The organism is Streptomyces sp. V3I7, from assembly GCF_030817495.1.
In the GTDB taxonomy this organism is placed as follows: Bacteria; Actinomycetota; Actinomycetes; order Streptomycetales; family Streptomycetaceae; genus Streptomyces.
Window position 1 is genome coordinate 5,336,608 of the sequence record NZ_JAUSZK010000001.1, and the last position, 56,308, is coordinate 5,392,915.

The 56,308-nt window shown below is 72.3% G+C and carries 52 protein-coding genes and 2 pseudogenes (2 of these 54 running past the window's edge); 22 read left to right on the plus strand and 32 right to left on the minus strand.

Annotated features, from left to right (window positions below; genetic code table 11):
- Positions 1-17: pseudogene (locus QFZ74_RS24810) on the plus strand (2-dehydropantoate 2-reductase N-terminal domain-containing protein) (its annotated part extends 241 nt beyond the left edge of the window); the annotation flags it as partial.
- A gap of 118 nt (positions 18-135) precedes the next feature.
- Entirely contained in the window at positions 136-753 is a 618-nt protein-coding gene (locus tag QFZ74_RS24815; RefSeq protein WP_307623037.1) for a DsbA family protein, read from the plus strand.
- 110 nt (positions 754-863) lie between these two features.
- Here QFZ74_RS24815 and QFZ74_RS24820 read toward each other — a convergent pair whose 3' ends face one another.
- The 15 genes from QFZ74_RS24820 to QFZ74_RS24885 all read right to left on the minus strand — a co-directional run bounded on the left by QFZ74_RS24820 (position 864) and on the right by QFZ74_RS24885 (position 15,929).
- Positions 864-1,601, minus strand: a complete 738-nt coding sequence (locus tag QFZ74_RS24820; protein ID WP_307623038.1) for a sirohydrochlorin chelatase — start codon at positions 1,599-1,601, stop codon at positions 864-866.
- 6 nt (positions 1,602-1,607) lie between these two features.
- Positions 1,608-2,534 carry an ABC transporter permease gene (locus QFZ74_RS24825; protein WP_307623039.1) on the minus strand — a complete coding sequence of 309 codons (927 nt, stop codon included), beginning with the start codon at positions 2,532-2,534 and terminating at the stop codon, positions 1,608-1,610.
- Positions 2,521-3,318 carry an ABC transporter ATP-binding protein gene (locus QFZ74_RS24830; RefSeq protein ID WP_307623040.1) on the minus strand — a complete coding sequence of 266 codons (798 nt, stop codon included), beginning with the start codon at positions 3,316-3,318 and terminating at the stop codon, positions 2,521-2,523. The genes QFZ74_RS24825 and QFZ74_RS24830 overlap by 14 nt, the downstream gene beginning before the upstream one ends.
- Positions 3,319-3,354: 36 nt before the next feature.
- Complete coding sequence (locus QFZ74_RS24835; RefSeq protein WP_307623041.1) at positions 3,355-4,476, minus strand: aliphatic sulfonate ABC transporter substrate-binding protein; 1,122 nt, start codon at positions 4,474-4,476, stop codon at positions 3,355-3,357.
- 219 nt (positions 4,477-4,695) lie between these two features.
- Positions 4,696-6,045: a sulfate adenylyltransferase subunit 1 gene (locus QFZ74_RS24840; RefSeq protein WP_307623042.1), complete on the minus strand. Its 1,350-nt coding sequence runs from the start codon at positions 6,043-6,045 to the stop codon at positions 4,696-4,698.
- A gap of 2 nt (positions 6,046-6,047) precedes the next feature.
- Positions 6,048-6,998 (minus strand): sulfate adenylyltransferase subunit CysD, encoded by a 951-nt coding sequence (cysD, locus tag QFZ74_RS24845; protein WP_307623043.1) that lies wholly within the window; start codon positions 6,996-6,998, stop codon positions 6,048-6,050.
- Complete coding sequence (cysC, locus tag QFZ74_RS24850) at positions 6,995-7,531, minus strand: adenylyl-sulfate kinase (protein WP_307623044.1); 537 nt, start codon at positions 7,529-7,531, stop codon at positions 6,995-6,997. Before cysC ends, cysD begins: the two co-directional genes overlap by 4 nt.
- Before the next feature lie 29 nt (positions 7,532-7,560).
- A complete protein-coding gene (locus QFZ74_RS24855) occupies positions 7,561-8,271 on the minus strand; it encodes a phosphoadenylyl-sulfate reductase (protein WP_307623045.1) in 711 nt (236 codons plus the stop codon).
- Positions 8,268-8,459 (minus strand): hypothetical protein, encoded by a 192-nt coding sequence (locus tag QFZ74_RS24860; RefSeq protein WP_307623046.1) that lies wholly within the window; start codon positions 8,457-8,459, stop codon positions 8,268-8,270. The genes QFZ74_RS24855 and QFZ74_RS24860 overlap by 4 nt, the downstream gene beginning before the upstream one ends.
- Positions 8,456-10,153 (minus strand): nitrite/sulfite reductase, encoded by a 1,698-nt coding sequence (locus QFZ74_RS24865; protein WP_307623047.1) that lies wholly within the window; start codon positions 10,151-10,153, stop codon positions 8,456-8,458. The genes QFZ74_RS24860 and QFZ74_RS24865 overlap by 4 nt, the downstream gene beginning before the upstream one ends.
- 125 nt (positions 10,154-10,278) lie before the next feature.
- Positions 10,279-10,362: a putative leader peptide gene (locus QFZ74_RS30485; RefSeq protein ID WP_310739661.1), complete on the minus strand. Its 84-nt coding sequence runs from the start codon at positions 10,360-10,362 to the stop codon at positions 10,279-10,281.
- Positions 10,363-10,501: 139 nt separating this feature from the next.
- The gene (locus QFZ74_RS24870; RefSeq protein ID WP_307623048.1) at positions 10,502-11,077 is read right to left on the minus strand and encodes a GNAT family N-acetyltransferase; all 576 of its coding nucleotides are present in this window, start codon (positions 11,075-11,077) and stop codon (positions 10,502-10,504) included.
- Positions 11,078-11,082: 5 nt separating this feature from the next.
- Positions 11,083-12,396: a hypothetical protein gene (locus tag QFZ74_RS24875; RefSeq protein ID WP_307623049.1), complete on the minus strand. Its 1,314-nt coding sequence runs from the start codon at positions 12,394-12,396 to the stop codon at positions 11,083-11,085.
- 258 nt (positions 12,397-12,654) lie between these two features.
- Positions 12,655-13,941 carry a GAF domain-containing protein gene (locus QFZ74_RS24880; RefSeq protein ID WP_307623050.1) on the minus strand — a complete coding sequence of 429 codons (1,287 nt, stop codon included), beginning with the start codon at positions 13,939-13,941 and terminating at the stop codon, positions 12,655-12,657.
- A 350-nt stretch (positions 13,942-14,291) separates the two neighbouring features.
- Positions 14,292-15,929 (minus strand): acyl-CoA dehydrogenase family protein, encoded by a 1,638-nt coding sequence (locus QFZ74_RS24885; RefSeq protein ID WP_307623051.1) that lies wholly within the window; start codon positions 15,927-15,929, stop codon positions 14,292-14,294.
- Between the two features lie 123 nt (positions 15,930-16,052).
- Here QFZ74_RS24885 and QFZ74_RS24890 point away from each other — a divergent pair, with 123 nt between their 5' ends.
- The gene (locus QFZ74_RS24890) at positions 16,053-17,207 is read left to right on the plus strand and encodes a YihY/virulence factor BrkB family protein (RefSeq protein ID WP_307623052.1); all 1,155 of its coding nucleotides are present in this window, start codon (positions 16,053-16,055) and stop codon (positions 17,205-17,207) included.
- 12 nt (positions 17,208-17,219) lie between these two features.
- Here QFZ74_RS24890 and QFZ74_RS24895 read toward each other — a convergent pair whose 3' ends face one another.
- Complete coding sequence (locus QFZ74_RS24895) at positions 17,220-18,098, minus strand: NmrA family transcriptional regulator (RefSeq protein WP_307623053.1); 879 nt, start codon at positions 18,096-18,098, stop codon at positions 17,220-17,222.
- A gap of 316 nt (positions 18,099-18,414) precedes the next feature.
- Between QFZ74_RS24895 and QFZ74_RS24900 the strand changes: the two genes are divergently transcribed.
- The 3 genes from QFZ74_RS24900 (at position 18,415) to QFZ74_RS24910 (ending at position 21,271) form a co-directional block, all read left to right on the plus strand.
- Positions 18,415-19,284, plus strand: coding sequence for an oxaloacetate decarboxylase (locus tag QFZ74_RS24900; protein ID WP_307623054.1), 870 nt, complete (start codon positions 18,415-18,417; stop codon positions 19,282-19,284).
- Positions 19,281-19,547 (plus strand): hypothetical protein, encoded by a 267-nt coding sequence (locus QFZ74_RS24905; protein WP_307623055.1) that lies wholly within the window; start codon positions 19,281-19,283, stop codon positions 19,545-19,547. Before QFZ74_RS24900 ends, QFZ74_RS24905 begins: the two co-directional genes overlap by 4 nt.
- Before the next feature lie 146 nt (positions 19,548-19,693).
- Positions 19,694-21,271, plus strand: a complete 1,578-nt coding sequence (locus QFZ74_RS24910; protein ID WP_307623056.1) for a carboxylesterase/lipase family protein — start codon at positions 19,694-19,696, stop codon at positions 21,269-21,271.
- A gap of 27 nt (positions 21,272-21,298) precedes the next feature.
- Here QFZ74_RS24910 and mmuM read toward each other — a convergent pair whose 3' ends face one another.
- Positions 21,299-22,228 (minus strand): homocysteine S-methyltransferase, encoded by a 930-nt coding sequence (mmuM, locus tag QFZ74_RS24915; RefSeq protein WP_307623057.1) that lies wholly within the window; start codon positions 22,226-22,228, stop codon positions 21,299-21,301.
- 140 nt (positions 22,229-22,368) lie between these two features.
- On the opposite strand from mmuM, the gene QFZ74_RS24920 reads away from it, so the two are divergent.
- Positions 22,369-22,857, plus strand: a complete 489-nt coding sequence (locus QFZ74_RS24920) for a hypothetical protein (RefSeq protein ID WP_307623058.1) — start codon at positions 22,369-22,371, stop codon at positions 22,855-22,857.
- 190 nt (positions 22,858-23,047) lie between these two features.
- Entirely contained in the window at positions 23,048-23,497 is a 450-nt protein-coding gene (locus QFZ74_RS24925) for an NUDIX hydrolase (RefSeq protein WP_307623059.1), read from the plus strand.
- Here QFZ74_RS24925 and QFZ74_RS24930 read toward each other — a convergent pair.
- The 7 genes and pseudogenes from QFZ74_RS24930 to QFZ74_RS24960 all read right to left on the minus strand — a co-directional run bounded on the left by QFZ74_RS24930 (position 23,460) and on the right by QFZ74_RS24960 (position 32,267).
- Positions 23,460-24,227 (minus strand): hypothetical protein, encoded by a 768-nt coding sequence (locus tag QFZ74_RS24930; protein ID WP_307623060.1) that lies wholly within the window; start codon positions 24,225-24,227, stop codon positions 23,460-23,462. The two genes, QFZ74_RS24925 and QFZ74_RS24930, sit on opposite strands and share 38 nt — an antisense overlap.
- Positions 24,228-24,264: 37 nt before the next feature.
- Positions 24,265-25,653: a hypothetical protein gene (locus QFZ74_RS24935; RefSeq protein WP_307623061.1), complete on the minus strand. Its 1,389-nt coding sequence runs from the start codon at positions 25,651-25,653 to the stop codon at positions 24,265-24,267.
- Between the two features lie 126 nt (positions 25,654-25,779).
- Positions 25,780-26,187: a DUF4265 domain-containing protein gene (locus tag QFZ74_RS24940; RefSeq protein WP_307622518.1), complete on the minus strand. Its 408-nt coding sequence runs from the start codon at positions 26,185-26,187 to the stop codon at positions 25,780-25,782.
- Between the two features lie 131 nt (positions 26,188-26,318).
- Positions 26,319-27,115 (minus strand): annotated as a pseudogene (locus tag QFZ74_RS24945) (IS5 family transposase); the annotation flags it as partial.
- 74 nt (positions 27,116-27,189) lie between these two features.
- Positions 27,190-27,924 (minus strand): alpha/beta fold hydrolase, encoded by a 735-nt coding sequence (locus QFZ74_RS24950; RefSeq protein ID WP_307623062.1) that lies wholly within the window; start codon positions 27,922-27,924, stop codon positions 27,190-27,192.
- Positions 27,925-28,035: 111 nt separating this feature from the next.
- Positions 28,036-30,951, minus strand: coding sequence for a glycoside hydrolase family 2 TIM barrel-domain containing protein (locus QFZ74_RS24955; RefSeq protein WP_307623063.1), 2,916 nt, complete (start codon positions 30,949-30,951; stop codon positions 28,036-28,038).
- A gap of 56 nt (positions 30,952-31,007) precedes the next feature.
- On the minus strand, positions 31,008-32,267 hold the full coding sequence (locus QFZ74_RS24960) for a D-arabinono-1,4-lactone oxidase (protein WP_307623064.1): 1,260 nt from the start codon (positions 32,265-32,267) through the stop codon (positions 31,008-31,010).
- A 179-nt stretch (positions 32,268-32,446) separates the two neighbouring features.
- Between QFZ74_RS24960 and QFZ74_RS24965 the strand changes: the two genes are divergently transcribed.
- From QFZ74_RS24965 to QFZ74_RS24975, 3 genes are all read left to right on the plus strand, one after another.
- On the plus strand, positions 32,447-33,424 hold the full coding sequence (locus QFZ74_RS24965; RefSeq protein WP_307623065.1) for a hydroxyacid dehydrogenase: 978 nt from the start codon (positions 32,447-32,449) through the stop codon (positions 33,422-33,424).
- Positions 33,425-33,590: 166 nt separating this feature from the next.
- Positions 33,591-34,928, plus strand: coding sequence for a radical SAM protein (locus tag QFZ74_RS24970; protein ID WP_307623066.1), 1,338 nt, complete (start codon positions 33,591-33,593; stop codon positions 34,926-34,928).
- A 193-nt stretch (positions 34,929-35,121) separates the two neighbouring features.
- Positions 35,122-36,618 (plus strand): cellulose binding domain-containing protein, encoded by a 1,497-nt coding sequence (locus tag QFZ74_RS24975; protein ID WP_307623067.1) that lies wholly within the window; start codon positions 35,122-35,124, stop codon positions 36,616-36,618.
- On the opposite strand, the gene QFZ74_RS24980 is transcribed toward QFZ74_RS24975, so the two are convergent.
- Both QFZ74_RS24980 and QFZ74_RS24985 read right to left on the minus strand, forming a co-directional pair.
- Entirely contained in the window at positions 36,584-37,456 is an 873-nt protein-coding gene (locus QFZ74_RS24980) for a hypothetical protein (protein WP_307623068.1), read from the minus strand. The two genes, QFZ74_RS24975 and QFZ74_RS24980, sit on opposite strands and share 35 nt — an antisense overlap.
- 347 nt (positions 37,457-37,803) lie before the next feature.
- Positions 37,804-38,553, minus strand: coding sequence for an AMP-binding protein (locus tag QFZ74_RS24985; RefSeq protein ID WP_307623069.1), 750 nt, complete (start codon positions 38,551-38,553; stop codon positions 37,804-37,806).
- Positions 38,554-38,744: 191 nt separating this feature from the next.
- Here QFZ74_RS24985 and QFZ74_RS24990 point away from each other — a divergent pair, with 191 nt between their 5' ends.
- Both QFZ74_RS24990 and QFZ74_RS24995 read left to right on the plus strand, forming a co-directional pair.
- Positions 38,745-39,989: a CdaR family transcriptional regulator gene (locus QFZ74_RS24990; protein WP_307623070.1), complete on the plus strand. Its 1,245-nt coding sequence runs from the start codon at positions 38,745-38,747 to the stop codon at positions 39,987-39,989.
- Positions 39,990-40,158: 169 nt separating this feature from the next.
- Positions 40,159-40,614 (plus strand): GNAT family N-acetyltransferase, encoded by a 456-nt coding sequence (locus tag QFZ74_RS24995; protein WP_307623071.1) that lies wholly within the window; start codon positions 40,159-40,161, stop codon positions 40,612-40,614.
- Between the two features lie 192 nt (positions 40,615-40,806).
- Here the strand turns inward: QFZ74_RS24995 and QFZ74_RS25000 are convergent, their stop codons facing one another.
- A complete protein-coding gene (locus tag QFZ74_RS25000) occupies positions 40,807-41,829 on the minus strand; it encodes a DNA-directed RNA polymerase subunit alpha (RefSeq protein ID WP_307623072.1) in 1,023 nt (340 codons plus the stop codon).
- Positions 41,830-42,032: 203 nt separating this feature from the next.
- Between QFZ74_RS25000 and QFZ74_RS25005 the strand changes: the two genes are divergently transcribed.
- From QFZ74_RS25005 to QFZ74_RS25030, 6 genes are all read left to right on the plus strand, one after another.
- Positions 42,033-42,254 (plus strand): hypothetical protein, encoded by a 222-nt coding sequence (locus tag QFZ74_RS25005; RefSeq protein WP_307623073.1) that lies wholly within the window; start codon positions 42,033-42,035, stop codon positions 42,252-42,254.
- Positions 42,255-42,883: 629 nt separating this feature from the next.
- On the plus strand, positions 42,884-43,417 hold the full coding sequence (locus tag QFZ74_RS25010) for a GNAT family N-acetyltransferase (protein ID WP_307623074.1): 534 nt from the start codon (positions 42,884-42,886) through the stop codon (positions 43,415-43,417).
- 277 nt (positions 43,418-43,694) lie between these two features.
- On the plus strand, positions 43,695-44,810 hold the full coding sequence (rsgA, locus tag QFZ74_RS25015) for a ribosome small subunit-dependent GTPase A (RefSeq protein ID WP_307623075.1): 1,116 nt from the start codon (positions 43,695-43,697) through the stop codon (positions 44,808-44,810).
- A 105-nt stretch (positions 44,811-44,915) separates the two neighbouring features.
- Entirely contained in the window at positions 44,916-46,391 is a 1,476-nt protein-coding gene (locus QFZ74_RS25020; RefSeq protein ID WP_307623076.1) for a DNA-3-methyladenine glycosylase 2 family protein, read from the plus strand.
- On the plus strand, positions 46,388-46,891 hold the full coding sequence (locus QFZ74_RS25025) for a methylated-DNA--[protein]-cysteine S-methyltransferase (protein WP_307623077.1): 504 nt from the start codon (positions 46,388-46,390) through the stop codon (positions 46,889-46,891). Before QFZ74_RS25020 ends, QFZ74_RS25025 begins: the two co-directional genes overlap by 4 nt.
- Before the next feature lie 160 nt (positions 46,892-47,051).
- Entirely contained in the window at positions 47,052-48,353 is a 1,302-nt protein-coding gene (locus tag QFZ74_RS25030) for an SGNH/GDSL hydrolase family protein (protein WP_307624267.1), read from the plus strand.
- 247 nt (positions 48,354-48,600) lie between these two features.
- Here the strand turns inward: QFZ74_RS25030 and QFZ74_RS25035 are convergent, their stop codons facing one another.
- Positions 48,601-49,083 (minus strand): DUF456 domain-containing protein, encoded by a 483-nt coding sequence (locus QFZ74_RS25035; RefSeq protein ID WP_307623078.1) that lies wholly within the window; start codon positions 49,081-49,083, stop codon positions 48,601-48,603.
- Positions 49,084-49,146: 63 nt separating this feature from the next.
- The gene (locus QFZ74_RS25040; RefSeq protein WP_307623079.1) at positions 49,147-50,148 is read right to left on the minus strand and encodes a LuxR family transcriptional regulator; all 1,002 of its coding nucleotides are present in this window, start codon (positions 50,146-50,148) and stop codon (positions 49,147-49,149) included.
- A 344-nt stretch (positions 50,149-50,492) separates the two neighbouring features.
- On the opposite strand from QFZ74_RS25040, the gene QFZ74_RS25045 reads away from it, so the two are divergent.
- Together QFZ74_RS25045 and QFZ74_RS25050 are read left to right on the plus strand one after the other, a co-directional pair.
- Complete coding sequence (locus QFZ74_RS25045) at positions 50,493-51,824, plus strand: protein phosphatase 2C domain-containing protein (RefSeq protein ID WP_307623080.1); 1,332 nt, start codon at positions 50,493-50,495, stop codon at positions 51,822-51,824.
- 121 nt (positions 51,825-51,945) lie between these two features.
- Positions 51,946-52,422: an ATP-binding protein gene (locus QFZ74_RS25050; RefSeq protein ID WP_373462432.1), complete on the plus strand. Its 477-nt coding sequence runs from the start codon at positions 51,946-51,948 to the stop codon at positions 52,420-52,422.
- A gap of 177 nt (positions 52,423-52,599) precedes the next feature.
- Here the strand turns inward: QFZ74_RS25050 and QFZ74_RS25055 are convergent, their stop codons facing one another.
- Together QFZ74_RS25055 and QFZ74_RS25060 are read right to left on the minus strand one after the other, a co-directional pair.
- A complete protein-coding gene (locus tag QFZ74_RS25055; RefSeq protein WP_307623082.1) occupies positions 52,600-53,646 on the minus strand; it encodes a DUF2637 domain-containing protein in 1,047 nt (348 codons plus the stop codon).
- Positions 53,647-53,817: 171 nt separating this feature from the next.
- Positions 53,818-54,657 carry a (2Fe-2S)-binding protein gene (locus QFZ74_RS25060; RefSeq protein WP_307623083.1) on the minus strand — a complete coding sequence of 280 codons (840 nt, stop codon included), beginning with the start codon at positions 54,655-54,657 and terminating at the stop codon, positions 53,818-53,820.
- 167 nt (positions 54,658-54,824) lie between these two features.
- On the opposite strand from QFZ74_RS25060, the gene QFZ74_RS25065 reads away from it, so the two are divergent.
- Entirely contained in the window at positions 54,825-55,688 is an 864-nt protein-coding gene (locus QFZ74_RS25065) for a GntR family transcriptional regulator (protein ID WP_307623084.1), read from the plus strand.
- A 31-nt stretch (positions 55,689-55,719) separates the two neighbouring features.
- Here the strand turns inward: QFZ74_RS25065 and QFZ74_RS25070 are convergent, their stop codons facing one another.
- Positions 55,720-56,308 carry the 3' portion of a hypothetical protein gene (locus tag QFZ74_RS25070; protein WP_307623085.1) on the minus strand. It continues 173 nt past the right edge of the window, so the window shows 589 of its 762 coding nt (coding positions 174-762); its start codon lies beyond the right edge, outside the window — the gene reads right to left on this strand; it ends in the stop codon at positions 55,720-55,722.

The following is a 56,308-nucleotide window of genomic DNA, read 5'->3' on the forward strand; positions in this document are numbered from 1 at the left end:
CCGAAGCGGACCACTGACAGTCCCCGAATTGGACCTGGCAGTCCCGAATTGGACCTGCCAGTCCCCAAGTGGACCACTGACAGGCCCCCGGATTGGACCAGAACCGCGGGCCGTCGGCGACCTAACGTCGTCGGCATGACGCAGACCGAGACGACCGCCGTCGACCTCTTCTTCGACCCCGCCTGCCCCTTCGCCTGGATCACCTCCCGCTGGCTGCTGGAGGTCGAGCGCGAGCGCCCGCTCGACCTCCGCTTCCGCGTGATGAGCCTGTACCTGCACAACACCGGCAACGAACTCTCCGACTGGTACCGCGACCTGGTCGACCGGTCCATCGGGCCGGTGCGCGTCGCCGTGGCCGCCGCCGAGCGGCACGGGGAGAAGATCCTGCGGGACCTGTACACCGCGCTCGGCACCCGGATCCACGACCGCGGCATCAAGGACTACGACGCCGTGATCGCCGACGCCCTCGCCGAACTGGGACTCCCGGCGGACCTGGCGGACGCCGCCCACGACCCCTCCTACGACGACGCGCTGCGCCGCAGCCACGAGGCGGGTGCCGAGCCGGAGTCGGGCGCCTACGTGGGCACACCCACGGTCCACGTCGACGGAACGGTGTGGTTCGGCCCGGTGCTCCGCGCCATTCCCCGCGGCGCCGCGGCCGCCGAACTCTTCGACAGCTTCCGTGTGTTGGCCAACCACCCGGACTTCTTCGAACTCAAGCGCACCCGCACGGGCGGACTCTCCTTCGACTGAACCGGCATCGAGGCCCACAGCGACGTGCCGCCCCGCCCCCTCGTCAGCGGACCGACGTCACCGGGGAGCGCCGGTCCGTAGACGGGCTCCCGGCGCCGGTCGAGGCGCTCTCAGGCCCCGATGGCCGCCAGTACCGGCACCCGTGCCGCGTCGTACCGCTCCAGCAGCACCCGCGCCACTTCAGGAGCCGGGCCCAGTACGTCCGCCAGGACGTCCGCCTCGGCCGCGCCACGCGCGATGCGGTCCGGGAGGAAGCCGGGGGCCAGGACGTAGGGCGCGACCGCGACCCGGTCGCAGCCGAGGGCCCGCAGGTCCCGCACCGCGTCCTCGGTGCGGGGAAGGGAGGCGGAGGCGAACGCAGGTCGCACGGCGCACCATCCGGTGTGCCGCCACTCCCGCGCGATTTCTGCGATCACTGCGATCGCCTCCGGGTCGGAGGACCCCGCCGAGGCCAGCACGACCCCGGTCGAGGACTTGTCGGCGGACGTCAACCCCGCCTCGTACAACCGGCGTTCGAGCGCCGACAGCAGCAGCGGCGAAGGGCCGAGCACCTCCGCCTGCCGGATCCGCAGCCGGGCCGGGGCGTCCCGCAGGACCGCCGGGATGTCGGACTTCGCGTGGAACGCGCGGGTCAGGAGGAGGGGGAGGGCTACGACGTCCCGTACGTCCTGTGCCGCCAAGGACTCCAACACCCCATGTACCGAAGGCAGGTTGAAGTCCAGGAAGCCGGTCTCCACGCGCAGCCCCGGCCGCAGGGACCGCACCCGGCGCACGAGGGCGTGCACGGTCGCGGCGTGCCGCGGGTCGCGGCTGCCGTGGGCGATGACGAGAAGGACCGGTGCACGCATGGTGGTTCAGCTCCTCACCAGCAGACCGCGGCTGCGCAGCACCCAGCGCTCCAGCGGGCTGAAGATCAGCAGGTCGATGGCGATGCCGACGAACAGGATGAGCAGGATCGCCTCGAACACCATCGCCATGTCGCTCGCCGTGCGGCCGTTCTCCAGCAACTGGCCGAGGCCCACGCCCAGATCGGGGAAGTTCGCGATGATCTCCGCCGCCATCAGCGAGCGCCACGAGAACGCCCAGCCCTGCTTCAGACCCGCCACATAGCCCGGCATCGCCGCAGGCAGCGTGACGTGCCGTACGCCCTTCAGCCCCGTCGCGCCCATCGTGCGGCCCGCGCGGACGAACAGCGGGGACACCTGATCGACGCCGGAGACCAGCCCGTTGGCGATGGACGGGACGGCGCCGAGCAGGATCACCGCGTACATCATCGAGTTGTTCAGGCCCAGCCAGATCACGGCCGGCGGCACCCACGCCACCGACGGCAGCGACTGGAGCCCGGACAGGATCGGGCCGATGGCCGCGCGCACGAACTTCACCCGGGCCACCAGCAGACCCAGCGGGGTGCCGATGAGCAGCGCGAAGAAGAAGCCGAGCAGACCGCGCGAGACGCTCGTCCAGATGTAGCCGAGCAGGGTGCCCTGGAGCCAGGCCTGTTCGACCGCGTGCCACACCGCCGCCGGCGAGGGCAGCTTGGTGGGGTCGTCGACGACCTTGAGGGAGATCAGCCCCTGCCAGACCACCAGCACCACGAGGATCGCGGTGACCGGCGGGACGATCTTGCCGACGAACGTCTGCCGCAGGCTCGGCCGGCCGGTGGCGGTCACCTCCAGCGCGTCGAGCCCCGCCCCGATGCTGGCGCCGTCCTGCCCGCGGCCCGCGTCCTCGGCGCTCTCGGGGGCCGCCTCCGCGGCGGTCTTCGTGTCAGTGCTGGCCATGGCGGCGGATCTCCCCACGCAGGACTTCGGTGATCTCGAGGGACAGCTCCGCGACGGGCGCGTCCTCGATGCGGCGCGGCTGCGGGATGTCGACCGCCCACTCACGGGCCACCCGGCCCGGCCGCGAGGACAGCAGCACGACCCGCTGCGCGAGCCGCACCGCCTCGCGCACGTTGTGCGTCACGAACAGCACGGACAGCCCGGTCTCCGCCCAGATGCGGGTCAGCTCGTCGTGCAGCACGTCCCGGGTGATGGCGTCCAGGGCCGCGAACGGCTCGTCCATCAGCAGCAGGCCGCTCTCCTGGGCCAGCGCCCGCGCCATCGCCACCCGCTGGCGCATGCCGCCGGACAGCTCGTGCACGCGCTTGCCGTACGCGCCCTTCAGCCGGACCAGCTCCAGCAGCTCCTCGGCCCGGCCGCGCCGCTCCGGCTTCGCCACCCCCCGCAGTTTCAGGGCGAGTTCGATGTTCTTGCCCGCGGTCAGCCACGGGAAGAGCGCGTGCTCCTGGAACATCAGGGCCGGGCGGCCGTCGGTCGTGATCGAGCCCGTGCTGGGCCTGTCGAGACCGGCGACCAGGTTCAGCAGGGTCGACTTGCCGCAGCCCGAGGCCCCCAGGAGGGTGACGAACTCGCCGGGCGCGACGTCGAGGCTGATGTCGTCCAGGACGAGCTGCTGCCCGCCCGGCGTCGGATACGACTTCGAGACCCGCTCCAGGCGTGCCGCGTACGCGCCGGACTCCGCGGTCGTCTCGTCGGCCGTGGCGAGGGTCGTGGTCGTGGCCATGGTCGTCACCTCCTGGGAGAAGGACGGGAGTTGGGGTCAGCTGCTGCCGAGACCGGCGGCGTCCACCGGTCCCCGGCCGCCGGACTCGAGGACCTTGTTGAGGAGGCTGAGGTCGTAGATGCCCTTCAGGTCCGGCCGGTCGAGCAGTCCGGCCTTGACCGCGTGCGCCGCCTCGGTCTTGAGGGTGGCGGCTAGCGGGTCGTCGGTGATGCGGATCGAGTTCCAGGCCGGGTCCAGGACGTCCGCGGGGAGCGCCTTGCCGGTGTCCGACGCGAGCTGGTCGTTCGCCGCCGCCTTCGCCCGGTCCGGGTGGGCGGTGATCCACCGGTTGGTCTCGACGGAGGCCTTCAGCACCGCCTCGACGGCCTTCGGGTGCTCCTTGAGGAACTTCTGCGACACGATGACGTTGGTGATCACGAACTTCTTGTCGGGCCACAGCGCCGACTCGTCGAGCAGCACCTTGCCGCCCTCGGCGACCAGCTTGGACGCGGTCGGCTCCGGCACCCACGCGCCGTCCACGGAACCGGACTTGAAGGCGTCCGGGGTCACCTTGTTGTCGCTGCGGACGACCGTGACGTCGCCCTTGCCGCTCTGCGCGTCGACCTTCCAGCCCTGCTCGGCGGCCCAGTTGAGGAACGCGACGTCCTGTGTGTTGCCGAGCTGGGGCGTTGCGATCTTCTTGCCCTTGATGTCCTTCAGCGACTTGATCTTCTTCGGGTCGACCACGAGCTTCACGCCGCCCGAGGCCGAACCGCCGATGATCTTCAGGCTCTTGCCGCCGGACTTGGTGTAGCCGTTGATCGCCGGGGAGGGGCCGATCCAGCCGATGTCGATCGAGCCGGAGTTGAGCGCCTCGATCTCGGACGGGCCCGCGTTGAAGGTGGCGTACTCGGCCTTGGTGCCGCCGAGTTCCTTCTGGAAGATGCCCTGCTGCCGGCCGACCAGCGCGGTCGCGTGCGTCAGGTTGCCGAAGTAGCCGATCTTCACGGTGTCGAGACCGTCGGTCTTCCTCGCCCCGGCGGCGACCTTCTGGTTGGCGGTGTCGTCCTTGGCCTGGGAGCCGTAACCGCAGGCGGTGAGCGCGAGGAGGGGGAGCGCGGCGACCACGGCGAGGCCGTGGCGCAGCGGCGTACTGCGGGACGGGCGGTTGGCAGGCACGGGAGGTGTTCCTCTCGTTGGCCCGGCGGTCACGGCCTGTGAGGCCGCGGCCGGGAGTTCGGCAAGGGAGGTCTTCGTCGCATACGGAACGGGGGCACGCGGTGCGCGTACGTCAGCGCGCACATCGCGCCACGCCGCCCTGTCCGCTGCCGAGGGCGCCGCTGCCGACGCGGCCGCCCTCCTTCGCGAACGTGGCGTAGAAATCGGTCGGGTTCATGGTCAGAAGTCCCAACCGTCGTCGTCCGCCGCGTCCTTGACCGACTCGGGCGCCGCGAACGACTCGCCGACCATGCCCGCGGTGAGCGTGGTGCCGTCGGAGGGGTCGATGAGGATGAAGGAGCCGGTGCGGCGCGAGTCGGCGTAGGCGTCGACCGGCAGCGGCTCGGCGGTACGGATCTTCACCCGGCCGATGTCGTTGGCGGCGAGCTGCTCGGGGTGCGGGTGCAGGGACAGGTCGGCCAGCGTGAGCCGGGACGGGATGTCCTTGACGATCGCCTTGACCGTGCGGGTGCCGTGCTTGAGCAGCACCCGGTGGCCGACGGTGAGCGGGGCGTCGGCGACATGGCAGACGGTCGCCTCGATGTCCTGCGTGGTCGCGGGCGCGTCCTTGCTGGGGACGATGAGGTCGCCGCGCGAGACGTCGATGTCGTCCGTGAGCAGCAGTGTCACCGACTGCGTCGTCCAGGCCTCGTCGACCGGGGTGCCGAGCAGGTCGATGCCCGAGATCGTCGTCGTACGGCCGGACGGCAGGACCGTGACCGGGTCGCCGACACGGAAGGAGCCGGCCGCGATCTGGCCCGCGTAGCCCCGGTAGTCGGGGTGCTCGGCGCTCTGCGGGCGGATCACGTACTGCACGGGCAGCCGCGCGTGGCAGTGCGCCAGGTCGTGGCTGACCGGGACGGTCTCCAGGTGCTCCAGGACGGTCGGGCCGCCGTACCAGTCCATGTGCGCCGACGGCTCCACCACGTTGTCGCCCTCGAGCGCCGAGATCGGGATCGCGGTGACATCCGGGACGCCCAGCTCGGTGGCGTACGCCGTGAACTCCTCGGCGATGGCGGCGAACACGGACTCCTCGTAGCCGGCGAGGTCCATCTTATTGACGGCGAGGACCACGTGCGGGACGCGCAGCAGCGCGGCGATGGCCGCGTGCCGGCGAGTCTGCTCGACGACGCCGTTGCGGGCGTCGACCAGGATGACCGTCAGCTCGGCGGTGGAGGCGCCGGTGACCATGTTGCGGGTGTACTGCACATGGCCGGGCGTGTCCGCCAGGATGAACCGGCGCCGGGGGGTGGCGAAGTAGCGGTACGCCACGTCGATGGTGATGCCCTGCTCGCGCTCGGCGCGCAGGCCGTCGGTGAGCAGCGCGAGGTCCGGGGCCTCCTGGCCGCGGCTCGCGGACGCCCGCTCCACGGCCTCCAGCTGGTCGGTGAGGACCGACTTGGAGTCGTGCAGCAGCCGGCCCACGAGCGTGGACTTGCCGTCGTCGACGGAACCGGCGGTCGCGAACCGCAGCAGGGTGGTGTCCGAGAGCGCCTCGGTCGTGAGCGTGCTGGTCGGCGTCGTACTCATGGCTAGAAGTACCCCTCGCGCTTGCGGTCTTCCATGGCGGCCTCGGAGAGCTTGTCGTCGGCGCGCGTGGCGCCGCGCTCGGTGAGCCGGGAGGCGGCGATCTCGGTGATGACGGCGTCCAGCGTGGTCGCGTCGGAGTCGACGGCGCCCGTGCAGGACATGTCGCCGACGGTCCGGTAGCGCACCTGCCGCTTCTCGACGACCTCACTGTCGCGAGGGCCACCCCACTCGCCCGCGGTCAGCCACATCCCGCCGCGCCTGAACACCTCACGCTCGTGCGCGAAGTAGATCTGCGGCAGGTCGATGCCCTCGCGGGCGATGTACTGCCACACGTCCAGCTCGGTCCAGTTGGACAGCGGGAACACGCGGACGTGCTCGCCGGGCGCGTGCCGCCCGTTGTACAGGTTCCACAGCTCGGGCCGCTGGCGGCGCGGGTCCCACTGCGAGAACTCGTCCCGCAGCGAGAACACCCGCTCCTTCGCCCGCGCCTTCTCCTCGTCGCGCCGCCCGCCGCCGAAGACCGCGTCGAACCGCTCGCTCTGGATCTTCTCGGTGAGCGGCAGCGTCTGCAGCGGGTTGCGGGTCCCGTCGGGACGTTCCCTCAGCACACCCCGGTCGATGTAGTCCTGTACGGAGGCCACATGGAGGCGCAGCCCATGTGTGGCCACCACACGGTCCCGGTACTCAAGGACCTCCGGGAAGTTGTGTCCGGTGTCCACATGCAGCAGCGAGAAGGGCACCGCCGCCGGGGCGAACGCCTTCAGCGCCAGATGCAGCATGACGATGGAGTCCTTGCCGCCGGAGAAGAGGATCACCGGCCGCTCGAACTCGCCCGCCACCTCGCGGAAGATGTGCACCGCCTCGGACTCCAGCGCGTCCAGGTGCGAGAGGGCGTACGGCCCGTCCGGCCGCCCGGGCGTGGTGCCCTCCCCGGTCCTCGCGACGGTCGTCATGCCAGTCCCCTCTCGCTGAGCAGGGCGTACACCGACGCCGCGGACTCCTGCACACTCTGGTGCTGCGACTCGATCCGCAGATCGGGCGACTCGGGCCGCTCGTAGGGATCGTCGACCCCGGTGAGCCCCGTCAGCTCGCCTGCGGCCTGCCTGGCGTAAAGACCCTTCACATCGCGGACGGAGCACACCTCGACGGGGGTCGCCACGTGCACCTCCAGGTACGGCGTCCCGGCCTTCTCGTGTCGGCCCCGCACCGCCTCCCGGCTGTCCGCGTACGGCGCGATCACCGGGACGAGCGCCTTGACGCCGTTGCGGGCGAGCAGTTCGGCGAGGTAGCCGATGCGCCGCACGTTGGTGTGGCGGTCCTCGCGGCTGAAGCCGAGCCCGGCCGAGAGGAACTCGCGGATCTCGTCGCCGTCGAGCACCTCGACGCGGTGGCCCTCCTCGCGCAGCCGGCCGGCCAGCTCGTTCGCGATGGTGGTCTTGCCGGCACTCGGCAGACCCGTGAGCCAGACGGTGGCTCCGGTTCTCACGTGGTTCTCCTGAAGTTCGGTGGTGGTCGTCATCCGTGCAGCCCGCACTCGGTTTTGCCGCGCCCCGCCCAGCGGCCGGCGCGCGCGTCCTCGCCCTCGAGAACCCGGCGGGTGCAGGGGGCGCAGCCGACCGAGGCGTAGCCGTCCATCAGCAACGGGTTGGTCAGGACGCCGTGTTCGGCCACGTACGCGTCCACGTCCTCCTCGGTCCAGCGGGCGATCGGGGAGATCTTGACCTTCCGGCGCCTGTCGTCCCAGCCGACGACCGGCGTGTTCGCCCGGGTCGGGGACTCGTCGCGGCGCAGCCCGGTCGCCCAGGCCTGGTAGCCGCCGAGGCCCTCCTGAAGCGGCTGGACCTTGCGCAGCCCGCAGCACAGGTCGGGGTCGTGGTCGTGCAGCTTCGGGCCGTACTCCGCGTCCTGCTCGGCGACCGTCTGCTTCGGCGTGAGCGTGATGACGTTGACGTCCATCACGGCCTCGACCGCGTCGCGGGTGCCGATGGTCTCCGGGAAGTGGTAGCCGGTGTCGAGGAACACCACGTCCACGCCGGGCATCACGCGGGAGGCGAGGTGGGCGACCACCGCGTCCTCCATCGAGGAGGTCACGCAGAACCCGCTGCCGAAGGTGTCCGCCGCCCACCGGAGGATCTCCAGCGCGGAGGCGTCCTCCAGATCACGGCCCGCCTGCTCGGCGAGGCCCTTCAACTCGTCGTCCGTACGGTGCTGGTGAGCCGCTGTCATATCCGGTCGTCCCCTCCGTCGCCGTCCCGCTGGAGGCCGCGCGCGAGCAGGCCGAGGAAGTTCAGCCGGAAGGCCCGGTTGCACGCCGCGCACTCCCACGCCCCGTGACTGCCTTCCAAGGCTTCACTCGGCCGAAGGTCCTCGTCGCCGCAGTAGGGGCAGTAGAAGGGGGCCGCGCGCTCGCTCACGACAGGGCCTCCTCGTCCGCCCGGGCCGCCCAGGCCGCGAACCGCTCGCCGTCCTCGCGCTCTGCCTGGAACCGCTTGAGCACCCGCTCGATGTAGTCCGGCAGCTCGTCCGACGTGACCTTCAGGCCCCGCACCTTGCGGCCGAACCCGGCCTCAAGACCGAGCGCGCCGCCCAGGTGCACCTGGTAGCCCTCGACCTGCCGGCCCTGGTCGTCGAGGACCAGCTGACCCTTGAGACCGATGTCCGCCACCTGGATACGGGCGCACGCGTTCGGGCAGCCGTTGAGATTGATGGTGAGCGGCTCCTCGAAGTCCGGGAGGCGGCGCTCCAGTTCGTCGATCAGGGCGCTGCCGCGCGCCTTGGTCTCGACGATCGCGAGCTTGCAGAACTCGATGCCGGTGCAGGCCATCGTGCCGCGCCGGAACGGCGAGGGGTGCACGATCAGGTCCAGCGCCCGCAGCCCGTCGACGAGGGAGTCGACCTGGTCCTCCGTCACGTCCAGGACGATCATCTTCTGCTCGGCGGTGGTACGGACCCGGCCCGAGCCGTGCGTCTCGGCGAGGTCGGCGACCTTCGCCAGCGTGGCGCCGTCGACGCGGCCCACCCGGGGCGCGAAACCGACGTAGAACCGCCCGTCCTTCTGCCGGTGCACGCCGACGTGGTCGCGCCAGCGCTGCAGGGGCTGGGCGGGCGCGGGCCCGTCGAGGAGCTCCCGCTTGAGGTACTCGTCCTGAAGTACCTGCCGGAACTTCTCCGCGCCCCAGTCCGCGACCAGGAACTTCAGCCGGGCGCGGTTGCGCAGCCGCCGGTAGCCGTAGTCACGGAAGATCGAGAGGACGCCCTCGAAGACGTCCGGGACCTCCGCCAGCGGCACCCAGGCGCCGAGCCGTACGCCGATCTTCGGGTTGGTGGACAGACCGCCGCCGACCCACAGGTCGAACCCGGGCCCGTGCTCGGGGTGTTCGACGCCGACGAACGCGACGTCGTTGATCTCGTGCACCACGTCCAGCAGTGGCGAGCCGGAGATCGCGGTCTTGAACTTGCGGGGCAGGTTCGAGAAGGCCTTGTTGCCGATGAACCGGCGGTGGATCTCCTCGATGGCGGGGGTGCCGTCGACGATCTCGTCCTCGGCGATGCCCGCGACGGGGGAGCCGAGGACCACCCGGGGCACGTCGCCGCAGGCCTCGGTGGTGGACAGCCCGACGGCCTCCAGCCGCTCCCAGATCTCGGGCACGTCCTCGATCCGGATCCAGTGGTACTGGATGTTCTGCCGGTCGGTGATGTCCGCCGTGCCGCGCGCGAACTCCTGGGAGATCTCACCGATCACCCGCAACTGCCGCGTCGTCAGCTGCCCGCCGTCGATCCGCACCCGCATCATGAAGTACTCGTCGTCCAGCTCCTCCGGCTCCAGCACCGCGGTCCGGCCGCCGTCGATCCCGGGACGCCGCTGGGTGTACAGCCCCCACCAGCGCATCCGCCCGCGCAGGTCCCCGGGGTCGATCGAGTCGAAGCCGCGCTTGGAGTAGATCGTCTCAACACGTGTCCGCACATTGAGACCGTCGTCGTCCTTCTTGGCCTGCTCGTTGCCGTTGAGCGGCGTGAAGTGACCAGCGGCCCACTGACCCTCACCGCGGTGACGGCTCACCTTGCGGCGGGGCGCGGACGCGCCAGGGTTCTGCGGGGTGGTGGCCATGGTGGTATGTCCTTCGGGGCAGGCGGAAAGCTGCTTTGACCTGCGCAAACGCGCGCATGCGGGAGGCCGTGCGCGTCATTGCGCACGCGGAGGGAAGAAGGGGGGATGCGGCGGTGCTGGTTCGATCAGCTCGCCGGACAGATGGCGCTGGACATGCGGCCCAGGTCGACGTGCCGCCGACTCACCAAGGCAATTCCAGTTCCAGGCATGACGGAAGCGTGTCACGCGGATCTCCGGCCAGTCCACCACCTTCCGCATAGTGGACACGCGCGTCCCGGATACCGGGATGGGAGGGCGGCGGAAGGGTGACGGAAGGGGTGACGGAAGGGCGGCGAACGGGGTGGCGGGTCACGCCCCCGGCAGTGCGCCCGGCCACGGACCCGGCGTCGCCACGGCGGGCTCCTCCGCCACCTCGGTGGAGTACAGCGCGAAGCCCCGCCGCTGGTAGTTGGCCATGGCGAACTCGCCGTCCTTGCTGCACGTGTGGACCCACACCCGCTTCGTCGCGGGCCGCCCGGGCCGGCGGTCCGCCAGGTCCCACGCCCGCGCGGTGCCCTGCGCCAGCAGATGCCCCCCGATCCGCCGCCCGCGGAACGCCGGGAGCAGTCCGAAATAGGCGATCTCCACCGCCCCGTCGTCCTGCGCGTGCAACTCCACGAACCCCGCGGGCGTCCCGCGGTCGTACGCCACCCACGTCTCCACGACCTGCTGCTCCAGGTACTCCCGCCACTGCGCGTAGGTCCAGCCGAGCCGGTCCGTCCACGCGATGTCGCCGCCGACCGAGGTGTACAGGAAGCGGCTGAACTCCGGGGAGGGGACCTCGGCACGGACGATCCGGACGTCGCCCTCGGGGGCGGCGGCGGGCAGGAGATCGCCCGGGGACGTCTGCTCCAGGTACCAGGTGGTGACGGCGATGCTGTTCATGAAGGTCAGGGAATCATCGATCTGTCGACCGAGGCCAGCGGCACGGAGAACAGCATCCGGTCGGTGACCGACCACACCTCGCCGGTCTCCTGCCAGTACGACAGCGAGCCGGTGCCCGCCGTCCAGCACCGGTGTCCTGCCTCCCCGCCGCAGCGCGCCGGCCGCGCGCCGGAGGCGTCCTGGCGCCAGAGGGTGCCGCGGCGGTCCATGGCGCCGGGGGCCCGGCCGACGTACCAGGACGACCGCTCCGAACCGGCCCGGCGGTACGCCAGCACGCCCCGGATGCCGCCGGCCCGGGTCGCGTACGCCTCGGCGGGCGTCACCCGCCCCGCCGCGTCGGTGGCGAGCAGACCGCTGCGCTCGGGGCTCCGGTCGAAGGCGTAGCGCCACAGGCGCGCGCGGTCCTCGCCGCCCGGCCGGGTCCACTCGCCGAGCACCAGGCTGTCCGGCGCCGAGCCGCGGTCCACGGAGAGGCCGCCCAGGCAGGGAACGCCGTGACGGGCGCAGCGGCCGCCGGTGAAGCGGTAGGAGCCGACCGCGGGCATGACGTACCGATAGCCGTGCGCCCTGTCCGTCGTGGTGGTGTCGGCGGTGGTGCGCTGGATGCGGTTCAGGTCGAAGGCGTACAGCGCGGCCCTGTCCCCGGCGGCCGCGGTGACCAGGAGCTTGTCGTGGTGCCAGGCCATGCCCGACAGGTGCGAGACGAGTCCGCGGTAGCCGTGGCCGCCGGCGGTGGGGACGGCGAGGAGCACCCAGCGGTAGGTGAGGCGCGCGGGGTCGGCCGCGTTCACGAAGGCGACCTGGGCCAGTCCGCGGTCGGGGCCGGTCCTCGCGCTATGCGTCCAGCCCGCGAGGATCACACGGTTGCGGCCCCACAGCCCGTCGTCGTCCGCGTCGCCGGACGTGGTCACCGACGCCGGCCGCCAGCCGGGGGTGGCCGTGTCGGCGGGGTCCCAGCAGTAAGCGTGGGTGGCCGCGGGCGCGACCGGCAGCGAGGCGCGGTCGGCGGCGGCGCAGTCGGCCGCGCGGCGCAGCCTCCGGTCGGCGCCGCGCAGCACCGCGTCGACCCCGACCGGGCGGCCCATCGCCGAGGCGAGCCGGTCGAGCGAGCGCCGCGGCACGAGCCGCTCCTGGAGCGCCAGTTGGCCGGTCCGGGCGGCGGAGGTCAGGGGCTTGAGCACACCCGGGTCCTGGGCGACCGTGGCCTGCGAGGCGCTGATCATAGTGGCCACCGCGGTCAGGCCCAGCGCGGTTCCGGCGAGAACCGCACGAACCGCCTGACCTCGTCTGCGCCGGCGATGCCGGCCGCGGTGCTTCATAGTTCCTCCCGAGGCGGGCCAACTGCGACGGTTGGTCGGCGGGTTGACCGAGGAGTTGCTGATGAGTCGCGTACGGATGCTACGGCAGCCGGGTGCGGCGCGGGCCCAAGACCCCGCAGACGGGCGGAAGATGCCACCGGATTGTGGCGAAGTGCATGTGTCACGGACCGGCCTGTGGGATAAAGACCCGTCCGGTGTGTGGGATAAAGACCCGTCCGGTGTGTGGGACAAGGACCCAGCCGGTGGCGCCGAGGGGGATCAGGGCACCCGCGCCGCCGCCCGGCCCTCCCGCACCGCCGGTGCCGTCGAGTGCGGCAGCAGGTCGGCGGGGTCGTCGGGAAGCACCACCTCCACCTCCACGTCCTCGCGGAAACGATACGGCCGGTGTTGCAGAAGCGCCCCGAGATACCGCCGTACCCGCGACATCTCGGCCCGCACCGTCACCGTGCGGGACGGATCGCCGAACACGTCCTCGGCCAGGCCCGCCGCGCTGCGGCCGTCCCGGCCACGGGCCAGGAGGTAGAGCAACTCGGCGTGGCGCGGGCTGAGTTCGCGGGACCAGGAGCCGGCCGAGCCGGAGACCGCCACCGACCAGCGGCGCGGCTGCGCCAGGTCCAGCACCACACGGGGCGCGGCGCGCGGCGCCGGTTCGTCGGCCACCCGTACCAGCCAGCCCTCGGCCAGCGGCTCCACCGAGCACGTCCCGAGCGCCGGGATCCACCGCCGGCCCGCCGCCGACTTCGGCAGCACGACCCGCCGCAGGTAGGGCATCCCGGTGACCGCGGCCGTCCAGCCGTCCGCATCCACCACCACGGCCCGCCCGTGGAGCCGGGCCAGCACCGGCGCAGCCACCGCGCGCAGCCGTTCCAGCGAGGCCAGATGCTGCTCCCGCAGCCGCGCCTCGGCCAGCTTGGCCACCGAGCCGACCCAGGCCAGCGTGGCCGGATGCATCGTCTCCAGCGGGCCGCTGACGTCGACCACGCCGATCAGCCGGCCGTCGCGCGGGTCGGTGATCGGGGCGCCCGTGCAGGTCCAGGACGTGTGTGAGCGTACGAAGTGCTCGGAGGCGAAGACCTGGACGGGTCTGCGCACCACGGCCGGGGTGCCGATCCCGTTGGTGCCGACGACGTCCTCCCGCCAGTCGGCGCCGAGTTCGAACCCGAGCCGGTCCGCCTTGCGCAGCACCGGCGCACTGCCCTCACGCCACAACACCCGGCCGTCCGCGTCGGCGACCACCATGATGTGGTGGGCGACGTCCGCGACCGACACCAGCCCCTCCCGCAGCAGCGGCAGGGTGTGCCGCAGCGGTGAGGCCTCCCTGCGGCGTCGCACCTCGTCCGGGCCGAGCAGCCCCGACCGGACGTCGCGGTCCGGGTCGACACCGCCGCGCAGCATCCGCTGCCAGGACTCCTCGATCACCGGGCGCGGGGCGTGCCGCGCGCGCTGCCCGGCGAGCTTGGCCTCGCGGACATCCCTGAGCAACCGCGCCGCCTGTGCCGCGTCGACGGCTGCGAGTTGCGCCACGTTCATCGGCGGGTTCGCCACGAGGGTCCTCCGGGAGCGTGTGTTCGTTCGTCTCATGGTGCCCATGGCCCCCGGCGGAGGGGCATCTTCCGCACACAGAGGCCAACTTGTTGCAACCCCTTGCAACCCTGGTGGTCCGACGCCGGGTGTCTGAGACTTGAGCAGCGCCGCCCAGAGCGGCGTTCGTGGCCTCGGCCCCGAGAGCGGGCGGGGGTGGTGCCGTGTCGGCGCAGCACCACCCCTTCCCTCCGGGGGTTGGGCCGTTTGCCTACGGGGGGGTGCTGGTTCGGGTGCGTTGGCGGCTTCCGGCCGGTGGTCGGCTTGGCGCGCAGCTCCCCGCGCCCCTTAGGTGGGACGGGTTGACGCTTGCTTCAAGGCGCCGGAGTTGCTCGGTTCACTACCGTGGCCAGGTCCAGAGTGGCCGGAAGTGTGCCGAAGGACGAGCCCCAGTCGCCGCCCAGGCGGGAGGCGCAGAAGGCGTCGGCTACTTCTGGTGGGGCGTAGCGCACCAGTAGGGAGCCCTGGAGGACCAGGGCCATGCGTTCCACCAGGCGGCGGGCGCGGCCCTCGACGCCCTCCAGTTCGCCGAGTTCGGCGAGGAGGTTCTTCACCGCCGTGTCCAGGCGGTGGTCGGCGCCGCGTGCCTTGCCGACCTCCAGGAGGAAGGCGTTGAACGCCTGCGGCTCGCGCTGCAGGGCCCGCAGCACGTCCAGCGCCTGGACGTTCCCGGCGCCCTCCCAGATGGAGTTGAGCGGCGACTCCCGTACCAGTCGCGGCAGGCCCGAGTCCTCGACGTAGCCGTTGCCGCCCAGGCACTCGGCCGCCTCCACCGTCACCGGCGTACACCGCTTGGTCACCCAGTACTTGGCGGTCGGCACCGCGATCCGCAGCAGCGCCCGCTCCTGCTCGCTCCCGTCGTCGTAGGCCGCCGCGAGCCGCAGCGCGAGCGCGGTCGCCGCCTCCGACTCCAGGGCGAGGTCGGCCAGGACGTTGCGCATCAGCGGCTTGTCGACCAGCTTGCCGCCGAACGCCTCGCGGTGGGTGCAGTGATGGATCGCCTGCGCCACCGCCTGCCGCATCAGCCCCGCCGAACCGAGCACGCAGTCCAGCCGCGTCGCGGTCACCATCTCCAGGATGGTCCGCACCCCGTGCCCCTCCTCGCCGACCCGGCGCGCCCAGGTGCCGTCGAACTCGACCTCGCCGGAGGCGTTCGACCGGTTGCCCAGCTTGTCCTTGAGCCGCTGGAGGAGGAAGGGGTTGCGGGTGCCGTCCGCCAGCACCCGCGGCACGAGGAAGCAGCTCAGCCCGTCCGGCGCCTGGGCCAGTACCAGGAAGCCGTCCGACATCGGCGCCGAGCAGAACCACTTGTGCCCGGTCAGCTCGTACGTCCCCGCCTCGGCGAGCGGCCGCGCCGCCGTGGTGTTCGCGCGTACGTCGCTGCCGCCCTGCTTCTCCGTCATGCCCATCCCGAAGAGCGCCCCCGCTTTCAGGTGGGCGGGCCGCAGATCACGGTCGTAGATGGTGGACGTGAGCAGCGGCTCCCACTCGGCGGCCAGCTCCGGATCGGTGCGCAGCGCGGGCACCGCCGCGTGGGTCATCGACAGCGGGCAGCCGTTGCCCGCCTCGGCCTGGGACCAGATCAGAAACCCGGCCGCGCGCCGCACATGCCCCGCCGGGCGCGTCCACGCCGTCGTCAGGCCCGCCGCGACGCCCTTGCCGAGCAGCCGGTGCCAGGCCGGATGGAACTCGACCTCGTCGACGCGGTGGCCGTAGCGGTCGTGGGTGCGCAGCCGGGGCGGGTTCTCGTTCGCCTGCACCGCCCACTCCTGCACCTGCGGCGAGCCGGTGGTGCGGCCGAGCGCCGACAACTCCTCGCGTACGCCGTCCAGCAGAGCGGGGTCGGTGTGCCGCTCGACGGCCTCCACCAGGGCGCGGTCGGCGCTGAACACGTCGTATCCGACGAGCGGCGGAGGCTGGTTCGTCACGGTGTGGGTCGGGGTGCCTGCCATGTCTGCGAACCTACCCGGCCCGGCGGCGGGGGTCATCACACGGCCGGGCGAGGAGGTCCGGGCAAGATCGGGAGATACCCCCGGAAGATGAGGGCAAAGGGGTGTGGCGGATACCTTTGGGTCGTGCAGTCAGCAAGCGAAACCCCTGAACAGCCCTCCGGGCGCCTCCACCGGGCGCGCGTCCTCTACCGGAACGTCTCCAAACGGAGGGTCGCCTGGCTGCTGATCAAGGACACCGTGGACTCCTGCATGGAGTACCGCATCCTGGGCCTCGCCGCCGAGGCGGCGTTCTTCACGCTGCTGTCCGTGCCGCCGCTGCTGCTGAGCCTCATCGGACTGCTCGGCTACGTCGACGACTGGACCGGCGCCGACACCATCCACGGCCTGGAGACCAACATCCTGGAGGCCTCCCGCACCGTTCTGTCCGACAAGGGCGTGAGGCAGATCGCGGAGCCCATCCTGGACGACGTGATGCGCGGCGGCCGCCCCGACGTCATCTCCATCGGCTTCCTGTTCGCCCTGTGGTCGGGCTCGCGGGCGGTGAACGTCTTCATAGACACCATCACCGTGATGTACGGCCTCGACGGCGTACGCGGCATCGTCAAGACCCGGATCATGTCGTTCCTGCTGTTCGTCGTGGCGCTGCTGATCGGCTCGGTGGCGCTGCCGCTGATGGTCGCGGGCCCCGACGCGGTCGTCCGGTTCCTGCCCTGGTCGCAGACCGTGGTGCAGGTCCTGTACTGGCCCGTGGTGATCATCCTGTCCATCGTCTTCCTGACGACGCTCTACCACGTGTCCGTCCCCGTGCGCTCACCCTGGATCGAGGACGTCCCCGGGGCGCTGGTCGCGCTGGCCATGTGGGTGCTGGGCAGCTTCCTGCTGCGCATCTACCTGACGAACACCATCGAGGGCGCCACCATCTACGGCTCCCTGGCCGCCGCCGTGGCCGTCCTGCTGTGGATCGGCGTGTCCGCGTTCGCCGTGCTCGTCGGCGCCGCGACGAACGCCGCCATCGACCGGGTCTGGCCGGCCGCCGCCACGGCCGGGGCGCGCGCCGAGCACGAGCGGCTCGTCGAGGTCCAGGTCGCCGAGTACGTGTCCCGCACCTCCGTCGGCCACGACGACGACACCGACGAGCCCCCCATGCCCTCCGAGTTCCCCGAGCGCTGGTCCCGCTTCCTGCCGCCCGACGACGTGACGGCCCGGCTCCGCACCCACGTCAAGAGCTCCCACCACCACATCCACAAGGGCGGCGGGGACTCCTCCTCCGCGAAGTGAGCGCGGGGATCTTCAGGAGGTCCAGGCGCCCGCGGCCGCCGCCTCCCGCACGTAGTCCCGGAAGTCCCTCGGCTCCCGGCCCAGCACCTGCCGCACCCCGTCGGAGAGGTACGCGTTCCGCCCGTCGAGCAGCGACTCGAACAGATCGGCCACGAACTCGGCCTCCTCGGCCGGCACCCCGGACCCGGTCAGCCGCTCGCCGTACTCCCGTGCCGACACCGGCCGGTACGCCAGCTCCCGCCCCGCGGCCCGGGCGATCTCGGCGACCGCGTCCGCGAAGGTCAGCAGCCGCGGCCCGGACACCGTCACCGCCTGCCCGACGTACCGGTCGTCGTCCGCGGTCAGCACCGCCACCACCACGTCCGCGACGTCCCGTACGTCGACGAACGGCTCGCGTACCTCGCCGCCCGGGAACACCAGCTCCCCGCGCTCGCGCAGCTCCGCCATCAGCGGGCCCTCGCTGAAGTTCTGGGCGAACCACGAGGCCCGTACGACCGTCCAGTCCGCGCCCGACTCGCGCAGCGCCTCCTCGGTGGGCCGGGCCGACGCCTCCCCGCGCGTCGACAGCAGCACCAGCCGCCACACCCCGAGCCGCACCGCCTCGTGCGCGAACAGGCCCACCGCGAGCGCCGCGTCCGGTGCGCCGACCTCCGGGTGCACCAGGTAGGCCGCGTCGGCGTCCCGGAGCACGTGCTCCCAGGTCGACCGGTCGTGCCAGTCGAAGCCCCGCGCGCGGGAGACCGGCCGCACCGTCAGCCCCGCCGCCTCCGCGGCCGCGGCCACCCGGCTCCCCGTACGCCCGGACGCGCCCGTCACCACGACGGTCATGCCCGCTCGCCGCGCGTTCCGCGCACCCTGTGTGTCCTGCGCATGCTGCGTGTGCCACGTCATACCCCCAGTGAACTGCGCCGTCCGGCACGCAGCCATTCGCCGGCCGCGCCACCGGGAGAGGCCCACCGGAAGAGGACCGCCGGGAGCCGGTCGTACGCGTGGACGACCCGTCGCGCGGGAGGAGGCGGCGGGGAAGGGCGTCCGACCGGGCCCGGAACGTCACCTGAGCGCGTCGCCACGTGGGGTTTCAGTGACGTTTCGCCGGTGAACCGGTTGGGCCGTTGCGGTGAGTAAAGCGCGCGCATGAAGAGGGTCACGCGAAAGTCCGGCGATGCTCCTGTCCCGGTAAAGCCACCCCCACAGAAAGACTCTGACGTTGACTTACGGAAAGAGCCTGCGCGAGCAGATCGCCGCACCCGGGACCACCCCGCTGATCGGCGTGTACGACATGTACTCGGCGTCGATCGCGGCCAAGCACTACGACGGGATGTTCGTCTCCGGCTTCGGCTTCGCGGCCTCGTACTACGGCCTGCCGGACATCGGGTTCATCGCGTGGCCGGACATGGTGGCCTTCGTCCAGCGGCTGCGCGGCGCCTTCCCGCGCCAGCACCTGCTGGTCGACATCGACGACGGGTACGTCGACCCGGAGGTCGCCTGTCACGTCGTCGAGGGACTGGAGCGCATCGGCGCCTCCGGCGTGATCCTCGAGGACCAGAAGCGGCCGCGCCGGTGCGGGCACGCCGACGGCAAGCAGGTCCTGCCGCTGAACGAGTACCTGGAGAAGCTGGAGAAGGTGCTGGCCACCCGCCAGGACCTGGTCGTCGTGGCCCGCACGGACGCCACGGACGAGCACGACATCCTGCACCGCGCCGAGCAACTGGCCGCCACCGACGCCGACGTCGTCCTCGTGGACGGTGTACGCAGCGTGGAGTGGATCCGCCGGATCCGCGAGGTCGTGGGCGACAAGCCGCTGCTGTTCAACCAGATCGCGGGCGGCAAGTCGCCGCGCCTCTCCCTCGGCGAGCTCTCCGACCTCGGCGTGGACGTCGCGATCTACAGCACCCCGTGCCTGTTCGCCGCCCACGAGGCGATGGACTCCGCGCTCGCGGGCCTGAAGGCGGCCGACGGCCGGCTGCCCGAGGTGGACGCCGCGAGCGGCGTCGGCGTCAAGGCGTCCACGCGCCTGCTGGAGCGCAACATCGCCCGCGACCGGATCGCGCCCGAGCCCGAGAGCGTGGGCGTGTGACCCCTGCCGTACCCCGGCTGCGCACGGCGGCGGTGATCGCGGCGGCGCTCCTCGGAGCCGCCGCCGCGCCCGCCGCCGCCCACGGCGGCCTGATCACCGTCCTCGACAACTCGCACGCCGACTCGATCCTGGAGGTCGACCGCGCGGCGAACCTCCAGACCGGCAGGGGCACCGCCGGCAGCGACCACGACGGCAGCGCCGTCGATGCCATCCAGGCCCTCTTCGGGAGCACGAACCGGACGACGACGACTGACGACGACTGAAGTGCGAGCAGGTGGCCGGGCACTCCGTGCAAGAGATGCCCGGCCATCCGGCGTTCTCCGCCGGAATACCGGGTGCCGCCGCGGTGCTCTGTTGTTACCGGTGCACGGCTCGGTGTGAACGAGCCCCTGAGGGAGCTGGTGAGCGGATGACGGCAGACCGGACAGACCCCGTGGTCAGAACGCCGTACGGGGCGGTGCGCGGCCGATACGAGCGCGGGGTCGCCGTGTTCCGCGGCATCCCGTACGCGGCCGCCCCCTACGGCCCCCGCCGCTTCCGCCCGCCGCAGCCGCCCGAGCCCTGGGACGGCGTGCGCGACGCCGGCGCCTTCGGACCCACGGCGCCGAAACCGCCGTACTCCCAGGCGTTCGCGCAGTACCTCTCCGATCCGGTCCTGCCCGGCGACGACTGCCTCAACCTCAACGTGTGGACCCCGGAGCCGGGCCCCGGCGCGCGGCTTCCGGTGCTGGTGTGGCTGCATGGGGGCGCGCTGACCAGGGGTTCCTCGGCGGTTCCGGTGTACGGCGGGCACGCCTTCGCCCGGGACGGGGCCGTCCTCGTCTCGCTCAACCACCGGCTGGGCGTCGAGGGCTACGGGCTGTTCCCCGACGCCCCCGCCAACGCCGGTCTGCGCGACCAGCTGGCCGCGCTGCAGTGGGTGCATGAGTCGATCGCGGCGTTCGGCGGCGACCCCGACCGCATCACCCTGTTCGGCCAGTCGGCCGGCGCGATCAGCATCGGCGCCCTCATCGCCGCCCCCCAGGCCCAGGGCCTGGTCAGGAGGGCGGTGCTGCAGAGCGGCGCGCCGGAGGTGTCCGAGCGGGAACGGGTACGGCGGATGGTGCGCCGGATGGCGACCCGGCTGAGGATTCCCGCCACCGCCGAGGCCTTCGCCGCCGCGGACCGCGAGCTGCTGCTGCACACCCAGGCCGAGGTGGGGCGGCTGAGCAGCCCGGTGCTGGGCGGCCCGGCCTTCGGCATCGTCGTCGACGGCGACCTCGTCCCGGAGGACCCGCTGACCGTCCTGACCGAGGGGCGCGCGGCGCGGGGCGTCGACCTGCTGATGGGCTGGACCCGCGACGAGTACCGGCTGTGGCTGGTCCCGGGCGGCCTCATGGAGTACGTCGACCGGCTCGGCCCGGTGGCGTTCGCCGGCGCCATGGCCCGCTGCCACTGCGGCCACGAGGTGCCGCGCGGCTACCGCATCCTGCACCCCGAGGCGGGCACCGCCGAGATCGTCGGCCAGATGGTGACCGACCACCTGCTGCGCAACCCGCTGCACCGCCTGGCCGACGCCCGGCACGGCTCGGCGTACGTCTACGAGTTCGCCTGGCCCTCCAACCTCCCCGACCTCGGCGCCTGTCACGCGCTGGAGCTCGGCTTCGTCTTCGACACCGGCGACGTCCCCGAGTCGCGCAAGCTGGCGGGCGACGGCGGGCCGCAGGAGCTGTGCGACGAGATGCACGCCGCGTGGGTCCGCTTCGCCGACACCGGCGACCCCGGCTGGCAGTCCTGGGACGCCTCCCACCCGGTCCGCACCTTCGGCGACGGCCCGACCCGCACCGACCACGGCCCCCGCGACGCCGAACTCGCCCTGTGGACCATCGCCACCCCGCCCGTGCCCGCCCCGGTCCCCACCACGATCGACGGCACCCACGTACGCGGCCGGGAGCTGGCCTCCGCGGTACGGCGCCTGCGGCGGACGGTGGCGGTCCGGCGGAGGTGATCGGTTCGGTGGAGATGAGGGGTCGGATCAGCCCGTGCCGAGCGCCCGCGCGATCGAGGCGATCGTCTCCGGACCCACCCGGCAGCAGCCCCCGATCAGCCGCGCGCCCGCGTCCCGCCAGGAGGCGACCTGCCCGGCGCCGAACGTGGACCGGCCGCTCCACGCCCGCGCCCCCGCGTCCCAGGACTCGCCGCTGTTGGGATAGACGACGACCGGCTTGCCGGTGAGCCGGGCGGCCGCCTCCGTCGCGTGGCGCACGTCCGTCGGAGAGCAGCAGTTCACGCCGACCGCGATCACCTCGTCCGCGTCCGCCGCCAGGGCGAAGGCGTCCTCCAGCGGCTGACCGGCTCGCGTGCGGTCGCCCTCGATGCTGTACGACAGCCAGACCGGCACCCCGAGCCCGCGCACCGCGCGCACCAGGGCCTCGGCCTCGTCCGTGTCCGGGACGGTCTCCAGCGCCAGCACGTCCGGGCGCGCCCCGGCCAGCACCTCCAGACGCGGACGGTGGAAGCGCTCCAGCTCGCGCACGCTCAGCCCGTACCGGCCGCGGTACTCGGAGCCGTCCGCGAGCATCGCCCCGTACGGTCCCACCGACGCCGCCACCCACAGCGGCCGCACGATCCCCTCGTCCCGCGCCCGCCGTACCGCCTCACGCCCCGATTCGACGCTCAGCTCCAGCAGTCGGGCCGCCTCGCCGGGACCGATCCCGCGCGCCCCGAACCCCTCGAAGGTGGCCTGGTAACTGGCCGTGCTCGCCACGCTCGCGCCCGCCGTGAAGTAGTCGAGGTGCGCCTCGGTGAGCGCCTCCGGACACTCGACGAGCAGCCGCGCCGACCACAACGCGTCGCTCAGGTCATGACCGGCGGACTCGAGTTGATTGGACAGGCCGCCGTCGAGGACGACCGTCCCGGCGGCGAGCGCCTCGGCGAGGCTGGGGGAGCTGGTGCTGCTGGCCATGGTGACGACGCTAGTCGACGCGTTGTCCGTCCTCGACGGCCCGTTCCCTCGCCTCGACGGCCCGTTCCCCAGCCCCTCGACCGCCCGCTCTCACGACACTTCGGCGAGCACCGAAACGACCGGCGCATAACGTTCTTCGCATGAACGAAACCGCAGGTCAAGCGCCTTCCACTGCCCTCACGCCGGCCGACGCCGTCACCGCCATGGTCGAGCACTGCCTCGCCCTCGCACAGACCTGGACCGCCTGGGACGGCACGCCCGCGCACATCGACGACCGCGTCTACACCCCGCACAAGGCGATACGCCGGCTCGCCGACCACCTGGTCGATCACCTGGCCGAAATGGAGGCACGGTTGGCGGGCGAGGCTCCGCAGCCGGACCACTGGCACGCGTCCACGATCACGACGCCCGCCGATCTCGCCCCCTTCACCGCCGAGGATCTGGACGAGGCACGCAGCCGCCTCACCCGGCTGGCCCGGATGTGGGCCAACCGACTGGACGCCCTGACCGACGAGCAGCTCGACCGCTCGCCGGGCGACGGCTGGACCTTCCGCGAACTGGCCGAACACCTGGAGGGGTCCCGGTACTACGCCGACGCCGTGGGCGATCTGAGCGCGCGGAGCGACTGACGGACGGACGGCCGGGCCCCGGAACCAGGCCGTCCGTCAACAGGCCGGCGCACCACGCCCTCAACAGCCTGGCGCACCACTCCCGTTGAGGCGAACGGCCCCGCCCCGTTCGGCCCATCCTGGTACGGTGGGCGCTTTCCTGGGTATCACACCCTTTGGACTCTCATCATCGGCAAGGGACCGAGGAACCATGGACATGGAGATCCCCGGCGAGTTGCGGCTGGCGGCCGCCGTAGTGATGGACGGGCAGGGACGTGTGCTCGTGGTGCGCCGCAGCGAGCATGAGCGGTTCCTGCCCCGGGCGTGGGGTGTGCCGTGCGGGAAGCTGGAACCGGGGGAGAGCCCCGAGGACGGCGCGCTGCGCGAGCTCAAGGAGGAGACCGGGCTGCTCGGCGAGGTGCTGTGCAGTGTGGGTCACTCCAGATTCGTCAGCGAGTACCGGGGACGCCAGGTCGTGAACCGCCAGGAGAACTTCCTTGTCGCGCCGCTGAGTCGGCACGTCGTCCTGCCCGAGCCCGACCAGGCGTACGCCTGGCTCGGCGCGGACGAGCTGCCCCGTTTCGATCTCGACGCGTACAACCGCAGGATCATCGAGAAGGCGTTCAGGAGTCTGGCGACGAGCTCCGGAGCAGCTCGGTGAGGTCGTTCAGCGCGGCCAGATAGCCCTCGGCGTCCAGCGGATCCTTGGCCACCGCGTCCGGATGCGGTCCGGCCGCCGTGAACACGTCCGTACGGAGCCGCCGTTGGGCGCCCGCCTCCAGGAACAGTGTCACCGTCGGCTCGTCCGTGTCGCACCAGGCGCGGTGCAGGGTGTGCGCCGGCAGGGCGTAGGAGCTGCCCGCCGCGTACCGGCCCAGATGCGTCATCCGCAGCCGCGCCCGCCCCACGTGCTCCAGCAGCCAGTCCGCGTCCCCGTCCGACAGGGATTCGACGTACTGGTCCGCGGCGAACCCGCTCCCGCTGTTCCCGTCCTCGCTGTTCCCGTCCTCGTGAACCGCCTCGTACAGCTCCATCACGAGGCGGCCCCGCACGATGTAAGACCCCAGCGGGGAACGGTGGTTGTGGACGTCCTCCTTGCCGACCGCACCGACGCCCGGGTGCCAGACGTGGGCGCGCAGCATGAATTGGGGGCTGCCGTCGAGCAGCAGCAGCTTGTCGAAGCCGAGGATGTGCCGGTACGACAGCAGGGCGCACCCCTCCGGGGCGCCGACGCCCGAGGCGAGGTCGGCGATGAGCTCCGACAGCCGCTCAGGGGCGCCCAGTTCGGTCACGACGGTCCAGGCCGCGGCCACCATCTCCCGCTCGGACAGTCCGCCGTGCAGCGTCCGGGTCAGCAGCTCGCGCGCGGCTGAGGCCTGTCGACCGCCCATGTGTCCATCCCCCGACTTCGCCTCGTACGAGTGGAATTCACTGCTCCGACACCTGACGCAGCCGCGAAGGCTCCGCCTGCTCCGGCCGGCCAGGTTGGTAAATCCATACGGCATGCCCCCGGAGCGCCGAAAGGCCTTGATAGGTCATCCACATCGGGCGGCGCAGTTCGCTCCCGTCGCCCCGGTCCCAGCTCCAGATGCCGTCCGTCTGCCCGGCCCACACGGCGGCGAACGCCCCGTCGAGCCGCTCGCGCCACTGCGCCTCCATCCCCTCCGCGAGGGCGACCTCCCGGGCGCCCGGCGTGGTCAGGGCGCGCACCAGCCAGGTGGCCGTGAAGTGCCGTACGTACAGCACCTCGTGGTGGGTGGGGTCGTCGGAGCGCGGCCGGCGGACCTCCTCGCGCAGCTTCGTCACGTCCGGGCAGGCGTCGTGCCGGGTGTCCGGGCAGGCCAGCAGCCAGCGCACCCCGTCCTGCCGGGCCGCCCGTGCCGCCGCCGTCTCGCCCAGCACGCGGGCCGCCCGGTCGAGGGCGACGACCGCCTGGGCGGTGTGCAGCGGGGACGGGTCGCCGTACGGCGCGTGGAGGCGGTAGCCCCAGCAGCGCAGATGCTCGCGGTCCGGGTCGTCGATCGCGCCCTCGACCAGGGACTCGCACAGCAGGGGGAGCGGCGCCGAGTGGGGCGCGGCGCGCAGCAGACCGCGCAGCACCGTCGTGACGACGTGCGTCGACTCCCGCCCCGCCGGGTCGAGTTCGGGAGTGAAGCCCGCGCCGCACCGGGCGACCTCCGCCGCCAGCCGTTCACTGGACGACCCGGCCCGCGCCAGCGCGCCCAGCACCAGCGCCGTGATCTCGGGCCGGGCCACCGAACCCTGCGTCCGCGCCGACCAGCCGCCGTCCGGCAGCCGCAGCCGCCACAGCGTGTCCACCAGGTCGCCGGTGCTCAACCGCCCGTCGGGCACGTTCAGATCGAGCATCATGTGCAGGCCGTACGCCGTGCTGAGCGCCGTGGGCGACGACGAGGCGCCCTCGCCCAGCGAGTGCGACCAGCCGGTGAGCTTCCCCCGCACCGGATCGTCGAACTCGGTCTTCTCACCCACGAGCGCCTCGTACGCGGCGGCGAACACCTCGGGCAGCGGGCCCGGACCGGCGGTCGCCGGAGGGACGAGAACCGGGGGAGCCCCCACCGCGATGTGACGGCCGGTGCGTGCACGAGCCCGCAGCAACGCCGCCGCCAGCCAGGCGGCCAGGCCGACGGCGACACCGCTCACCCCGGACACGAGCCACTTGGCGAAATCGCCGCCGAGGGAGTCGGGCAGCACCCCGAGCAGCGCCTGGAACACGCCGTACCCGGCCGCCGCGCACCCGAGACTGCCCAGCCATCCCACGAACCGCTCCGGCGGCGATTCGCTCGCGTCCGGGAGCACCGCCTCCGGTTCCCCCGCTCTCACACCCCCGCGACCAAGCTGTTGTGGGAACAAGGCCGGCTCCCTCCCCCAGGGCGGCACATGACGCCTGCGATGCGCCCAGTCTAAGAACTCCTATCGGAATGCTCAGGAGTCGATCTCCCAGTGGAGAGCGCCAGTCTGAGCGGATGCCTCCAGGATCTTCACGAGTGCTGCTGTCGGATCCGTGCCCGGCGGGAGGTCCACCGCGAGGTAGGTCCCCTGGAGCCATTCGTGGGGCAAGCCGGCCTCAATGGTGCTGTCGTGCAGGAGTTCGTGCAGCTGGTCCCGATCTGGGTGGTCGATGACGAGAGCGACCCGGAGGGTCCGGTGGCCGGATTTCTCCAGCACGGCGGTTACGAGGTGGTTGCTGTCTATGGCCACCACGTCGCGGTAGCAGATGCCGTAGGTGAAGAAGGGCAGACACGCCACCTCGAACCGGTCAGGCGCGAGCTGCTGGGTCCAAAGCTGCTCGCGCCAGCCGTCCTCCCGATCCGACAGATCAGCGTGGATCATGTAGTTGCTGGGACCTCGGCCGATCGGGTCCTCGTGCGTGATGATGGTGATGGTGTGCCTCCTGGAGCCGGATCCCGACCTCGAGATCCTGCACCAGCCGCCTCGGCCGGAACCAGGCGGGGCGAGTTCAGGCGTCGCCAACAGATGAGAGCGCATCCGAGGGTGAGGAATGCCTCGTGGATGTCGTCGCGGATCTCCCAGCGGATCCGCAGGCGGCGGAACCAGTGCAGGTGGGCAAACGCGCGCTCCACGACCCAGCGTTGGGTGCCGAGCCCGGAGCCATGTTCGGTGCCCCGGCGGGCGATCAGCGGCTTCACGCCGAGATCCCAGACCAGGCGACGGTACTTGTCATGGTCGTAACCGCGGTCGGCCAGCAGCACGTCCGGGCGGCGTCGGGGTCGACCGCGCTTGCCCCGCACCGGCGGCACGGTTTGGAGGAGCGGGATCAGCTGGGTGACGTCGTTGCGGTTACCGCCGGTCAAGGTGGCAGCGAGCGGGATGCCGGTAGCGTCGGTGATCAGGTGATGCTTGCTGCCCGTCCTGCCCCGGTCAACAGGGCTTCGTCCCGTCTTCGAGCCCCCTTTAGCGCTCGGATGTGGGAGCCGTCGACGGCCGCCCGGGAGAAGTCCAGGACGTTGGCGCTGCGGAGCTTGGCAAGGAGGACCTCATGCAGCCGGGGCCACACCCCGGCCTCAGTCCACTCGGCCAGCCGCCGCCAGCAGGTCATGCCCGAGCCGAAGCCGAGCTCCTGTGGCAGATGTTCCCAGGCGATCCCGGTGTGCAGGACGAACAGGATGCCCTGGAACACCAACCGGTCCGGATGCCGCTTGCGCCCAGGATGATGGGCCCGACGCTCTACCTTCGGCAACAGCGGCTCCACCACCGCCCACAACTCGTCGTCAACTTCCCACGGCTTCGGCCGAGCCACCCCGCACCCCCAGATCGCTGATCCCGGAGTGATCCAACCATCTCGAAGATCATTTCGTTAGGAGTTCTAAGTCGTCAACCACGCCCCCGGCTCGTGACCGGAACGAGTGTCTTTACAAGCAAGTCGGCGCAATCCACGGGGTGTTCCATCACGCCGAGATGCCCACCGGGGAACTCGGCGAACCGGCCACCGGTCCGCCGGGCCACGACCTCGGCGGTCCGGTAGAGAGCTCCGCCGCGCGAGTCGGCACCGGCGGCGACGGTGAGCCGGGACGGATCCGCGGGAGCGAGCGGCGTGTACGCCGTGAAGGGACGCAGGACGTGCGCGAAGAAGACGCCCATGGGCGTGGCCGACTCACCCTCGCTGGCGAGCGGTTCGCCCCGCTGTGCCTCCAACTGCTCGATCAGAGACTCCCGTTCACGCGCACCGTCCGGCAGCACGGTCACACAAGCCGGCTCGTGCGCCACCACGTGCGCCAGCCGCTCCGGGTACCGGGCGAGCAGGTCGAGGACGACGACGCCCCCGGCGCTGAAGCCCATGACGTACGCGGACTCCCACGCCGGCAGCACCTCCTCCAGCACCCGCCGGGCCCCGTCGCTCCAGTCCTCCACCCGCTGCTCCCCGACCGGCAGCCCGAGCCGCCCATGGGCGAGCCCGAGCGGGTCGTACGTCACCACGGTGAACCACGCCGCCAGCCGCGCCGCCATCGGTTCGAGCCCCATGGGGTGCCCGGCGCCACCGGGGACGAGGAGCAGGACGGGCCCGGCGCCCGTGATGTCGTAACTGGGCACGTGGGGCTGCTCGTTCATTGCTCTCTGTTCCCTTCGGCCGTGACGGGTGCCTCGCCAGGGAGCCTGTATATCCCGCCTCGCAACTGCCCCGCAGGAAATAAGAGGTGGTGAGCGTCGTGCCGGGGGCGATCAGCTGCTGCGCCCGCGGTTCTCCCGGTCCCAGGGTGCGAAGACGAACGAGAACTCGGCGGGCTGGGCGCGCAGCCGGTACCGGGGCAGCGGGCCCGGCCCGCAGGACTGGGAGCCGATGCCGTGCTGGGCGTGGTCGAGGTTGACCCAGACCGTGTCGCCGGGGGTGAGATCGGTGCGGTGAGCGGCGGCGTCCAGCTGCTCGGTGGTCCAGCGGCGGGCCGTGAACCAGAACTCCGGGTCGCCCTCGATCCGCAGGCCGCCGATCTCCGCCCAACGGACGTCGGCACGGGCGCCGTTCTCCTGTGGGCGGACGTACGGGGTCTGGAGGTCGTCCACCGTGGACTCCCAACGGCCGAGCACGGACGCCGACTTGGTGTCCGGGTAGGCCTCTCCCGGGCCGCCGCCGAACCAGGTCACCCGGTCGGCCTCGGACAGCCCGAAGCGGATGCCGAGCCGGGGGAGGGGCACCGGCCACTCGCCCTCGGGGGTCACGGACACCGTGAGCTTCAGCCGGGTGCCGTCCGACGTCCAGCGGTAGACCGTGGAGAGGCCGAGCGGGGCGGCGGCCGGGGCCACGCGGGTACGTACCGTCAGCGCGTCGTCGCTCAGCTCGACCGCGTCGAGCCGGTGTCGCATGCGGTGCAGGCCCAGCTTGCGCCAGCGCGGGCCGTAGCGCAGGTCCGTTTGCCAGGCGGCGCCGTCGTCGTTGTCGGTGGTGGCGCGCCAGACGTCGAGCCGGAGGTCGATGACGTCCACGTCGGCGACGGCGCGCAGACCACCGGTGCGCGGGTCGAAGGCCGCCGGACCGAGGGTGAGCAGTCCGTCGCCGAGTACGGGTGCCCGTGTCGCGGTCAGCGAAGGCAACTCGCGCGCGGCGACCGGGATTTGTCCCCACGCGACCACATGGTCCCGCTCACCCCACGGCGTATCGGCCGCCAGCAGCGCCCGTACCGTCCACTGCGCCTCACCGCGCCCGGCCCCCTCCGGCGGCTCCGGCAGCTTCACGTCGGCCCACTCGCCGGGGGCCAGCGCCGGTACCCGCAACGGGCCCGACTCCAGCGACGTACCGTCCACCTCGTACGACCACGTGAAGGCGAGCGCGGACAGGTCGGCGTGGTCGTGCCGGTTGGTGATGCGCACAGTGCGGCCGCCGGCGTCGTCGCTCTCGATCACCACCGGCTCGATCACCTTCTTGAACTCGGCCAGGCCGGGGGAGGGCCGCCGGTCCGGGAACAGCAGGCCGTCGCAGACGAAGTTGCCGTCGTGCAGCTCCTCGCCGAAGTCGCCGCCGTACGCGAAGCCGTACCGCTCGTCCTTGACGCCGTGGTCGATCCACTCCCAGATGAACCCGCCCTGGAGCCGTTCATGCGAGGTGAACAGCCGCTGGTAGTCGGCGATGCCGCCCGGACCGTTGCCCATGGCGTGGCCGTACTCGCAGAGGATGAAGGGCAGTTGACGGCGCTCGTCCGGGCCGCCGTCCTTGCCCCGGCCGATCAGCTCGGTCTCGGCGTGGTCGGCGTACATCCGGGAGTACATGTCCGTGTCGCGACACTCGGGGTCACCCTCGTAGTGCACGAGGCGTGACGCGTCCCGGGCGTGGATCCACTCGGCCATGGCGGTGAGGCCGCGGCCGGTACCCGCCTCGTTGCCGAGGGACCAGATGACGACGGACGGGTGGTTCTTGTCGCGCTCGACCATGCGAGCGGCCCGGTCGAGCAGGGCCGGGGTCCAGCGGTCGTCGTCCACGGGGTTGCCGCGCCAGCCCTGCTGGTTGAAGCCGTGGGTCTCCAGATCGCACTCGTCGATCAGCCACAGGCCCAACTCGTCGCACAGGGAGAGGAATTCGGGATGCGGCGGATAGTGGGAGGTGCGAACGGCGTTGATGTTGTGCCGCTTCATCAACAGCACGTCCTGGCGCATCGTCTCCCGGTCCAGGGCACGGCCCTTCTCCGGATGCCACTCGTGACGGTTGACGCCCCTGAAGAGGACCGGGCGGCCGTTGACCTTGATCAGACCGTCCGCCCGCTCCACCGTCCGGAAGCCGATGCGCAGCGGCACCCGCTCGCCCTCCGTGGTGAGGAGCCCGTCGTACAGCCGGGGGGTCTCCGCGGTCCACGGCTCGACCGGGACCGTCGCCGACTCGCCCGTCGCCATGTCGACGCTCAGCTCAGGCACGGTGACCCGGCCGCCGATCCCGGAATCGACGCGCAGCGTCCCCTCGCCCGACACATGGTCGTAGCCGGCGTGCACGAAGAAGTCGCCGACCGCGCCCGGCGGGCGGTGCAGCAGGGTCACGTCGCGGAAGATGCCGGGCAGCCACCACTGGTCCTGGTCCTCCAGGTACGAGCCCGCCGACCACTGGTGGACGCGGACGGCCAGGACGTTGCCGCGCGGCCTCAGCAGGTGGCCGACGGCGAACTCGTGCGGCAGCCGGGAACCCTTGAACTCGCCGAGGAGCGTGCCGTTCAGCCAGACGCGGGCGCACGACTCGACCCCGTCGAAGCGGAGGACGGCGCCGCCCTCGGACGCGGTGTCCGGCCAGCCGTCCGGCAGGTCGAAGCGGCGCAGATGGTCGCCGGTGGGGTTCTCGGTCGGCACGTGCGGCGGGTCGACCGGGAAGGGGTAGCGGTGGTTGGTGTAGGCGGGGGAGCCGAAGTGTCCGGCGCCCTGGAGGACCCAGTGGCCGGGGACGGCGAGCTCCGCCCAGCCGCCGGCGTCGTACCCCGGCTCGGCGAACGACTCGTCCTCGGCGTCAGCCGTCGGCGACAGACGGAAGCGCCAGTCGCCGTTCAGCGAAAGGGACTTGGCGTCGGAGGCGGCGTACCAGGCGCGTGGTGGGAGTACCCCGGAGCCGGGTGAGACGTCCTCGACGTAATCGATGGCCTTGGTGACGCGGAGAGAACGGACAGACATCGGTCTCCTCTGGTCGGTCGGGCGATCAGTCGGCGCAGCGGGCTGTCCAGCGACAGTCACGCGGTCACACGGCCCGGTGTGAGCGCGTCCCGTACGAACGCGTTCATGAACTTGCCGGTGGGGTCGAGGCGTTGGGCGAGCGCGCGAAAGTCGTCGAGCCGGGCGTACCGGTCGTGGAGCACGGACCCAGGCACGGTGAACACCTTGCCCCAGTGCGGGCGCGGCGCGAAGGCCGACAGCGCCTCCTCGATCAGGCGCACCACCGGCAGCACCGTCGCCGCGTCGTCGAGCCAGGTGAAGTGCACCGCCATCGCGTCCCGGTCGTACGCCGGGCCGAGCCACTGCCGGTCGGCGGCCACCGTCCGGACCTCGCAGGTCTGGAGCACGGGCGCGATCGCCTCCCGAATGCCGTCGAGCGCGCGCAGTGCGTCCGTGGCGGACGTGAGCGGCACCAGGTACTCGGACTGGAGCTCGGTCCCGCTGCTGGGGGTGAACTCCCGCCGGAAATGGGGCAGTCGCTCGTGCCACGGCCCCGGCACCCCGAACTGCTCGGTGCAGTGGATCCCGGGCATGCCCGACACAGGGTGCATCGCCTCGGTCGCGGGGGCGGCCCAGGGGAAGTAGACCGGCGGCTGGTCGGTGCGCCGCTTGAGCCACACCTGCCTAAAGCCCGGCTGTCGCCAGTCGGTGAACAGACTCACGCTGTACGCGGCCCCGGCGACCGTCTCGAAGTCCACGTCCTGGAGGGTGAGTTCGATGAAGACGTGCTGCTCGACCTCGTACGACGGCTCCAGGTCGAGGACGAGGGAGACGACCACGCCGAGGGCGCCGAGGGAGGTCACCGCCCCGTCGAAGCCCTCCTCGCCCCGCGCGACCGTGACGATGGAGCCGTCCGCCGTGAGCAGCCGTATCTCGCGCACCGCGCATGCCAGCGGCCCGTTGCCGAGCCCCGAGCCGTGGGTGCCGGTCGCCACTGAGCCGGCCACCGAAATGTGCGGCAGGGAAGCCATGTTGGGGAGTGCGAGGCCTTGGGCGTGGACCGTACGGGCCAGCTCGGCGTAGCGGACGCCGCCCGCGACCCGTACCGCACGGGCCTCGGTGTCCACGTCGATCTCCGGCGGCATCCCGGCGAGGGACAGCAGGGTCCCGTCGGGGCCCGGGTCGGCGATCGGGTTGAAGGAGTGCCCGCTGCCGAGGACCCGCACCTGCGCGCTCACGGCCACCAGGCTCCGCAGTTCCTCCAGCGAGGCGGGGCGGGCGAACGTCCTCGGCCGGTAGGTGATGTTCCGCGCCCAGTTGGTGACCATCTCCGCCATCCCCACCGTGCCTCCCGTCGCGCGCGACCGTTGGCGTGCCGCGCTCCACGACCTACCGTAGGCGGGGGTTCGCCGTCTGTGGGTCACCGAGCCGGAAGGTCACTTCCTTGCCCGATGCACCGCCACCCGCGTCAACGCCCGCTTCAGCGTCCGGTTCGCGTCCCCGAGCGCTGTTCGCCATGACCGCCCGCAACCTCCCCCACCTCTTCCCGCCCGCCACGCTGGCGCGGCTGCGCGCGGGCGTGGACATCGAACCCGCCCTGGTAGCCGAGGACTTCACCGATCCATGCGTACGTGACACCCTGGCCCGCACCGAGATCCTCCTCACCGGCTGGGGCTGCCCCCGCCTCGACACCGCGGTCCTCGACGCGGCACCCCGGTTGCGGGCGGTGCTCCATGCGGCGGGCTCGGTCAAGGAGTTCACCACTCCCGAGTTCTGGCGGCGCGGCATCCCGGTCTCGTCGGCGTCCGCAGCCAACGCGCAGCCCGTCGCCGAGTACACCCTCGCGATGATCCTGCTGGCCGGGAAGAACGTCCTCGCCGCCCGCGACCTGGTCCGCGCCCGCCGCGGCTTCCCGCCCGGCGAGATCGCCCCCGGCATCGGCAACAACGGCCGCCGCGTCGGCGTCATCGGCGCCTCCCGCACCGGCCGCCGTCTCATCGAGCTGCTGCGCCCGTACGACCTCGCGGTACGCCTCACCGACCCGTACGCCGGCCCGGCCGACGCCGCCCGTCTCGGCGTACCCCTGCTGCCGCTGGACGAGCTGCTGCGCACCTCGGACATCGTCACCGTGCACGCTCCGCTGACTCCGGAGACCCGGCACCTCCTCGGTGCCCGCGAACTCGCCCTGATGCGGCCGGGATCGGTCCTGATCAACACCGCGCGCGGCGGGCTCCTCGACCACGACGCCCTGATCGCCGAGCTGAGCACCGGCCGCCTGAGCGCCGTCCTCGACGTCACCGACCCCGAACCCCTGCCCCCGGAGTCGCCCCTCTACGACCTCCCCAACGCCTTCCTCACCCCCCACCTCGCCGGCTCGCAGGGCAATGAACTGCCCCGGCTCGGTCTGACGGTCGTGGAGGAGGTGGAACGGCTCCTGTCGGGAGAGCCGCTGCTGCACGCGGTCGACCCCGCGGCGCTGGAACGGTCGGCGTGACGGGCCGTAGCGGAGAACCGTACGGGTGACTCCCGCCCCCGACCGCCCTCACCCCCTACGCCCACTTGCGCGCCACAAGGGGACCCGGCACCGCGGACATGGGGGTGGAGGCATACCGTGAGGAGGCGAACGCAGAGCCGGGAGCAGAGCCGGGAGGAGAGTCGGGATGGGCAGCCGTACCGCGCTGGTCGAGGGTCTGATGGAGCGGTTCCCGCACGTACCCCGGGAAGCGGTGTTCAAAGAAGACCTGCTCAGGGGCGGTGTCGCCTTCGACGCGTCCGCGCTCTCCGACAACGAGGGCGGCGAGGTCAAGCCGAAGTCGTACTTCATCTTCTCCTTCGACCACGGCACCCTGCCCGAGCTCGGCGAGGCCGCGCTGCGGCGGCCGCCGGAGGAGATCATCCTGACCGGCGGACCGTACGACCTGCGCCGCACCGTCGTCTCCGTGCGCGTGAACCCCGCATCGCCGTACCGTGTCGCCGCCGACGAGGAGGGGCTGCTCGGGCTGTACCTCGACGGGAAGCGGATCGCCGACGTCGGCGTGCCGCCCATGCCGGAGTACTACCGGCACACGCTCTCCAACGGGAAGTCCGTGATGGAGGTGGCCCCGACCATCCAGTGGGGCTACCTCATCTATCTCACCGTCTTCCGCGTCTGCCAGTACTTCGGCGCCAAGGAGGAGTGCCAGTACTGCGACATCAACCACAACTGGCGCCAGCACAAGGCCGCCGGGCGTCCGTACACCGGTGTCAAGGACGTCGAGGAGGTCCTCGAGGCCCTGGAGATCATCGACCGGTACGACACCCAGAAGGCGTCCACCGCCTACACCCTCACCGGCGGCGCGATCACCAAGACGGTCGGCGGGCGCGACGAGGCTGACTTCTACGGGCGGTATGCCAAGGCCATCGAGGAGCGCTTCCCGGGCCGCTGGATCGGCAAGGTGGTCGCGCAGGCGCTGCCGCGTGACGACGTGCAGCGGTTCAAGGACTACGGCGTGCGGATCTACCACCCCAACTACGAGGTGTGGGACCGGCGTCTGTTCGAGCTGTACTGCCCGGGCAAGGAGCGCTACGTCGGCCGCGACGAGTGGCACAAGCGGATCCTCGACTCGACGGAGGTCTTCGGCGCGCGCAATGTCATCCCCAACTTCGTCGCGGGCGTGGAGATGGCCGAGCCCTTCGGCTTCACCACCGTCGACGAGGCCATCGCGTCCACCACCGAGGGCCTGCGCTTCTTCATGTCGCACGGCATCACGCCCCGCTTCACCACCTGGTGCCCCGAGCCCACGACGCCGCTCGGCAAGGCCAACCCGCAGGGCGCGCCGCTGGAGTACCACATCCGGCTCCTGGAGGCCTACCGCGCCACGATGGACGACTTCGGCCTGTCCTCGCCCCCCGGCTACGGCCCGCCCGGACCGGGGCGCGCGGTCTTCTCCGTGAGCTCCTTCATGGACAGCCTCCCGGCGCAGGAGCCGACGGGCGCGGAGGAACCCGCGCAGGTGTAGCGCGGTGAGGGACGGGTGGCGGTACGAACGGAGAGCATCGTTCCTACGACCACTCGTAACCGGATTCGCCGACCCCGCTTGTCAGTTGTGTCGAGGACGTGAAAGGCTCCCTCTCTGCCGCGAGGGTCATCCAACTCCGTTGCTACCCCGGTGAGTTGACCTCGCTCGTGCATGCCGTGGATGCAGGAGACCGATGCCCGACCTGCCGACCCCCCAGAACGCTGCCGAGGCCGCGCTGTTCTCCGAGTGCTGGGATGCGGTGCTCTCCTACGCCGACCTGTGCACGTCCGGCTCGGTGGCCGCGGGCGAACTGGCGAGGGAGGCCTTCACGCTCGGCATACGTGAGGTCCGCGCGGCGGAGTCGTCACCGGTGCGCGGCGCCGGACGGCGTCCGGCCCGGCTGCCCGCGATCCCGCTGCTGCTGACCGCCGTCCGCTTAACGGCCGCCGGCTGGGAGGCCGAAGGCCTCGGCCACAAGCTCGACCCCGAGTTCCGGCTGTGGCTCCACTCCGACGGCGCCGCCCGCTACACCGGGCCGCCCCTCAAGCGCCCGCTCGCCCTGCGCGGCCTGAAGGACATGCAGGAGGCGGACGCGGCACTGCTGTGGCTGACCGAGGTGGAGGCGCTGCCGCTGACCGCCGTGGCCCGCCGGCTCAGCCTCGACCCGGCCACCGTGACCCGCGAACTCGACCAGGTCCGCGGCCTGTTCCGGGACCGCTGCCACCGCGCCCACCGCGACACCCCGCTGGACGCGCGGTGCCGCAGCTACGGCAGCCTCCTGGACGCGCTCACCCGCTCGGCCGCGACCGACGGCACCCCCGAGGACCTCTCCCGGCACGTCGCCACCTGCGTGCAGTGCGCGGAGGCCGCCGCCTGCATGCGGCTGCACGGCGGCGGACTGCCCGCGGCCCTGGCCGGCGGCGTCATCGGCTGGGGCGGCCTCGCCTACCTCGAACGCCGCCGCCGCGCCGCCGACGCAACGCTCAACAGTACCCAGCCCGAGGCGTCGGCCGACCGGGGCGCGGACGAGGCGAAGGACGGCTCCGGCCGGACGCGCGTCGTGCGCAACGGGCTGCTGGGCGCCGCCGTCCTGCTGTCGGTGCTGGCGCTCGGTGTGTCGATGATGCCGTTCGGTTCGGGCGGCGACGACACGGCGGCGCGCGACGACGGCCGTCCCGTCGCCGACCCCGGCCCCGCGCTCCCCACCGCCGTGCCGCCCCCACCGAAGTCCCCGACGGCCCCCCGCTCCTCCGCCGCGCCGTCCCCCTCCCACACCACCAAGAAGCCGGACCGCCCGTCCCGTACCCCGCAGACCCGGCGCCCCTCGGCCTCCTCCCGCCCGGACGAACCGTCCCGCCCGGCCACCACGGCCCCGCCGACCTGCCGGATCGTGTACGACGTGGTGGACGAGTGGAACGACGGCTTCCAGGCCACCGTCGCCGTCACCACCGCCAAGGCCGTGTCCGACTGGAGCCTCGTCTGGACCTTCCCGGACGGCCAGAAGATCGACCGGATGTGGGACGCCAGCCCCCACCAGGACGGCTCCCGCGTCACTGCCGACGCCCGCGACTACAACAAGTCCCTCGACGCGAACGGCACCGCCTCGTTCGGCTTCATCGGCTTTAAGCAGGACAAGAACGCGTCACCGACCGCCTTCACACTGAACGGCGATCGCTGCGAGGTGAGTTGAGGGTCCGGGACTCCCCTCGCAGGAACTGCTGGAGGGAGGAGGTCAGGGCGTCGATGAAGGCGAGCCGGGTCGCCTCCGGGACGAGGTCGAGGGAGAGATAGGGATTGAGATCCTCCAACTCGACCAGGAGCAGCTCCCCTTCCCGCGTACGGCAGGCGTCCACGCGCTGGATGCCGTGGTCGAGGGTGTTCCAGCCGATGAAGCGCCGGGCGAAGGCGAGGTCGGCCTCGGTGGGTGCGTAGGGCTCGAGTCCCCAGCGCTGCCCCGGATCAGGGGCGTACAACGCGTACTGGAAGGCGTCGTCGACGAAGTAGAAGGACACCTCGTAACGGAAGTCGACGCGCGGCTGGACCAGCACGTCTCCGTAGGTGACACTGTCCAGCTCGTCCCGCGGCACGAACGACAGGCCTATGGAGTCGGCCCCCGCCTTCGGCTTCACCACGTACGCATCGCTCTCGGGCAGCCGCTTTAGGTCCTCGCGCCGGTCGACGGTCGGGATGACCGGATACCCCGCCGCCGTAAGCTCCAGCAGATACCGTTTGCCCGCCATGTCGCCCCGCCCGGTCAGGGGGTTGTAGACCAGGGCATCGTGCGCCACCGCCCGCTCCCGGAAGGCCTCGTACGCCTGCCGGTACCCCAGCACCGGCCCGCTGTTGCGCACCACGACGGCGTCGAACCCGTCCATCAGGGCGGTGGCGTTCAGCGGATGGCACAGCGCGATGTCGAAGTCCGTGCGCAGCCGGTCGGCGAGGAAGATGTCCTCGTCGCAGTAACGCCGCCCACGGGCTTCGTAGGCGAGATCGGTGACATAGAGCAGGGCGGGGCGCGTGGCGAGCACGGGGCGGCTCCTTGGTCGGGGCGGTCAGTGTAGGGGCGGCGGTCCGGCGGTTCTCGATCGCGCCCCACCTCTTCCCCGCTACCCGATGAATCCCTCGTCCCCCAGGAACTTCAGCGCCGCCTGCTGCGGTGTCGCGCCGTCGATGTCGACCATGGTGAAGACCTCGGCGAAGTTGCGGGGGCTCTGCTTCGCCACGTTGACGAAGTTCAGCGCGAAGGCGTTCTGGTGGACCTGCGGAGCCGGGATACGGACGTCGTACGCCTTCTGGACCGGGTCGAGTTCCCGTGGAGGTTGCCGGGCGCGCCGCGGGCGCCGATACGGGGCGCCGAGTGCCGGGGCGAGTCCGCTCAGGCGCTCCGGCGTGTCACCGCCCGCACCGTCACCGCGTCGAACGCCGCCGTGTCGACCTCCCGTACCTGGGTCAGGCAAGCCCCCGCGAGGACCGCCGCGTTGAGGCCGCACATCTGGCTGGGCGACGCCGACATCGGCAGGCTGCTCAACACCACGTCGGACGAGGTGAGTTCGAGGACCCGGGTGGCCGCGTCGTACGCGCCCGCCCGCAGGGCGCCGTGGGTCAGCTCGTGCCCCCGGGGCAGGACGAGTGACTGGGTCGTCGCCCGCGTCCACGCCACCGCGGCGAGGTCGTCGTCGGCGCGGCGCACCAGGTCGGGACGGCGCGGCCAGAACGCGAGCTGGTCGAGGAAGCCGGGACCCACGGCGACGCACACTCGGCCGGCGCTCCGTGCCTCGGCGGCGTGGAGCGCGCCGGCACCCGTGCCGGAGGTGAACACGAGACGCACCCCCCAGTCGCCGAAGCAGCGGCGGGCCTCGTGTGCCCCGAGCCGCGGGCCGAGGGGGACGACTACGGCCCCGACGCGCAGGATGCCGTAATAGAGCACGGGGAAGGCCAGTTCGTGCTCCAGCACGATGCCGACGCGGTCGCCGGGGCGGACACCGTGGGCGACGAGGCCGCCGGCCACACGCGAGCTGAGTTCGTCCAAGTCCGCGTACGTCAGCACCTCTTGGTCCAGGCGCATCGCCGGGCGGTGCGGGTACTGAGCCGCCGCCTCCTTCAGATTGACGGCCAGGTTGGTCATCTCTTCTTCTCCCCGTGAATGATTCCCGGCGGGCGCGAGGCCCACTGCGACACCTCAGACGATCATCACGGGGCTGTAGCCGCCAGGCGCATGTGGACACCGACAGCGATTGCTGTCGCCCGCGACAACCGACGTGGTCCGCACGGGGATTCGCACCGGCCGCCGAGCCGTCCTGCCGTAGGCTCGGGGCCGTGTCCCAGGCCCCCCCGAACGCCGTCATCGCCGACATCGCCGTCGCACTGAGCACCCGGCTGGACGACATCGTGGACGGTATGGCCGAACTGGTCTTCGAGAAGATCGAGTTCTACCGGAGCCCGGTGGTGAGCCGGGACAGCCTGTACGAGGGGCTGCGCTTCAGCATCGACTTCCTCCTCACCAACCTCGCCCAGCCCGGACTGCTGTCGGTGGACGTCTCCGGGCCGAGCACGACGGGACGCAAGCGCGCCGTCCAGGGGGCGCCGCTGCCGGAGGTCCTGCGCTGCTACCGGCTGACCTTCGCCTACTTCTGGGAACAATTGCTCGCCGAGGCGGCGCAGTTCGGCGAGGAGACGACGCACGCGCTGCTCACGGCGGCGAGCCGGGTCTGGGCCCTCGCCGACATCTACTCCCTGGCGATCACCGACTCCTACCGCGAGGCCATGGCCGAACGCATGGTGGAGACGGACCGCAGGCGCTCCGCCCTCGTCGCCGCCCTGGTCGACGGCCAGTCCCCGGACGGCGACGCGACCTGGGAGATCGCCCGCACACTCGGCTTCCCCTACCAGGGCAGCTTCGTCGTGCTGGTCGCCGAGGCCCCCATGTGGGCCGAACCGCCCCTGGCCGGACTGGAGTCCAAGCTGCGCGCCCTCGACGTCGGCTCGGCCTGGCGGGCCCAGCCGGGGCACGAGATGGCCGTCCTCTCCCTCGGCTCCCAGCGGCCCATGGACGCCGTGCTCGAAGCGGTCGGCGACTGCGCGACCGGCCGCGTCGGAGCGAGCCCCGTCTACCACCAACTCGACCACACCGCACGCGCGTTGCGGTACGCCCAGGTCGCACTGGAGTCGCTGCCGGAGGGGAAGGCCGGCGTACGCCAGCTCGACGACACCCCGCTGACGGAACTCGTCATGAACAGCCTCGACACCACGCGCCGCGCCGTCAACCGCGTCCTCGGCGGCCTGCTGTCCGTACCCGAGGAGGAACGCACCACTCTCCTCGCCACCGCCCGCGCCTGGCTCACGGCCCACGGCTCCGCCGCCGAGACCGCCCAGGTCCTCTACTGCCACCCCAACACCGTTCGCTACCGCATGCGCCGCCTGGAGGAGTACCTGCGCGGCCCCCTGGACGACCCGATGATCGTGGCGGAACTGGCCCTGGCCCTGGACGCGGTGGGCACGTTCCCCGCACTGCTGGACCAGCACCGTTCACCGGAGCAGTCCCGGCGGGCGGCGTCGGACTGAGCGGACGCGGGGCCGACTACCCGAACCTCGTCGAACCTCGCGAGGGCCGACGTCCCCACTGGCGAATTGGACCAGGATTTCGTCACGGGATTGGATCTCAACCGTCGTCCGCATCGGTCCGTAACCTCGCTGACGTGACAGTGGTCATGGCCGAGGCGAGGAGTGAGCTGTGGGCGGGTATTCCTGGAGTGACCGCGTCGACGACGTGGACTTCGACGAGCTGTCGGAGCTGTACCAGGTCGCGCCGTTGGGCAACAAGCCTCCCGAGACGCTCGCAACGACCTTCGGCAACAGCATGTTTGCCTGCTTCGTCCACGCCGACGGCGCGCTCGTGGGTGCGGGCCGGGCTCTGGCAGACGGCGTGGACTGCGCTTACCTCGCCGATGTGGCAGTGCACCCCGATCACCAGGGGCAGGGACTGGGCTCCGGCATCATACGCAGGCTTGTGGAACTCGCCCAGGGCCACAAGAAGATCATCCTCTACGCCGCCCCGGGCACCGAAGCCTTCTATGGCCGGCTCGGTTTTCTGCGGATGAACACCGCGATGGGGATCTGGAGCGATCCTGACCGCGCGATCGAGATCGGCCTGCTCAGCCGGGAGGACAGCCGGTTGCCCTCCACGTGAGGCGAGGCGACTGAGCTGACGGTGGGCGCGGGGCGAAGGGCCCCACTGCAAGAAGCAGCGGGGCCCTTCGACATCGTGCCCGTGAGGCACTGGCGGCGGAGCCGGGTGCGGTCGGCCGGTTCGGGCGCGGCAGCCGTCGCCTCGTCGCCGACTCCTCCGCCTTCCCGCGGGCCCCCGCTGACCAGGGCAGCGTCAGTACTGCTCGGTCTCCACGAAACCGGCGTCGGCGTCATCATCGGCCCCGAAGGCGTCTGCGGCGGCGGTCGGGTCGAATCCGGGCGGGCTGTCCTTGAGGGCCAGGCCCATGCCGGCCAGCTTCGCCTTGACCTCGTCGATGGACTTCGCACCGAAGTTGCGGATGTCCAGCAGGTCGGCCTCGGAGCGCGCCAGGAGCTCACCCACCATGTGGACGCCCTCACGCTTGAGGCAGTTGTACGACCGAACGGTGAGCTCGAGCTCCTCGATCGGCAGCGCGAGGTCGGCGGCCAGGGCGGCGTCCGTGGGGGACGGGCCCATGTCGATGCCCTCGGCGTCGATGTTCAGCTCACGGGCGAGACCGAACAGCTCGACCAGGGTCTTACCGGCCGACGCCATGGCGTCACGCGGACGCATGGCCTGCTTGGTCTCGACGTCGACGATCAGCTTGTCGAAGTCGGTGCGCTGCTCGACACGCGTGGCCTCGACCTTGTACGTGACCTTCAGCACCGGCGAGTAGATCGAGTCGACCGGCACACGGCCGATCTCCTGGCCCAGCTGCTTGTTCTGCACGGCGGAGACGTAGCCGCGACCGCGCTCGACGGTCAGCTCCATCTCCAGCTTGCCCTTGCCGTTGAGCGTGGCGAGGACGAGGTCGGGGTTGTGCACCTCGACACCGGCCGGGGGCGCGATGTCGGCGGCGGTGACCAGACCCGGACCCTGCTTGCGCAGGTACATCACGACCGGCTCGTCGTGCTCCGAGGAGACGACCAGCTGCTTGATGTTGAGGATCAGGTCGGTGACGTCCTCCTTGACGCCCGGCACGGTGGTGAACTCATGCAGGACACCGTCGATGCGGATGCTGGTGACAGCAGCGCCGGGGATCGACGACAGGAGGGTACGGCGCAGGGAGTTGCCGAGGGTGTAGCCGAAGCCCGGCTCCAGCGGCTCGATCACGAACCGTGAGCGGAACTCGTCGACGACCTCTTCGGTGAGTGAGGGACGCTGAGCGATCAGCACGAGGTATTGCCTCCAGTGTTTGGCGCCCGCTATGTGACGCCGTAGACACCACGAAGGGTACGGGTGGTTCGGGCTCCCGCGAGGTCGAACCGCCCGACCGCGCCCGTCTGCCCGCCGGTCCGGCAGGTCCAGCTCTTGCCGGAATCGAGTCCAAGGCCCAGCGAGGGGGCCGCCGCGCGGTTCATGGGCGCATACTGGAGGCAATGACAAAGCCTGCTGCACCGAAGCGACATTTGCCCACCAGCCCCTTCAAGGCCCCGGTCACGACGGCTCCCAAGCACTTCGCCGTCGGCGACCAGGTCACACACGACACGTACGGCCTCGGCCGGGTGATCGGCATCGAGGACGGAATCGCGGCGCTCGTGGATTTCGGCTCGGAACGAATCCGCATCCTGAGCCCGTACTCCAAGATGACCAAGCTGTAGGACCGCTGTGCCCGGTCACGGCACGCCAGGCACCTTCAGGGGCCTGTAACGAAAGCGAGACCTCTCATCGATCTGACGTCGTTGTTCTCCGCCCTGGAAGGGCAACCCCGCCGTTCCACCGCGGCATCGCCGCCTCCGGCGGCGAACCCCTTCCAGGCCCCGGACTTCGGGGAAGACGAGACCTTCCTGCTCAAAGATGTACGGGGACCCGCCTCGGGCATGTGCGCCACGCAGCCCAAGGCAACCTAGCTCCCCCGAGCGCGGGGGTCGCGACAGCCGGCCGCGGACCAGCCGGCCGCGGGCCGTCCGAGGCGGTGCGGGGAGGAGCACGCCCGTCTCGGTTCCCGTCTTGATTCCCGTCTCACTCAGCTTGATCAGTCCCCGGACCCTTCGGAGTCCGGGGTTCCGCCGGAAGGCGAGGGCGGCGATGAGGGCCGCCGGGGGCTGGCCGTCCCTTGAGTGGACGGTCGTGTGATTCCCAGGGGCTGCGAACAGGCCTCGCGGGCGGGGGCCGCGATCACCGGGCTGACCGCCGCAGGGCGCGCCGCGGAGCCGGCTCCCTGGGCGAGTACCGCACGGCTCGACATAACCGATCGACACACTGATGTTGATCGGGTTGGCTGAGTGGCATGCGAGAGCTGCGTACCGATCGTCTTCTGCTCCGCCGGTGGCGGGAGTCCGACCTCGGGCCATGGGCGGCCATGAACGCCGATCCCGAAGTCCGAGAACACCTGGGGGACCTGCTTACACGGGAGCAGAGCGATGCCGCGGTGGCACTCATGCAGGCCGAGTTCGACGAGCGAGGCTTTGGGTGGTGGGCGCTCGAGGCACGGCAGACCGGTGAGTTCATAGGCCGTGCCGGCCTGGACGAGGTGGGCGCGGACATGCCGTTCGCGGGGGTGGACATCGGGTGGCGGTTGACGCGTTCGGCGTGGGGTCACGGCTACGCCACCGAGGCAGCCCTGGCCTGCCTGACCTTCGGCTTCGAGAGCCTCGGGCTACCGGAAGTGGTTGCGTCGACGACCGTGGACAACCTTCGTTCTCAGGCAGTGATGCGCCGCATCGGCATGACCCGCGACCCGGCCGACGACTTCGAGGATCCGAGCGTGCCCGAGGGGCCGCTTCGACAGTGTGTGCTGTACCGGATTCCCGGGACGGCTTGATCACACAACCGCGTGGAGGCTGTGTGGGCTGGAGCGATAATTCGGTGGCGCCCGAATAGACGCGCTTCTAGGATGGCTTCGCTCCTTGCGGTTGCCGTTGGCTGCCGCTGTCGGCCGAGTGAGGAACGGGAGGTGTGACCGATGACTGTCTCTGTGATGGGCGTTGCCCGCGACCAGAAGTTCATCCACTCCACCTCCGTGGTCTCCGGCTGATCTTTCCTGCCTTCTTCGCGCCTGTGAGTGCGCGCGGCCGGGGCCGCCCTGTGAAGGGTTCCCCTTGAATCTCTCTTCTCTTTCGGCTTCTTCTTCCGCTTCGTCGCATCCGCTCGCCCCCTTCGGCTGGGACGAGGGCTGGGAAGCGGAGTTCGCTCCGTATGCCGAGCAGGGTCTCCTGCCCGGTCGTGTCGTACGGGTCGATCGGGGGCAGTGCGACGTCGTCACCCCCGCCGGCGTCGTCCGTGCCGACACCGAGTTCGTCGTGCCCCGTGACCCGATGAAGGTCGTGTGCACGGGGGACTGGGTCGCCCTCGATCCCGAGGGTGGGGATCCGCGGTTCGTGCGGACGCTGCTGCCGCGGCGTACCGCGTTCGTGCGCTCCACCTCCTCCAAGCGGTCCGAGGGGCAGATCCTCGCGGCCAACGTCGATCACGCGATCGTCGCCGTGTCGCTCGCCCTGGAGGTCGACCTCGGCCGGATCGAGCGGTTCCTCGCGCTGGCCTGGGAGTCCGGCGCGCAGCCCCTGGTCGTGCTCAGCAAGGCCGATCTCGTGCCCGACGCGGTGACGCGGGCGCATCTCGTTCAGGACGTGGAGACGGCGGCCCCCGGGGTGTCGGTGGTGTGTCTGAGCGCCCTGGACGGGGAGGGCGTCGACGTGCTGCGCGCGCTCGTCGGCGGTGGTACGTCCGTGCTGCTCGGGCAGTCCGGTGCCGGCAAGTCGACGCTGGCGAACGCGCTGGTCGGCGAGGACGTCATGGACGTACACGCCGCTCGGGACGTGGACGGCAAGGGGCGGCACACGACGACCACCCGCAATCTGCTCGCCCTGCCCGGCGGGGGCGTGCTGATCGACACCCCGGGGCTGCGCGGCGTCGGGCTGTGGGACGCCGAGGCCGGGGTCGGTCAGGTCTTCGCCGAGATCGAGGACCTGGCGCGGGAGTGCCGGTTCCACGACTGCGCGCACGAGGCCGAGCCCGGATGCGCGGTCCTCGGGGCCCTGGAGAGCGGGGAGTTGCCGGTCCGGCGCCTGGAGAGCTACCGCAAGCTCAAGCGGGAGAACCAGTGGATCGTCGCCAAGACCGACGCCCGGGTGCGCGCCGAGATCCGGCGGGACTGGAAGCGCAAGGGGGCCGAGGGGCGGGCCGCGATGGAGGCCAAGCGCGGCCGGTTGCGGTGACACTCGGGGATGACCGGACGCCATATCCGATAACACCAGGGGGCGGCCAGCTCCGTGTCCGATTCCCGCCAGCCGCCCCCTGGCTCGTCGCCCACACTGGAGGGCGTGAAGGGCGACGACACCAGGTACGAGGACACCCGGTACGACGACACCAGGTACGAGGCCGTGCGCAGTCGAGACGCGCGGTTCGACGGTGAGTTCTGTTTCGCCGTCGAGACGACCGGGATCTACTGCCGGCCCAGCTGCCCGGCCGTGACGCCGAAGCGGCGCAACGTCCGCTTCTTCGCCACGGCCGCCGCCGCGCAGGGCTCCGGCTTCCGGGCGTGCCGCCGCTGCCGCCCGGACGCCGTGCCCGGCTCCGCCGACTGGAACGTCCGGGCGGACGTCGTCGGGCGCGCCATGCGGCTCATCGGGGACGGCGTCGTCGACCGGGAAGGCGTCGCAGGGCTCGCCGCGCGGCTCGGCTACAGCGCGCGGCAGGTCCAGCGGCAGCTCGCCGCGGAACTCGGCGCCGGCCCCGTCGCGCTCGCTCGCGCCCAGCGCGCCCACACCGCGCGCGTGCTCCTGCAGACCACCGGCCTGCCGGTCACGGAGATCGCGTTCGCGTCCGGGTTCGCCAGCGTGCGGCAGTTCAACGACACGATCCGTGCGATCTACGCCGCGACACCGAGCGGGCTGCGGGCCGCCGCGCCGCGGGCCGGCCCCTCCAGCGCGCACCCGGGCATCCCTCTCCGGCTCGCCTATCGCGGGCCCTATCAGCCCGGTCCGGTCTTCGACCTGCTGGAGCGCGAGGCCGTGAGCGGGATCGAGGAGGTGAGCGGCGGGGCCGGGCGGCGTACGTACCGGCGCACGCTGCGGCTGCCGTACGGCACCGGGATCGTCGCCGTCCGGGAACGCACCGGATCGGCGAAGGCCGGCTCCGTCGCGCATCCCGGCGGCTGGCTCGATGCCCGGCTGCACCTCACTGATCCGCGCGACCTGACCACCGCCGTGCAACGGCTGCGGCGGCTGTTCGACCTCGACGCCGATCCGTACGCCGTCGACGAGCGCCTCGGCGCCGACCCGCGGCTCGCCCCGCTGGTCGCCGCCCGGCCCGGACTGCGCTCACCGGGCACCGCCGACCCCGCCGAACTCGCCGTACGCGCCCTCGTGGGCCGGGGCGAGGCCGAGCGGCTGGTGCTGCGGTACGGCAAGACGCTGGACGCCCCCAGTGGCAGCCTCACCCACCTCTTCCCGGAGCCCGCGGTGCTCGCCGAGGCCGAGCCCGACGGACCCCTCGGTCCCGTCGGCGCCCTGGCCACCGCGCTCGCCGACGGCACCCTACGGCTCGACCCGGGCGCCGAACGGGACGACGCCGAGGCCGCCCTGCGCGCGCTGCCCGGCGTGAGCCCGGCCGTCGTCGCCACGATCAGGGCCCGCGCCCTCGGCGATCCCGACGTAGCCCCGCCGCACGCCGGCGACGGCACGGACGGAGCGGACGACGCCTGGCGGCCCTGGCGGTCGTACGCCTCGCGCCACCTGGCCGCCGCGGAAGACCACGACCCGCACCGAGCAGCACAAGGAGAGCAGGAGTCGTCATGACCCTCGCCACCACGTACTACTGGACCATCGAGGAGGGCCCCCTCGGCCCCCTCCTCCTCACCGCCGCACCGGACGGGGCGCTGACCTCCCTGTCCGTGCCCGGGCAGAAGGGCGAGCGCACGGCGCAGGCCGACTGGCGCCGCGACCCCGGCCCCTTCCGGGACGCCGAGGAGCAGCTCGCCGCGTACTTCGCCGGTGAACTCAAGGAGTTCCGGCTGGAGTTGCGGGCCGACGGCACCGAGTTCCGGGAGCGGGTCTGGGCCGCCCTCGACGACCTCCCCTACGGGGCGACCACGACGTACGGCGAGATCGCCGCGCGGATCGGGGCCAGCCGGCCGGCGGTACGGGCCGTCGGCGGCGCGATCGGCGCCAACCCGCTGCTCGTGCTCCGTCCCTGCCACCGGGTGATCGGGGCGGACGGCTCCCTGACCGGCTACGCGGGCGGGCTCGAGCGGAAGGTACGGCTGCTCACGCTGGAGGGCGTGCTCGCCGAGGCCTGAGCCGCCCCTCCCGAATTGCGAAAGCACGCACCACCGTCAGGCCCCTGGCCCGAGCCGCACGCATGTTCCCGGCATTCTTCTCGACCGTGATCTTTTGCCGAAAGTCCCCCCATATGTCACGGTCGCCTCCAGTGGGCCATCGGGAAGGGTGGACGCGCGCATGGTCATGGCCGGGCGTTTTCTCGCGGTACTGCTCCTGCTGCCGATCGGTACGACGATCACGGCACCGCCCCCCGCTCAGGCCCACCCCGCCCGGCCGCCCCTCACCGCGTCCACGCCCCCGTACGCGGCCGCGTCCCGGTGGAGCTGGACCGGCACGTGGGAGACGGCCCCGTCCGGCACCACGGCCGCCCTCCCCGGCGCCGCCATCCGCAACGTCGTGCACGTCAGCGCGGGCGGGCGCGTCCTGCGGATCCATCTCAGCAACCGGCTCGGCACCCGGCCCCTCACGCTCGACGCGGCCACCGTCGCCCTGCGGGCCACCGGTCCGGACGCCGTGCCCGGCACGATGCGCACCGCCACCTTCGGGGGCGCGGTGACCGCCACCGTCCCGGCGGGCCGCGACCTGGTCAGCGATCCGGTGGCGCTGGCCGTACCGGCCGCCGCCGACCTGCTCGTCACCGTCCGGACGCCCACCGACTCCGGCCCCGCGACGTACCACCGCACGGCCCTGCAGACCAGCTACGTGGCCCGGCAGGGCGACGGCCGGGCCGCCGACGAGGCCGGTGCCGCGTACACCGCCACCACCCGGCACTGGTACTACGTCACCGGTGTCGACGTCCGCGGCGCGGCGGCCGCCGGCAGCGTCGTGGCCTTCGGCGACTCCCTCACCGACGGCGAGGGCTCCACCCGCGACACCAACCGCCGCTGGCCCGATCTGCTCGCCGAGCGTCTGCGCACGCACCGGCTGGGCGTCCTCAACGCCGGGATCGGCGGGAACCGGCTGCTCCTGGACGACACCGGACCGAACGCCCTGTCCCGTCTCGACGCCGACGCCCTGTCGCGCGCCGGGGTGCGGGTGCTGATCGTCTTCGAGGGCATCAACGACCTCAACGGCACCCCGGAGGCGCACGACGTACGCGCCTACGAGACGGCGTACCGGGCGATCGTGGCCCGCGCGCACGCCCGCGGGATCCGGGTCGTCGGCGCCACCCTCACGCCGTACGACGGCCACTCCCGCTGGACGGAGGCCCACGAGGCCCTGCGGCAGCAGATCAACGCCCTGATCCGGTCCGGCCGGGTGTTCGACGCGGTCGCCGACTTCGACGCCGCCGTCCGGGACCCGGACCGGCCCCGGCGGATCCTGCCCGCGTACGACCCCGGCGACCACCTCCACTTCAACGACGCGGGCATGCGGGCCCTCGCCGAGAGCGTGGACCTGGCCGCGCTGCGGGGGACCCGTGCCACCGCGCCGAAGGCGGTCGGCGCGGGACCGGAGGGCTCCGCCGTCAGCCTCGGATGACGGGGTCCGCAGGGCTCCGCCGTCAGCCCCGGATGACGTCGTGTCCGCGTCCCTCCTCGTGCTCGTTGCCGCGCCCGGCGGCGGCCCGGCCCCACTGCCCGTCCCGCAGGTCCCACCAGGTGACCGTGCCCGACGTCGCGTCGGCGTGCGGCGCCTGACCGGTGATCAGCCGGGTGTCGCCCCTGGTGCCCGCCAGCCGGGCGGGCAGCGGGGCCGGGCCGCCGCCGGGGCCCGCCTGGCTCCGCCGTCAGCCCCAGATCACCGCTCCCAGCCACGCGCCCAGGATCAGCAGGCAGGTGAACAGCTCCGTCAGCACGCTCGTCCCGCCCGAGCGCATGATCGTGCGCAGCGCGGCCAGGGCCTCGCCGTGGCCGCCCAGGCGCAGGCGTTCGTGGAGGTAGATCCCGGCCATGAAGCCGGGGATCGCGCCCACGACGGGGACGAGGAAGAAGCCGAGGAACGCCCCGAGTCCCGCGTACACCGCCATCTCCGGCGTGGCCGCGGTCTCGCGCAGCCGCCGGGGCGGCAGTGCCCAGCGCACCACCTGGGACACGAAGAGGATCACCGTGGCCCCCACCAGGACGGCCCACGCCAGCGGACGCCGATCCTGCAACGCCCACCACAGGATCCCGGCCCACACCAGCCAGGACCCCGGCACCCCGGGCACCAGCACCCCGCACAGGCCGAGCACGATGACGAGTCCGGCCAGCAGGAGTTCCCACGCTCCCATCTGCCCAGACTGCCCGAGCGGGCACGAACGCGCAGATCAAGTACCGGCCACTTCGCGCGGACGTCAGTCGCGCGTCTCGCGCGTCTCCCGGGCCACCCACCCGCGCTCGTACGCGTGCCAGCCCAGCTGGAGGCGGGTGGTCACCCCGGTCAGCTCCATCAGCCGCTTCACCCGCCGCTGCACGGTCCGCAGGCCCAGATCGAGCTGCTTGGCCACGCTCGCGTCGGTCAGCCCGGCCAGCAGCAGCGACAGCACCTCCAGGTCGGTGCCGTCGGGTCCGTCCGGCCGCTGCTCGACGACGCCGGACGCGCCGAGGGTGAGCGGCAGGGCCTCGCGCCACACCGACTCGAACAGGCCGGACAGCAGCTCCAGCAGGCCGCTGGCGTGCACGACCAGCGCGGTCGGTTCCGCGGTCCGGGTGGTCAGCGGCACCATGGCCAGCGAACGGTCGGCCACCACCAGCTTGGTCGGCACCAGGTTCGCCACCCGCACCTCCTCGCGCCGGCCCAGCGCCACCGTCAGTTCGCCGACACCGTCCGGCAGGTCCAGCACCGACCGCTCGACCACCACCCGGTAGCGGACGCCGCGACCGGCCGCCTGCGCCTCCGCCGGGTCGTTGTCCCGGGCGGAGACGGCCATCGGGTCGCCGGTGACCAGCGCGCACACCTCGTCGCTCGCGCCGAGCTGCAACTGCAGGAAGCGCTGCGCGACCGCGGCGGCGCCCGTCACCACCTCGACCAGGTCGTGCCCGGCGGGGGCGGCGGCCACCGCCCGGTACTCCTCGGCGAGCAGCGCCGCCGTCAGCTCGGCCTTCTCCAGCTCGTGCCGCTGCTGGGTGAGCAGCGCGCCCAGCGCCACCCCGGGCGGCGCGGCGACCCAGCGGCCGGGGCGGGCGGAGGACTGGGCGGCGAGGCCGTGCCGCTCCAGCCGGCGCAGCGCGTGCTCGGTGTCGTGCTCGTTCAGGCTCAGTCGGCGTGCCAGATCGTCCACGTCGGCGGCGCCGACGGCCACCAGCGCCCGGTACGCCGCCTCATGTCTCTCGTCCAGACCTATCGCTGCCAGCATCAGCCCTCGTTCCCTCCCCGCAGACCGGCCCGCGCGCCGGGGCCGTCGGTACGGCCGTGGCGGAAATCGGCCACGGCGCAAACCCGCCTCGGCACATCATCGCGGTACCACCCGCCCCTCTGCCAAGGTGTCGTCACCACGGTGTCGATCACTGCGGGCCCCATGTGCCCGGACGGTTCTTCCACGGGGGGAGAACCGTCCGGAACTGGAAGATGTCGTACCGCCGCGTCGCCCGCGGGACCACCCGACTTTTCCCGCACCTTCTCTCGTACGTACGTTCAACGCGTCCTCGATTTTCGGGATGCCCCGTTTTAGAGCGGCCCGTGCGGTGGACAATCAGGGGCATGAGCCAGCAGGGGGGTAGGTCCACCCGTCGCGAGGACGACTGGTGGAGGCAGCTGTACGACGACTCCACCGCGGACACCGGGCCCGCGCCCGCCGCCGATTCCCTGGACGACCGATACGCCTCGGCGGCGGCCGCGTTGACCCCCGAGGAGCCGCCGGACGACGGGCCCGACGAGCCCCTCCCGCCGCCCCCTCCCGTCGCCGACGTGCCCGCCCAGCGCACGACTCCCGCGGCCGGCACGGGGATCCAACGTCCGCGCCCCCTCTGGGAGTCCACACCCCGGCCCGCGCCCCTGCTCCCGAGCCCCAGGCCGCCGAAGACGCCAACCGCCGCGTCGGTACCGCCCGTTCGGCGGGCCGCACCCCCCGTCCCCGACTACGTCGGCTCCGGTCCGCCCACCTACGACGCCGAACCCACCGCCCTTCCCGCCGCCGATCCGGACGGCCTCGGCCAACTCGTCGCGGACACCGTGCTGGACGGCGCCCGGTACGGCGCCTGCACGCTGCGGGCCGCCTCCGTGCGGGGCGACTCCGCGCGGTACCGGGGGGAGTCGCGGCGCGACGCGCTGCTGGTCGCGCGGTTCGGGGCGGGGGAGGAGGCGCTGGTCCTGGTCGCGGTGGCGACGGGGGCACGGGCCACGCCGGGCGCGCACCGGGCGGCGGCCGAGGTGTGCCGGGGGATCGGGCGGGCCGTGGGCCGCAGCCACGCGCGGCTCGTCGAGGACGTCCGGGCCGCCCGGCGCGTCGAGTTGAAGTCCGGGCTGCACCGGCTCACCGACCACAGCCTCGGCCGGCTCCGCACGGGTGCCGCCGAGCAGGGCGCCGACCCGGAGGAGTACGCGGCGACCCTGCGCTGCCTGCTGCTGTCCGCCGACCCCGAGTGCCGTACGCGCGTGTTCTTCGGCGTCGGCGGGGGCGGGCTGTTCCGGCTGCGGGACGGGGTCTGGCGCGACATCGAACCGCGCGTGAGCACCGACGGCCCCTCCGGCGAGGCCGGCACCGGGTACGGCTCGCTGCCCGCGGAAGACGCCAAGGACGACCGGTTCACCCTGGACCCCGGCCTCCCGGAGCCCCCGGGCCCGAACGCCGTCGACCCGCCCCGCGAACCCTTCCGCTTCCGGGCCTCCGTGGCCCGCCCCGGTGACGCGCTGCTGATGTGCAGCGGCGGCCTCGCCGACCCGCTGCGCGGTGAGCCCGCCCTCTGCGCCCACCTCGCCCGGCGTTGGTCCGACGGCACCCCGCCGGGCCTCGCCGCGTTCCTGGCCGACACCCAGGTGCGGGTGAAGGGCTACGCCGACGACCGTACGGCGGCTGCCGTCTGGGAGGCGTGAATTCGGCCGAACCCCCGGTCGTTGCGGGCCCGACAGGACTGGCGCGGGCTCGAACGGGCATGGATCCCCATGAATGTGCTCGACCAGGAGGGGTAACGGCAACAGCGTGCGGGCGGGGGTCATGAAAAGGCAGGCACGAGGGGGCGGTCCCGTGGCCGTCGGGGCCTATGCGGTACGGACCGAAGAGGCCGACGACGTCACGGATCAGGCGCAAGGGCCCCAGCTGAAGCGCCGGTTGGAGCGAGCGGATCTGCGCGAGGTACCCGAGGCGCGCAGGGCGCTGCGCGAACTCCTGCGACACTGGGGCAAACCGGGCCGCTCCGAGGTGGCCGAACTGCTCACGAGCGAACTCGTCACCAACGCGCTCGTCCACACCGACCAGGACGCCGTGCTCACGGCGGTCGTGGGACCGCGTGGACTGCGCGTGGAGGTACGGGACTTCGTGGCCCGCAGGCCGATGCCGCGCGCGTGCGACACCGGTGACGCCACGCACGGCCGGGGTCTGATGCTGGTGCGGTCCCTCGCGGACGACTGGGGCATACGCGCGCACGGCGTCGGCAAGGCGGTCTGGTTCGAACTGGACGCGGAGGCCGCGTGACCGAGCGACGGACGGAGCCGTGAACGAGCGCGGAACGGAGCCGTGAACCAGCGGCGGGGCGGGGCCGGCCCGCAAACCGCGCCCGCCCCGCCCCGCCCCGCCGGTCAGGCCGTGTGGGCCCTAGGGTCTGTCGTTTGGATCAGCCCCGCGACGCCGGGATGATCCAAACGACAGGCCCTAGCCCAGCTGCTGCTCCAGATCCTTCAACTTGCGTTCCAGGGAGTCGAGTCGCGGCAGCCCCATCGTGTCGTCCTCCGCGGTCAGGTCGACCGTGATGGCGTCGGCGCCCTTGCGGACCGGCTGAAGGGAGGGCCGCGGACGTACGGGCAGCTGCTCCGCCGCCGACAGGGCAGGCTCCGAGGTCACTTGGGCGGTGGCGCGCTCCAGGGCGGCGCGGTCCTCCACCGGCCGGCCGGCGCCGCGCCCGACGAAGCCGCGGTGGCCCCGGCTGATCGCCTTGAGCCGGGCCCGCTCCACGCGCTGCTGCTCGCGCCGCCGCAGCCGGGTCTCCTCCTTCTGCCGCATGTCCTCACGCACCTCCTCGACCGCCTCGTCCAGGCTGCGCACGCCCTCCAGGAGCATCAGCGACCAGGCCCTGTAGGTCTCACGAGGAGCACGCAGCCAGCGCACCACACGGATCTGCGGCAGCGGACGCGGGACCAGACCCTGCTCGCGCAGGGCGGCCCGACGGGTCTGTTTCAGCGCGCGGTCGAAGAGCACCGCCGCCGAGAGGGACATGCCGGAGAAGAACTGTGGCGCCCCGTCGTGCCCGAAACCCCGCGGCGCGTGCACCCAGTTGAACCAGGCCGCCGCGCCCGCGAACGTCCACACGAGTATCCGCGAGCCGAGCGCCGCGTCACCGTGGCTGGCCTCGCGCACGGCGAGGACGGAACAGAACATGGCGGCACCGTCCAGGCCGAACGGCACCAGGTACTCCCAGCCGCCGGACAGCCCGAGGTTCTGCTCGCCGAAGCCGACCAGACCGTGGAAGGAGAGGGCGGCCGCCACCGCTGCGCAGCAGAACAGCAGCACGTAGGAGGCGGTGCCGTAGACCGCCTCCTTGCGCCGGCGCCGTTCCTCGCTGCGCTCCCACGAGTCGTCCGCGCCCGCGCTTCCCCCCAAGGCGCGCTTGCCGCGCGTCAGCACCGCCACCGCCGCCAGCATGCCCAGGAGCAGTACGGCGCCCGGAAGCAGCCAGTTCAGCGATATGTCGGTCAGTCTCATCTGGGGTCCCTCGCATCGGGAAAGGACGGTAACGCCCGTCATAGTGGCCCAATCCCGGCGTCCCTCAGGGGGTTTCGGGGCAAGAGGACGCCAAGGGGGTGCGAGGGGATGCCCAGCGCGATTTTCTGCTCGAACTGCCGCTCCAGAAGCGCGAGTTGAGTTCGAATAAAACTAGGCGGCGGCCGGGGTCGTCAGCCGGGCGACGCGCTCCGTGTCGCAGGTGCGCGGGCAGGTGGCGCAGGTGTCCTCGGGCCGCACGGTGTAGAACATGCAGCAGCTCGCCCGGTCCCGGGTGGGCAAAGGCTCGCCGTCCGGCCCGGTCAGCTCGCGGAAGGCGGCGGAGCCGACGTACGGCGCGGTCGCGCCCGGCAGCAGCAGCTCCAGTTCGCGCACGACCCGCTCATGCTCGGGCTCGCCGAGCAGATGGGCGACGTACCACAGGCCCTCGACGAGGTCGTCGGTCGCCATGCCCCACAGGGCGCGCCCGCGGCGCCGCGCGCGGGGCCCGAATGCGGCGAGGACGGGCTCCAGGTGCTCGGCGACGGACGCCCGCACCCGCGCCCGCAGCGCCTCCTCGTCCGGCACCACGACCGCGCCGGGCAGCGCGGCCGCCGGGTCGCCCGGCAGGCAGGCGAAGGAGTCGGCGCGGACGGCCACGCGGCCGGCGGTGCGGTCGTAGGAGACATGGGTCACGGGCAGGCGCGGCACCCGGCGGTGCAGGAACCAGGGGACGGTGATCAGCAGGCAGACGGGCCAGGCGTACCGGTGCAGCCCGAAAGTGGCGACGACGTCGGGGCGGGCGCGGATGCCGTAGTCCCGCCGGACCTGCGCGTCGTCCCAGGACAGGAACGCGCCCAGGCCCTCCCCGCCCGCTGCGAGCGCCGCCGCGCCGACCCAGCCACCGCCCTGGGGCGCCGGGCCCTCGGGGCCCAGCTCCGTGACGGCCAGCCCCGGGTAGGCCTCGGTGAGACGGGCGTACGCGGCGGAGACCGCCGAGGCGGGGACGGACATGACGGAACCACCGATCAGTGATCGCGGGCGGATCTAGATAAGTAAGCCTTACCTTACCCAACCTGATCGGAGTTTGAACTGCCGCCTCCTGCGCCTAAGGTGCTTGACGCACAGGTAGCAACCCGCCGTAATGACCCCAAGTGCCGACAACCCGGAGGAGGAACCGCGTGAAGCACGGCCTGCACGCACTGCACGGCCTGCCCGGCTCCGCCGAGGCGGGAGTTCCGGCACTGCGGACCGGCGAGGTACGGGTGCCCGCGCAGACGCGGTCCGTGGACGCGCTGGACGCGCTGGACGCCGTCGAGACGCCGGCCGTCCTCGACGCCGACCGCGAACGCGGTGACGCGGCTCACGGCGTGCGCGGTGAGCACACGCACAGCGAGCGGCCGATCCCGCCGCCGCGTCCCGTCGTCCAGCGGGCGTCGGTGCGCGGACAGATCGTGGACGCCCTGCGCACCGCGCTGGTCGCGGGCGAGCTCAAGCCCGGCCAGGTGTACTCGGCGCCCGCACTCGGCGACCGGTTCGGGGTGTCGGCGACGCCCGTGCGCGAGGCCATGCAGCAGCTCGCGCTCGAGGGCGCGGTCGAGGTCGTGCCGAACCGCGGGTTCCGGGTGGTCCAGCGGGGCGCGCGGGACCTGTCGGAACTGGCTGAGGTGCGGGCGCTGATCGAGGTGCCGGTGATGCTGCGGCTGGCCCGCACCGTGCCGGCCGAGCGGTGGGCGGAACTGCGCCCGCTCGCCGACGACACCGTGCGCGCCGCCTCCACCGGCTGCCGCGCGACGTACGCCGAGTCCGACCGCGCCTTCCATCGCGCCGTCCTGAGCCTGGCGGGCAACGCCCAGCTGGTCCAGGTCGCCGAGGACCTGCACCGGCGCGCCCAGTGGCCCCCCGTCGGCGGCCCGGTGCGGCACGGCCGCGCCGACCTCGTCGCGGACGCGGCCGAGCACACGGCCCTGCTGGACGCGCTGATCGCCCGGGACCTGGACGTCGTCCGCTCCCTGGTGAACGAGCACTTCGCCGGCTCGGCGTAGGCCTGATCCGAACGACGGACCCCGGCTCCCGCTACGCCGTCGCGGCCGCCGGCGGGATCAACTGGTCGGCCAGCCACGTCGGTACGCCCCCGAGGAGCCGGAACAACCGGCGGGCCTCCTCGCGCAGGCGGGACGACTCCGGCTCGCTCTCCGCGTCCGCCAGCGACACCAGGGCGGGGGCCGTGCCCACCAGGTAGCCCAACTCCTCCCGGATACGCAGGGATTCCGTGAAGCCGTGCCGTGCCTCCGCCAACTCCCCGTCGCGCAGGGCGAGTCCGGCGAGGTGGCGCCAGGTGAAGGACAGCAGCAGCGGGTTGGAGTGGGCCACGGCGCCCGCGTGGGCGCGGCGGTACGCCGCACGGGCCGCCTGGGGGGCGTGGGCCAGGTTCTCGGCCAGCAGGCCGCGGCGGAAGTCCAGCAGGTCCCGGCCGGGGGCGCCCGGCGGGATCAGCGCCGCCGCGCGGCCCAGCGCGGCCCGCGCCTCGTCCGCCCGGTCCCGCACCCCGTGCAGCGTCGCGGCGTACGCGAGCTGCCCGCGCTCGCAGGCGGCCGCGCCCCGTTCCTCGTCGCTCCGCGCCAGCGCCTCGGCGGCCCGCAGGGCGTCCTCGGCGTCCTCCCAG

Coding starts and splice junctions, on each gene's coding strand:
- QFZ74_RS24815 (WP_307623037.1), top strand. CDS start 136: ATGACGCAGACCGAGACGACCGCCGTCGACCTCTTCTTCGACCCCGCC.
- QFZ74_RS24820 (WP_307623038.1), bottom strand. CDS start 1,601: ATGCGTGCACCGGTCCTTCTCGTCATCGCCCACGGCAGCCGCGACCCG.
- QFZ74_RS24825 (WP_307623039.1), bottom strand. CDS start 2,534: ATGGCCAGCACTGACACGAAGACCGCCGCGGAGGCGGCCCCCGAGAGC.
- QFZ74_RS24830 (WP_307623040.1), bottom strand. CDS start 3,318: ATGGCCACGACCACGACCCTCGCCACGGCCGACGAGACGACCGCGGAG.
- QFZ74_RS24840 (WP_307623042.1), bottom strand. CDS start 6,045: ATGAGTACGACGCCGACCAGCACGCTCACGACCGAGGCGCTCTCGGAC.
- cysD (WP_307623043.1), bottom strand. CDS start 6,998: ATGACGACCGTCGCGAGGACCGGGGAGGGCACCACGCCCGGGCGGCCG.
- QFZ74_RS24855 (WP_307623045.1), bottom strand. CDS start 8,271: ATGACAGCGGCTCACCAGCACCGTACGGACGACGAGTTGAAGGGCCTC.
- QFZ74_RS24865 (WP_307623047.1), bottom strand. CDS start 10,153: ATGGCCACCACCCCGCAGAACCCTGGCGCGTCCGCGCCCCGCCGCAAG.
- QFZ74_RS30485 (WP_310739661.1), bottom strand. CDS start 10,362: ATGCCTGGAACTGGAATTGCCTTGGTGAGTCGGCGGCACGTCGACCTG.
- QFZ74_RS24870 (WP_307623048.1), bottom strand. CDS start 11,077: ATGAACAGCATCGCCGTCACCACCTGGTACCTGGAGCAGACGTCCCCG.
- QFZ74_RS24875 (WP_307623049.1), bottom strand. CDS start 12,396: ATGAAGCACCGCGGCCGGCATCGCCGGCGCAGACGAGGTCAGGCGGTT.
- QFZ74_RS24885 (WP_307623051.1), bottom strand. CDS start 15,929: ATGGCAGGCACCCCGACCCACACCGTGACGAACCAGCCTCCGCCGCTC.
- QFZ74_RS24895 (WP_307623053.1), bottom strand. CDS start 18,098: ATGACGTGGCACACGCAGCATGCGCAGGACACACAGGGTGCGCGGAAC.
- QFZ74_RS24910 (WP_307623056.1), top strand. CDS start 19,694: ATGACGGCAGACCGGACAGACCCCGTGGTCAGAACGCCGTACGGGGCG.
- mmuM (WP_307623057.1), bottom strand. CDS start 22,228: ATGGCCAGCAGCACCAGCTCCCCCAGCCTCGCCGAGGCGCTCGCCGCC.
- QFZ74_RS24920 (WP_307623058.1), top strand. CDS start 22,369: ATGAACGAAACCGCAGGTCAAGCGCCTTCCACTGCCCTCACGCCGGCC.
- QFZ74_RS24925 (WP_307623059.1), top strand. CDS start 23,048: ATGGACATGGAGATCCCCGGCGAGTTGCGGCTGGCGGCCGCCGTAGTG.
- QFZ74_RS24930 (WP_307623060.1), bottom strand. CDS start 24,227: ATGGGCGGTCGACAGGCCTCAGCCGCGCGCGAGCTGCTGACCCGGACG.
- QFZ74_RS24940 (WP_307622518.1), bottom strand. CDS start 26,187: ATGATCCACGCTGATCTGTCGGATCGGGAGGACGGCTGGCGCGAGCAG.
- QFZ74_RS24950 (WP_307623062.1), bottom strand. CDS start 27,924: ATGAACGAGCAGCCCCACGTGCCCAGTTACGACATCACGGGCGCCGGG.
- QFZ74_RS24955 (WP_307623063.1), bottom strand. CDS start 30,951: ATGTCTGTCCGTTCTCTCCGCGTCACCAAGGCCATCGATTACGTCGAG.
- QFZ74_RS24960 (WP_307623064.1), bottom strand. CDS start 32,267: ATGGCGGAGATGGTCACCAACTGGGCGCGGAACATCACCTACCGGCCG.
- QFZ74_RS24965 (WP_307623065.1), top strand. CDS start 32,447: ATGACCGCCCGCAACCTCCCCCACCTCTTCCCGCCCGCCACGCTGGCG.
- QFZ74_RS24970 (WP_307623066.1), top strand. CDS start 33,591: ATGGGCAGCCGTACCGCGCTGGTCGAGGGTCTGATGGAGCGGTTCCCG.
- QFZ74_RS24975 (WP_307623067.1), top strand. CDS start 35,122: ATGCCCGACCTGCCGACCCCCCAGAACGCTGCCGAGGCCGCGCTGTTC.
- QFZ74_RS24985 (WP_307623069.1), bottom strand. CDS start 38,553: ATGACCAACCTGGCCGTCAATCTGAAGGAGGCGGCGGCTCAGTACCCG.
- QFZ74_RS25005 (WP_307623073.1), top strand. CDS start 42,033: ATGACAAAGCCTGCTGCACCGAAGCGACATTTGCCCACCAGCCCCTTC.
- QFZ74_RS25010 (WP_307623074.1), top strand. CDS start 42,884: ATGCGAGAGCTGCGTACCGATCGTCTTCTGCTCCGCCGGTGGCGGGAG.
- QFZ74_RS25025 (WP_307623077.1), top strand. CDS start 46,388: ATGACCCTCGCCACCACGTACTACTGGACCATCGAGGAGGGCCCCCTC.
- QFZ74_RS25030 (WP_307624267.1), top strand. CDS start 47,052: ATGGTCATGGCCGGGCGTTTTCTCGCGGTACTGCTCCTGCTGCCGATC.
- QFZ74_RS25035 (WP_307623078.1), bottom strand. CDS start 49,083: ATGGGAGCGTGGGAACTCCTGCTGGCCGGACTCGTCATCGTGCTCGGC.
- QFZ74_RS25040 (WP_307623079.1), bottom strand. CDS start 50,148: ATGCTGGCAGCGATAGGTCTGGACGAGAGACATGAGGCGGCGTACCGG.
- QFZ74_RS25045 (WP_307623080.1), top strand. CDS start 50,493: ATGAGCCAGCAGGGGGGTAGGTCCACCCGTCGCGAGGACGACTGGTGG.
- QFZ74_RS25050 (WP_373462432.1), top strand. CDS start 51,946: ATGAAAAGGCAGGCACGAGGGGGCGGTCCCGTGGCCGTCGGGGCCTAT.
- QFZ74_RS25055 (WP_307623082.1), bottom strand. CDS start 53,646: ATGAGACTGACCGACATATCGCTGAACTGGCTGCTTCCGGGCGCCGTA.
- QFZ74_RS25060 (WP_307623083.1), bottom strand. CDS start 54,657: ATGTCCGTCCCCGCCTCGGCGGTCTCCGCCGCGTACGCCCGTCTCACC.